The following is a 56,600-nucleotide window of genomic DNA, read 5'->3' on the forward strand; positions in this document are numbered from 1 at the left end:
GGTGGGTGGAAGGAGGATCATCCACTTGGTTGCGGGGGGGGGGGGGGGGGGGGGGGGGGGGGGGGGGTTTTTGGGGGGAAAACCCAAAACCCCCCCCCACGACCCCCTCGACCCACGACCAGGCCGAAGGCGCCCGTTCGTCCCTTCAGACGCAGCGAAGGGAGCCTTCGCCCACCTGTCAACCTCACCCAAGATCAACCTAAGCCACGTGACATTGGGTTCTAACGACCCGAAACACTCACGACCCACCCGACCCCGCACCGTGCCGCCTCGCTCCCGGCTGCCCGCCCGCGGGAGGCGCCAGGGCGACAAGCGGCGGTCTGCCGTGCCGCAAGAAATCCACTTCCGGATAACTCGCCCGCATTCCTTTCGTTCGCTATAAAGTTAAAGAACGCTTCGCTCGCGAAGGTGCTTCGCTTGCGAAGTGGCCCTTCGCAGAAATGCGCGAGCGCAAGTTATCAGCAGTTGAGGTGAATCACCGCGTGGCTATCACCGCGCGGCCGGAGTTCGGCCCTATTTTGGCCCGCATGGTTGAGAAGGATTCGACGGCGCGGACCCGGGAACTGGGCCACCGCATGAAGGCGTTCCGGCAGCGCAGGCACTTCAGCGGAGCCGACGTCAGCCGCCGTAACGGCTGGTTGCAGAGCAAGGTCACGAGGTGGGAACAAGGGCTGCGTGAGCTGTCCATCGTGGACGCGGCGCTGTATCTCGCGACCTGCGGCGAGGCGGAGCCCGAACGTGACCTGCTGCTGGAACTGACCCAGCCCGGCGGTGACCTCTACTGGGTTCGGCCGTATTTCGACGAACTCGTCGATCCGATGAAATCCCTTGCTATCCAAGAGAATCTCGCGCACAGCCTGGTGCGCTACGAGTCGTTGACCCTCCCCGGGCTGCTCCAGACCGAACCGTACGCCCGCACCGCCTTCGAGCTGATCGGCAACCGCGACCAGGCTCAGCTGGACCAGGTCGTGAACGCCAGGATGGAGCGGCAGCGGCTGCTGCGGCGCGATCGTCCGCCGAGGTGCCGGTTCTACGTCCACGAGCGCGCGCTGCGTTCGGTCGTCGGCTGCCCCCGGATCATGCACGAGCAACTGCTCCACCTCGTCCTGTCGGCGAACCTGCCGTATTGCTCCATTCGTATCGTCCCGGAAAGCGACGGAGTGGGCATGGTGCTCGAGAATTCGTTCACCATCATGGAATTCACGGAACATCCGGCGGTGGTGTACACGGATTCCTATGCGGCCGGGGTGTTCATCGACGATCGGGTGGCGGTCGAGGCCTATTATTCCCTTGTCGCGAGGCTCGAAAGCGATACCCTGACCGAGGAGAGATCACGCCAGATGCTCGCCGAATGGGCGGACCGGTACGACCGGATGGACGAGTGAGCCGTCCGGGGTTTCCCGCGGTCACCTACTGGGGTAATCCTTCCTGGTAGCCGAGGAGAAGGAGTTCGTGGTGACGAAGACGCAGGGTGGTGCCCCGGTCGCCGAGACGGAGATCGAGCGGAAGTACGACCTGGCGGCCGACAGGCCCATCCCGCCGCTGGTCCCGGTCGGTCCCGTGGCAAACCAGGCCGAGCCGAGGGTCGACGTCCTCGACGCCACGTACTTCGACACCTCCGACTTCCGGCTCGCGCAGGCAGGTATCACGCTGCGGCGGAGGCTGGGCGGAAGTGACGAGGGCTGGCACCTCAAACTCCCGGTCGGCGAAGACCGGCGAGAGGAGCTCCGCCTCCCGCTGGCGGGCAAGCCGGACAAGGTGCCGGGCGCGCTGGCGAAGCTCGTCAGGGCGCACACCCTCGGCGCGAAGCTCGTCCAGGCCGCGCATCTTCGCACCGAGCGCACCTCGTACGCCTTGCTCGACGCCGAAGGCCGCGAGCTCGCGACGCTGACCGACGACGTCGTCACCGGCGAAGCTGGCGGGGAGAAGGCGCACCTGGACCGCTGGCGGGAGATCGAGATCGAGCTCTCGCCCGGTGCCGATCCCGAAGTGCTCGACAGCCTGGACCAGGCTGTCCTGGAAGCGGGCGCGGAGCGGTCGAGGTGGCCGTCGAAGCTCCGCCGCTTGACCGACGACCTCGTGCCCTCGGCCGGGGGAGCGTCGGGTTCGGTGCTGGCGGACTATCTCGCCGCGGAGCTGGACGCGTTGCGACGCAACGACATCGGCGTCCGCCGGGACGCCGAGGACGCGGTGCATCAGATGCGGGTCGCGAGCAGGCGGTTGCGCAGCGCGCTGCGGACCTTCCGGCGCTCCCTCGATCCGGACGTCGCGGACGGGCTCGCCGCCGAGCTTCGCTGGCTCGGAGGCGAACTCGGCCCGGCGAGAGACACGGAGGTGATGTCCGCGCGCCTGCACGACGAGGTCAGGGCGTTGCCGGTCGAGCTGGTGCTGGGCAATGTCGAGCAGCTGATGACGCGGCACTTCGCGCGCGAAGCGGAAGAGGCCAAGGCGCGGGCGATCCGGGCGCTCGACAGCAAGCGGTACACGGATCTGATGCGGGCATTGGAAAAGCTCGTCCGCAAACCGCGGAAGATCAAGGACGATAAGAAGGAACTACGCAAGGCGGTTGCTCGTTCGAGCCGGAAGCTGGGCAAGGCCGTCGCCGCGGCGAGCGAACTGGAGCTCGGTGCGGAACAGGACGCCGCACTGCACGAGGTGCGCAAGAAGGCCAAGCGAGCCCGGTACGCGGCGGACACGGTCAGGCCGGTGACCGGCAAGAAGCTTCGAAAATGGCGAAAGAACGTCAAGGCGGTGCAGTCCACGCTCGGCACGCATCACGACATCGTGGTCACCAGGGAGGTCTTGCGGCTCCTGGGCCTGCGCGCGTACGCCGAGAACGAAAACGCTTTCACCTATGGGGTCCTGCACGGACGTTCCATCGCCGCCGCCGAGTCCGCGCACCGGCGCTTCGCCGGGCAATGGCAAGACATGGGTAAAGGTTCTCGCCCGAAATGGCTCAAATGAGGTAGCCCGGGTTGACCTCTCGCCCTCGCCGAGTACCGTCGAGGGGACTTGGTGGTCTGGAGAGAGGCGCTCCCAATGTTGCCTGGCCAGCGCATACCCGGCGAAGCCCCGCCCCTGGCCGTGACCACCAGCCGCCGCAAGGACGGCGTCCTCGTCCTTACCGCGGTGGGCGAGATCGACGCGGCCACGGTCGGACGGTTCCGCACTGAGCTCACCGGTGCGTGTGTCACGGGTAAGCAGGTGATCCTGGACCTCTCCAGGGTCGGTTTCCTCAGTTGCGCGGGTTTGCACGTGCTCGAGGAGGCCAACGCCGTGGCGCCCCGGTTCTCGGTGATCGTGAAGACCCCGTTGGTGTCACGGATCCTGGACGTCAGCGGAGTCGGAGCCGACCTCGACGTTCGACGTGATGTGGAGGATTTGCGGCTCTAGGCCGTGTCCTGGGCGTTAGACCCCGTCGAGCTCGACCTCGTCGGCGGTGACGTCCGGCAGCAGACCGCGCCAGCGTGGGTTGCGCAGGCAGCCCGCGTCGGTCCAGCCGCCGAAGACGACCTCGCCGACGATGGTCGGCCGTGACCAGCGCGCGTCCCGCGCCTGCTTGTCCGGGACGGAGTGGAACGGGGATGTCTTGCACTCCAAGCGGAACAACCGCCGGGAGAGCTCCGCCAGTTCGTCGCCCGCGAAGCCGACGCCGACGTTACCGATGTACCGCAGGCCATCCCCGTGCGGGACGCCGAGCAGCAGCGAGCTGAACGTGTCCGCCCGGCTGCCGCCGCCCGGCCGCCAGCCGCCCAGAACCACTTGCTGCACCAGGGTTCCGGTGATGGAAAGCCATTCTCCGGTGCGCCGTCCCGGGTGGTACGCGGAGCCGGCCCGTTTGGCGACGACGCCGGCGAGCCCGTGTTCGCGGGCCGCCCGCGTGACCGCGCCGCCATCCCCGAGGTAGTACCGCGGGACCTGCCAATGCGGTCCGCCGAGCCCGAGTTCGTCGAGGAGTTCTCGTCGTTCCACATAGGACGAGCCGAGACACGAGCGGCCGTCGAGATGCAGGAGGTCGTTCACCAGGTAGAACGCCGGATACCGGGAGGTGAGCCGTTTCGCGGAATTCTTCGTCGCCCGCGCGCGATGCCCCAGCCCGTCCGGACTCGGCTTTCCGCCGTCGAAGACCACGATCTCCCCGTCCAGAAAGGCTTCCGTGGCGCCGAGTTGCTCCCCGAGGCCGCGGAATTCGGGATACAGCCCGGTGACGTCGTCCCCCGAATCGTCGTAGGCGGTGATCCGTCCCCCGGACACCCGGATCAGGGCGCGGCGCCCGGACCAGTCGAATTCGTAGGCCCAGTCCGCGTCTTCGCTCGTCGAAGGAAGCCGCCCCGGTTTGGCCAGCATCGGGGCGAGGAACGAGGGGAGTCCCGCGCGGCCGGGATCGGCCGGATCGAGCCTCTTGAGCAGCCAGCCGTTGTCCCTGCCGTCCTTCTTCACGTTGAGGAACAGGTATTTCCCGCGTGCTCGCTCGCCGTGGAAGACGACTTCGACCTTGTGGTCGTTGAAGTGCAGCGTTTCGTACCGGCCGGTGTCCCAGATCGTCATGGTGCCGCCGCCGTATTCGCCCGCGGGTATCTCGCCTTCGAAGGTGAGGTATTCCATCGGGTGGTCTTCGGTGTGCACGGCGAGCCGTTCGAGATCCGGCGACATCGGCAGGCCCTTCGGCACCGCCCAGGAGACGAGTACTCCGTCCCGTTCGAGGCGGATGTCCCAGTGCAGGCTGCTCGCGTGGTGCTCCTGGATGACGAACAGATCGTCGGAACCGGTCTTCCCGTCGCGATCCGGAAGGGGCTCGGGAGTCCGCCCTGGTCTGCGCTTACGGCGGTATTCGCCGAGTTTCTCCGCCATGGTCGGCCAGCGCACCCCTCTCCGGATCCAGTCACGCAAAGCCTAGCGCCGTTCACGCCCCTTCCGTACGTCGAAGGCCCCTTTTCCCACGGTAACAGCAGGAAAAGAGGCCTTCGCGCGATGCGGTTCAGTCGGTTTCGGCCAGCGCCTCCGCGAACTGGGCGGCATAGAGCCGGGAGTACGCACCACCGGTGAGCAGCAGTGTTTCGTGGTCGCCCTGTTCGACGATCGATCCGTTCTCCATCACCAGGATGACGTCCGCGTCGCGGATGGTGGAGAGCCGGTGCGCGATGACGAAACTGGTCCGTCCTTCGCGCAGCGAATTCATCGCCCGCTGGATCAGCACCTCGGTCCGCGTGTCGACGGAGCTGGTGGCCTCGTCGAGGATGAGTATCGCGGGCTTCGCCAGGAACGCCCGCGCGACGGTGATCAGCTGTTTCTCGCCGGTGCTGACCGTGCCGCCCTCGTCGTCGATCACCGTGTCGTACCCGTCGGGGAGGGTGCGGACGAACCGGTCGACGTGGGTCGCCTTGGCGGCCGCGACGATCTCGTCGTGCGTGGCGCCCGCCGAACCGTAGGCGATGTTCTCCGCGATCGTGCCGCCGAACAGCCACGCGTCCTGCAGCACCATGCCGGTCTTGGCCCGCAGGTCCTCGCGGTCCATCCTGGCGATGTCGACGCCGTCGAGGGTGATCCTGCCGCCGTCGAGTTCGTAGAACCGCATGAGCAGGTTGACCAGCGTGGTCTTCCCGGCGCCGGTCGGGCCGACGATGGCGACGGTGTGCCCCGGTTCGACGGTGAGCGACAGGTCCTCGATGAGCGGCGTGTCCTCGGTGTACCGGAACGACACATGCTCGAACTCGACCTGGCCCCGCACGTTCTCCACGCGCGCGGGTTCGGTGGGCTCGGGTTCCTGCTCGTCCGCGTCGAGCAGTGCGAAGACCCGCTCCGCGGACGCGATCCCGGACTGCAGCAGGTTCGCCATGCTGGCGATCTGCGTGACCGGCTGGCTGAACTGCCGCGAGTACTGGATGAACGCCTGGACGTCGCCGAGCGACAGCGTCCCGGACGCCACCCGCAGCGCGCCGATCACGGCGACCAGCACGTAGCTCAGGTTCCCGATGAACATCATCGCGGGCTGGATGGTGCCCGAGATGAACTGCGCCTTGAAGCTCGCTCCGTAGAGCGTGTCGTTGTGCTCACGGAAGACCTCTTCGGCCTCCTCGCGGCGGCCGAACACCTTGACCAGCGAGTGCCCGGTGTACATCTCCTCGATATGCGCGTTGAGCCGTCCGGTGGTGGACCACTGCTTGATGAACTGCGGCTGCGCCTTCTTGCCGATCTTGGCCGCGACGAGCACCGACGCCGGAACCGAAAGCAGCGCGACGAGCGCCAGCAGGGGCGAGATGACGAACATCATCACGAGCACGCCGACGACCATCAGGAGCGACGACACGATCTGCGCGAGGGTCTGCTGCAGGGACAGCGCGAGATTGTCGATGTCGTTGGTCGCCCGGCTCAGCACCTCGCCGCGCGGCTGGCGGTCGAAGTAGCTCAACGGGAGCTTGGCGAACTTCTCCTCGATCCGCTCACGCAGGTCGAACACCGCCCGCTGGACCAGGTTCGTGGTCAGCCTTGCCTGCAGCAGCGAGAAGAACGACGCCACGATGTAGAGCAGCAGGACCCACAGCAGGACCTGGCCGACGGCGTCGAGGTCGATGCGCCGGCCGGGGACGAAATCGATCCCCGAGTACAGGTCGGCGACGGTGTTGTCGCCCGCGGCCCGCAGCCCGGCGATGACCTCTTCCTTGCTCACGCCCGCGGGCATGTCCTTCGCGACGACGCCCGCGAAGATGAGGTCCGTGGCCATCCCGAGGATCTTCGGGCCGATGACGCTCAGCGTGACACTGGCGATGCCGAAGAGCAGGATGCCGTACAGCACGGCGCGCTGCGGCTGCAGCAGCCGCAGCAGCCGTTTCAGGGATCCCTTGAAGTCCAGGGCTTTTTCGGCGGACTGCCCGCCCATGAAGCCGGCGGGGCCGCGCCCGAAACCGCCTCCTCCGGGGCCGGGTCCCCGTGCCGCGCTCGCGCGCTCGCCCACCGGCTCGGCCGGGGTGTTCTTGGTGTCCGAAGTGGACTCGGGCGCGCTCATCAGGCGGCCTCCCGCTCGGTCAGCTGGGACAGCACGATCTCCCGATAGGTCTCGTTCGTGTCCATGAGTTCGGTATGGGTTCCGCTGCCGACGACGCGGCCTTCGTCGAGCACGACGATGCGGTCGGCGTTGCGGATCGTGCTGACCCGCTGCGCGACGATGACCACGGTCGCCTCGGCGGTCTCCGCCGCGAGCGCCCGCCGCAGCGCGGCGTCGGTCGCGTAGTCGAGCGCGGAGAAGGAGTCGTCGAAGAGGTAGATCTCGGGACGCCGCACCAGCATCCGCGCGATCGCGAGCCGCTGGCGTTGCCCGCCCGAGACGTTGGTCCCACCCTGGGCGATGGGGGAGTTCAGCCCCTCCGGCATCCGCTCGACGAAGTCCTTGCCCTGAGCCACTTCCAGCGCGTGCCAGAGCTCTTCGTCGGTGGCGTCGGCCTTGCCGTAGCGAAGATTGCTCGCGACCGTCCCGGCGAACAGGTACGGCTTCTGCGGCACCAGCCCGACGGCGTCGGACAGCACGGTCTGATCCAGTTCGCGGACGTCGACGCCGTCGACCCGCACCGAGCCCTCGGTGGCGTCCATCAGCCGGGGGATCAGGTTGAGCAGCGTGGTCTTGCCGCTGCCCGTGCTGCCGATGATCGCGGTGGTCTCGCCGGGCAGGGCCAGCAGCGAGATCTCCTGCAGCACCGGCTTCTCCGCGCCGGGGTAACGGAATTCCACATCGGACAGTTCGAGCCGTCCGTGTACCTCGCCGGGGCTGACCGGGTTCGCGGGGAGGACGACGCTGGTGTGCGTGTCGAGCACCTCGGTGATGCGCTCGGCGCTGACCTCGGCGCGGGGCACCATCATGAACATGAAGGTGGCCATCATGACCGCCATCAGGATCTGCATCAGGTAGGACAGGAACGCGGTGAGCGCGCCGATCTGCATGCTGCCGTCGTCGATGCGCAGCCCGCCGAACCACAGCACGGCGACGCTGGAGGCGTTCATCACGAGCATGACGATGGGGAACATCAGGGCCATCAGCCTGCCGACGACGAGCGAGACGTCCAGCAGTTCGGTGTCGGCCCTGGTGAACCGCCGCCGTTCGTGCGTGTCCTTGACGAACGCCCGAATCACGCGGATCCCCATGATCTGCTCGCGCAGGATCTGGTTGATCTTGTCGATGCGCTCCTGCATCAGCCGGAACGCCGGACGCATCTTCGCGATGATGACCCCGACCGAGATACCCAGGATCGGCACCGCGAGCACGAGCAGCCACGAGAGGGTGACGTCCTGGTTCAGCGCCATGATGATGCCGCCGAAGCACATGATCGGCGCGGAGACCATCAGGGTGAAGGCCATCAACGTCAGCATCTGCACCTGCTGGACGTCGTTGGTGGTGCGGGTGATCAGCGACGGCGTCCCGAATTGGCCGACTTCGCGGGCGGAGAAGTCCTGGACCCGGTGGAAGATCGCGCCGCGGACGTCCCGGCCGACCGCCATCGCGGTCCGGGCGCCGTAGTAGACGGCGCCGATCGAGCAGGCGATCTGCACCAGCGACACCAGCAGCATGACGCCGCCGACACCGAGGATGTAGTCGATGTCGCCCTTGACCACGCCGCCGTCGATGATGTCGGCGTTCAGCGTGGGGAGGTAGAGCCCGGCGAGGGTCTGGACGAACTGCAGCAGCACGATCAGCCACAGGTCTCGCCGGTACGGGCGCAGGTGAATGCGCAACAACTTCGTCAGCACAACGGTTTCTCCCCCAGTGGTGGGTAGGGTGTCACTGCTTCTTCGGGTTCGCGCCGGTGAGCGAGGGGATGCCCGCCGCGGCCTCGTACAGGAGGACGTCGAGCGTCTCCAGGAACGGCCTGGAGCCCTCGTCGATCAGCCAGCTGAAGAACGCGGTCTTCACCGCGGACTCCACGATCGCCGCCATGAGCCGCGCGTTCAACGCGTTTTCCGCGCCCGCGCCCGCACGCTCCAGGATGGCGTCCGCCAGTACCTGTTCGACCTTGGCGTGCGCCTTGAGGAACTCGCCCTGCACGGACGGGTGCAAGAGCAGTGACCGCGCCAGCTCGACCGAGCCGCGATTCGGTTCTCCCAGGCTGCCGTAGGCTTCCAGCGTCGCGGTTCCGACAGCCTCCCACAGCGCCTCTCCCGAAGGCCGCTCGCGCAGCGCCTCCCGCAGGAGTTCCTGTCGTTCGACGATGAACGAGCAGATCGCCTCTTCCTTGCTGGAGAAGTAGTTGTTGAACGTGCGTGGCGAGACCCCGACAGCGGTGGCGATGTCCTCTACGCGGACCTGTTCGACGCCTTTCTCCATGGCGAGCTTGAGCGCAGCCTCGCTCATCGCGCGACGGGCCGCTCGCTTCTTGCGTTCGCGCAGCCCCAAGGGCGCGGCCGGGTCCGGGGTCATGCCGTCAGCCTAGAGAAAAGTTGCGTGGCACGCAAATTTATGCGCACTACGCACTTTTCGGACATCCCCCGTGGCGCAGGACACCCAAGATGAGCCGAATGGCCTAGTGTGCACCGCTCACCAGCCGTAATGCGTTCGTGACCCCGTCACTGCCAGCGGTTAGACGGAAACCGACTGTGGACACGGATAGTGACTTCTGCTTGCATGGCCGTCGTTGTGCTGGGGAGTGCGACACGGGTCCGGGTATGCGAAGAGAAAGAAGTGGAAGCACATGGTGACGCGGGCTCGAGGCTTGCTTGACCGCTCACGGGTTCTTCTGGACCGTTCCAGGGTCGCCGCGGCGCAGTTCCTCGCCGCACCGCCCCGGCACGCTCCATCGGTTCCGCCGGTCGAACAACCGGTGGAACAGCGCCCGGCGGTGGAGGCGCCGGACGCCGGCGCGCTCGCCGGGGTCTGCTCCAATGTCGCGCTGCGCGACCTCAACCTGCTCGATCAGTTGCTCGCGCAGCTGGAGACGATGGAGGCGGGGGAGGAGAACTCCGACCGCCTCGCCGAGCTCTACCGCCTCGACCACCTGGCGACCCGGTTGCGGCGCAACGCCGAGAACCTGCGTGTCCTCGCCGGCCGTGACGCCGACGACACGACCACAGGGATCTCGTCCGTGCTCGACGTGATGCGGGCCGCGATGTCGTCGATCGACCACTACTCGCGGATCACGATCGGCCGCGTCGTTTCGCTCGGTGTCGTCGGTTTCGCCGCCGAAGACGTCAGCCGGATCCTCGCGGAGCTGTTCGACAACGCGGCGAACCAGTCTTCGCCGAGTTCGCCGGTCAGCGTCAGCGCGCATCTGACCGAACAGGGAAGCGTGCTGATCCGCATCGAGGATGAGGGCATCGGCATGCCGCCCGAACGCCTCGCCACGTTGAACGAGCGGCTGGCGGCGGGTCCGGTGCTCGACGACGATTCCGTGCGGCATATGGGTCTCGCGGTCGTCGGCAGGCTCGCCGACCGGCACGAGATCACCGTGAAGCTCGACCGCCGCACCCCGCACGGCACGGTCGCCACCGTGCTGCTGCCGGTCCCAGTGGTCTCGGAACTGGTCGAAAAGCAGTGGTCCGGCTCGCAGACGGTCGTGCTGCCGCAGGCCAGGATCACCAACGGCGCGCCCGTGGGGAACCCGGTCGCGACACCGTCCGGGCTGCCGCGGCGCCGCCCGGCCCCTTCGGCGGCACCGGAACCCGAACGGAAGCCCAGCCCGCGTCCGCGCACGGCCTTCGAACCACCCGCCGACGGCGGCACCACGGCCAGCGGTCTGCCGCGCCGGGTTTCCCGCAGTATCAGGACTTTGCCCGACGAACCGGCCCCGCCGACCACCCCGTCCGCCGACGCGGCGGACGGGCACGAGGCGCTGCTGGCCGACCTCGATGCCTTCACCGACGGCGAGCGTGCCGCCCTCGACGACCGGCACGAGCGTGAGACCGGAGGAAACACCCAGTGACCGCCCAGGACGCGACCACGGATTTCACGTGGTTGCTCGACGACTTCGTGCGCAAGGTGCACGGTGCCAGCCACGCGCTGATCATGTCCGTCGACGGCTTCCCTTTGACCGCGTCGGAATCGGTGTCCAGCGACGACGCCGAGCAGCTCGCGGCCATCGCGAGCGGTCTGCTCAGCCTCGCGGGCAACAGTGCCGCGCTGTTCGGCAAGGGCAACTGCGAGCAGATCATCATCCGGCTCACCCGCGGATACTTCCTGTTCATGGGGATCGGTGCCGAGGCGGGTCTCGCGGTGCTCACCGAACCGGACTGCGACATGAAGGTCGTCGCCTACGAGATGACCCAGTTCATCACCAACGCCGGTCACGCGCTCACCCCCGAGGTGCGAGCGGGACTCCGGCAGGTCCTGACCGCCCGACGGCCGCAGGCCTGACAATCCGGAGAAGGAAAGGATGACCGTGTCCAGCGACCAATCTCCGGACCGGCCCGTCAAGATGCGCAGCCGCAGAATCCGGCCGTACGCGCTGACCGGCGGCCGGACGAAGAGCAGCCAGCTGCTGCTGGTGGAGACCTTGATCTCGGTCCCGCGTTACGACCCGTCACTGGCCGAAGCGCTGATGCCCGAATCGCGCTCGCTGTACGAGCGCGCCCGGGATCGTTCGTCGATCGCCGAACTTTCGGTGGGACTGGATCTGCCACTGGGCGTGGTCCGGGTGCTCATCGGCGACCTCGCCACCCAGGGCGCCGTTTTCGTGCACCCGACGGCCCACGCCTACAACCACGATACGAACGTGCTCGAGAGGATCCTCGATGGACTCAAGCGCCTCCCGGTCTGACCCCAGTCTGCTGGCGATTTCCGCCAAGATCGTGGTCGCCGGTGGATTCGGCGTGGGCAAGACGACCTTCGTCGGCTCCGTCTCCGAGGTCCCGCCACTGAGCAACGAGGCCTGGATGACCGAGGCGGGGGCCGGCGTCGACGAGCTGGTGCCGCCCGGAACCAAATCCACCACCACGGTCGCGATGGACTTCGGCCGGATCACCCTGCGTGAGGACCTGCTCCTGTACCTGTTCGGCACCCCCGGACAGGCCCGGTTCTGGTTCCTCTGGGACGACCTCTCGCGCGGCGCGCTCGGCGCCGTCGTGCTGGTCGACACCAGCCGGATCGACCAGTCGTTCGCCGCGATCAACTACTTCGAGAACGACTCCGAGCTGCCGTTCATCGTCGCGGTCAACCAGTTCGAGGGAATGCCGGTGCACGACCTCGAAGAGGTGCGCGACGCGCTGGCGCTGTCCCCGGACATCCCGCTGGTCACCTGCGACGCCCGCGACCCGAAGTCGGCGGTCGCGACGCTGCAGGAACTGGTGTCGCACACGCTGTCCCTCGCGGTGGTCTCCGGGCCTGGTCGCGAGTTCGCCGCACTCAGCTGAACGGTTCTGGGAGGAACGTCGAGGATGCGCAAGGTTCTGATCGTCGGTGCCGGACAGTCGGGGTTGCAGCTGGCCTTGAGCTTGCTCGCGCACGACTACGACGTCACGGTGATGTCGGCGCGGACGCCGGACGAGATCCGGTCCGGGAAGGTGATGTCGACCCAGTGCATGTTCCACTCCGCTCTGCAGCACGAGCGGGACCACAAGCTGAACCTGTGGGAGGAAGAGACCGTCAAGGTCGAAGGGCTCGGCGTTTCCATCGCGGGACCGGACTCCAGCCGGGTGCTGGACTGGTTCGGGCCGCTGGAGCACTACGCGCAGTCGGTGGACCAGCGGGTGAAGATGGCCGCCTGGCTCGAACTGGTGGAGGACCGGGGCGGCAAGGTCGTCATCCACGGCGTCACCACGTCGGATCTCGCTCCGCTGGCGAAGCTGTACGACCTGGTCGTCATCGCGGCGGGCAAGGGTGAGCTGGTCCAGTTGTTCGATCGGATGCCGGAGCGTTCGCCCTACACCGAACCCCAGCGCGCGCTTTCGCTGGCTTACGTGCACGGACTGGAGCGCAGGCCCGAGCACCCGGACAAGGCGGCGGTGCGGTTCAACATCATCCCCGGTGCGGGTGAGCTGTTCATGATCCCCGCGTACACGCTGAGCGGGAACTGCGACATCCTGTTCTTCGAGGGTGTCCCCGGCGGCCCGCTCGACTGCTGGGACGACCGGCCGTCGCCGCAGCAGCATCTCGACCGGATCCTGTCGCTGATGAAGCAGTTCCTGCCGTGGGAGTACGAGCGGTCCCGGAACGCCGTGCTGACCGACGACAAGGCGACGCTGGCGGGCGGATACACGCCCGTCGTGCGGAACGCGGTCGGCAAGCTCGACTCGGGGACCGCCGTGCTCGGCATGGCCGACGTCGTGGTGGCCAACGACCCGATCACCGGCCAGGGTTCCAACAACGCGAGCCACTGCGCGGCGTCCTATCTGGACTCTATCCTCGAACGCGGCGACAAGCCGTTCGACGAGGAGTGGATGTCCGCGTCGTTCGAGAAGTACTGGGAGTACGCCCAGCACGTGACGACCTGGACCAACGCGATGCTGCAGCCGCCGCCCCCGCACGTGCTCCAGATCATCGGCGCGGCGGGGGAGAAGCCCGCCGTGGCGAAGCGGTTCGCGAACGGGTTCTCCGATCCGACCGACTTCCAGCACTGGTTCCTGGACCCCGCGAAAGCGGAGAAATACCTGGCCGAGGTCTGATTCCAGGGCCGCGGCGGTCCCGCGATCGGGTTCGCGGGGCTGTCGCGGTGCGCCGTTTCGGGCTACCGTGGTCACCGTCTGTGAGTACGGTCGGTGACGGCAGCGGAGGTGCGGCTCGATGCGTTCGATGTGGAAGGGCTCGGTGTCCTTCGGGCTGGTGAGCATCCCGATCCAGCTGTACGCGGCCACCGAGAACAAGAACGTCTCGCTGCGCCAGGTGCACGAGGCCGACGGCGGCCGGATCCAGTACAAGCGGTTCTGCACGATCGACGGTGAGGAAGTGCCCTACGCCGAGATCGCCAAGGGCTACGAACTGCCCGACGGCGAGATGGTCGTGCTCACCGACGAGGACATGTCCGAGCTGCCGCTGGCGTCGTCGCGGGCGATCGACGTGCTCGAGTTCGTGCCGCTGGAGTCCATCGACCCGATCCAGTTCGACAAGACCTACTACCTCGAACCGCAGAAGAACGCCGTCAAACCGTACGTGGTCCTGCGTGACGCGCTGCAGAAGGCGAGCCACGTGGCGGTCGCGAAGGTCGCCATCCGGCAGCGGGAGACGCTCGCGATCCTGCGGGTCCACAGCGATGTCCTGACGATGACGACGATGTTGTGGCCCGACGAGGTCCGCGTCCCGGACTTCGGGTTCCTGCACGACGATCCGCCGCAGGTGCGGCCGCAGGAGCTGACGATGGCGGGTTCGCTGATCGACTCGCTCTCGGAGCCGGTGTTCGAGCAGGACAAGTACACCGATTCCTACCGTGAGGCCCTGGAAGCCATGATCGAGGCCAAGGCCGCGGGCAACCAGACGACGAAGCCGAAGGTCGTCGGCGCGAAGGCCGACGTCGTCGACCTCATGGAGGCCTTGCAGGCCAGTGTGAGCGAGGCGAAGAAGAGCCGGAAGCCCGCAGCCGCCAAGAAGGCCACGGCGGCCAAGAAACCCGCGTCGGGCAAGCGAACTCCGAAGAGCGCCTGACCCTCCTTTGTGAACTGTCGTGCCCGGTGGCACCCGCCGGGTATCACGACACGCCGCGCGTATGCCAGGATTTGTCGTCCCTCGGTGGTAATAAGGCAATCGAGGAGAACTTTTCCGAAGCGATCTTCGATCCTGATCGCGGGAGGCGGCATGACCATGGAGTGCGCGTTCTGCGCCGATGGGCTCGATCACTGCCACGGGACCCTGGTGGTCCACGTCGACGGTGGTTTCACCGAATGCAGCGAAGACGGCTGCGTCGACCTCGACTTCTCCCGGCACACGCTGACGATCGACTGTTTCGACGTCGACGGAGGCTGCTCGTGCGCGGAGATGGCGGCACGGCTGCTGCTGCGGGCTTCTTGACCGGCGGCCAATACACCAGTCTGGCCCGATTCGGGCGATCGCGCCCGATTGCCACTCGAAGGTGTATGCGTTCGTGTACATCGTGGCCGGGAATGTGTTAACTATGACGGGGTCCTCCGGCTCTCCCTCCCCCTCGGAGCCGGGGGACCCCTTCATGTCACGGCGCTTCCTTCGCGGTGTCGTGGATCGGCGCCCCGTTGTAGGAGCGGATGGCCTCCCAAACACCGTCCCCGTCCGCGTAGTCACGGGCGGGCAGCGTGCCCAAGGGGCCAAGGACGTCGTCGCCCGCTCCGGCCGCCGCGGCGGCCCGCAGGAGTTCGTCGCGTCCACACGGGTACTTCGCTTCCGTCAAGTACGGGCGAGGGTCCGTCCCTGCCATCGGCTTTCCCTCCTTCTCGTCGTCCGATGCGGATACCCGGCGAGCGGAGAACGAAAACGGCCCGGGCACCCGGCGTGAGGGGACGCCGGGTGCCCGGGCCGTTCAGGCGCCGGTACCTGGGGGCTCGGCACCGGTTCGGTCCGGTGCTCAGTACCAGTGGGCGCGACCGCCGATGGCCTTCCCGGTGTTCCCGAGAACGGCCAGGATGATGCCGATGACCGCCAGCGCGATCCCGATCGAGTACAGGACGGGGATGCTGGCGATGACACCGACGACAATCAGGATGACGCCGAGAATGATCACGGGAACACCTTCTCCTTCGTAGTCGCCCGGCCCGCGTGCTGCCGGGGTGTGGCTACCAAGGGAATTCCCGCCCTGATCGGCGAGAAACAGGTCCATCCGGCCGAAGTTTTCACGCATTCGGCCTAGTCGCTGCCCGGCCTCGTGAGTGGTAAGGACGGTTAGAACCGTCCTTACCACTCACGAGACTGTCGAACTCAGTACCGGTAGTGGTCCAGCTTGTACGGACCCTCGACGTCCACGCCGATGTACTCGGCCTGGCGCTTGGTCAGCTTGGTCAGCCGGACGCCCAGCGCGTCGAGGTGCAGGCGGGCCACCTTCTCGTCGAGGTGCTTCGGCAGCACGTGGACGTCGGTGGTGTACTCGCCCTGCTTCGTGAACAGCTCGATCTGCGCGATCGTCTGGTTGGTGAAGGAGTTCGACATCACGAAGCTCGGGTGGCCGGTCGCGTTCCCGAGGTTCATCAGCCTGCCCTCGGACAGCACGATGATCGAGTGCGCCTCGCGGTCCGCCGTGGCGGGGAAGACCCACTCGTGCACCTGCGGCTTGATCTCGATCTTCTGGATGCCCGGGATCTTCGCCAGGCCGGCCATGTCGATCTCGTTGTCGAAGTGCCCGACGTTCGCGACGATCGCGTTGTGCTTCATCTTGGCCATCTGGTCGGCCATGATGATGTCGAAGTTGCCGGTGGTGGTGATGAAGATGTCGCCGCGCCCGACGACGTCGTCGAGCTCCACGACGTCGAGGCCCTCCATCGCCGCCTGCAGCGCGCAGATCGGGTCGATCTCGGTGACGACCACGCGGGCGCCCTGGCCGCGCAGCGATTCCACGGCGCCCTTGCCGACGTCGCCGTAGCCGCAGACGACCGCGACCTTGCCCGCGATCATCACGTCGGTGCCGCGGTTGAGACCGTCGATGAGCGAGTGGCGGATGCCGTACTTGTTGTCGAACTTCGACTTCGTCACCGAGTCGTTCACGTTCATCGCCGGGAAGAGCAGTTCGCCTTCCTTGGCGAGCTTGTAGAGCCGCTTGACGCCGTTGGTGGTCTCCTCGGTGACCCCGCGGACCTCCTTGGCGATGCGGGTGAACCGGCTGGTGTCGCGGCCGAGGCTCTCGCGCAGGGTCTCCAGGACGAGGTGGTACTCCTCGGGGTCCTCCTCGGTCGCCTGCGGAACGGCGCCGGCTGCCTCGAACTCGACGCCCTTGTGGATCAACAGCGTCGCGTCACCACCGTCGTCCAGGATCATGTTCGGGAGGCGGCCGTCGCCGAAGTCGAAGAGCTGGTCGGTGCACCACCAGTACTCGGCGAGCGTCTCGCCCTTCCACGCGAACACCGGCGAACCCGACGGCTTCTCGACGGTGCCCTCCGGGCCGACGACGACGGCCGCGGCCGCCTCGTCCTGCGTGGAAAAGATGTTGCAGGACACCCAGCGCACCTCGGCGCCCAGCGCGACGAGCGTCTCGATCAGCACGGCGGTCTGCACGGTCATGTGCAGTGAACCCGCGACCCGCGCGCCCTTCAGCGGCTGGGAGCCGGCGTATTCGCGGCGCAGCGCCATCAAGCCGGGCATCTCGACCTCGGCGAGGCGCAACTGCTTGCGGCCGGCCTCGGCGAGGGAAAGGTCGGCGACGGCGAATTCGATCCCGTTGACCTTGGACAGGGTCGGGCTCATGGGTTCTCCAATCATCAAGGAAGGCAGGGCGGAGCTGTCCTTTACGCCCGTGGCGGAAAGGACAGTGTCACTGCGGGGTTCAGCGCACGGCCTCGACGACGAGGGCCGGAAAAGGGTTCAGACGCAACAAAGGCACCTCCACAGTGGGAGGCGCCCTTACGTCTGTCGCAGCGGGCCGAGCGTGGCGGAAGAATTCCGTCGCAGCGCCTCTCGACCCGGAACCAGAATGGCAAAACGCCGCGAGCGCTGTCAAGGCGACACGGATCGCTCTGCAGGCGAGAGGAATTCGGCGCGGACGCCCAGCAGGCGGACCGGTCTGCCGAGGTCGAACATGCCGAGCACGGCCAGCGCCGCCTTCTCGATTTCGGCGGGATCCGAGGTTCGCGCGCGCAGGGTCACGCTGTGCGTATGGGTCTGGAACGGGGCGAACCGGACCTTGACCGCGACTCGCGCGGCGGGCCTGCCTTCCTCGGCGACGTCCTGCGAGACGCGTTTCGCCAGTGCGACGACCTCCGCGGCCATGGCCTCCGGATCGATGAGGTTCTGTTGAAAAGTCGTCTCACGGCTACGGGATCGCGCGACGTACGGCGTCGCGATGACCTCGGCGTCGCCGATTCCGCCGGCCAGGATCCGATACCACGGGCCGAGCTTCGGACCGAACCGGGCCGCGAGGTCCGCCACATCGGCGCCGGCCAGTTCCAGCACGGTGTGATAGCCGGCCTCGGCGAGCTTCTTCGTGGTCTTGGTGCCGATGCCCCAAAGGGCGTCCGTCGGCCGCTCGGCCATGACGTCCCACCAGTTGTCCTGGACGAGCCGGAAGACCCCCGCCGGTTTGGCGAATCCGGTGGCGAGTTTGGCACGCAGCTTGTTGTCCCCGATGCCGACGGAGCAGGAAAGCCCGGTCTCTTCGGCCACTTCCCGCCGGATGTCGGCGGCGAGTGCTTCGGGATCGTCAGAGGTGACGCCGAGGAACGCTTCGTCCCAGCCGAGCACTTCGACGACCACGGGGAATTCCCGCAGTGTCGCCATCACCCGATCGGAGACCTCTTGGTACGCGGGCGCGTCCGTGGCGAGGAAGATCGCCTCGGGGCAGCGTTTCGCGGCGGTTCGCAGGGGCATCCCGGACCGGATGCCGAACTCCCGAGCTTCGTACGACGCCGTCGCCACCACGGCCCGTTCCGCCGGATCGCCCGTGCCGCCGACGATGACGGGCTTACCGCGCAGCTCAGGCCGCCGGGCGACCTCGACCGCCGCGATGAACTGGTCGAGGTCGACGTGGAGTACCCAGGGCACCCGCTCCCGGACGGCCATGAAGCAGACCTTAAGCCCGTTCGGCGAGCTCGTCGCGCATCCGCTGCTCGTTCTCCTGCAGCTCGGTGGTGAAGTTCTCGCCGAAGTCCTCGGCTTCGAGGATCTTGCGGACCTCGAGTACGGTGTCGCCGGTCGGGGGAGTGGGGCAGCGCTTCGCCCACTCGATCGCTTCGGCGCGCGAAGGGACATCAACGATCCAGAAGCCGCCGACGAGTTCCTTGGCTTCGGTGAACGGGCCGTCGGTGACGGTGGCCCCTGCCGCGTTCAGCGTGACCCGTGCGCCCTTGGAGCTTTCCTGCAGGCCTTCGCCACCGACCAGCACTCCGGCGTCGAGCATCTCCTGGTTGAACTTCGCCATGGCGGTCAAAGCCTCCATCGGCGGCATCTTCCCGGCTTCGGAATCCTCGTCCGCCTTGATGATGATCATGAACCGCATGCGTCTTCCTCCCAGTGAACCGGACGTATCGCCCGGACTCTACCGGTGGGCGGGAAGACGATCAGGGACGCCCGAACCGGGACAGGTGCACGATCACCGCCGCGGTCACGGTGATCATCCCGGTCAACAGCAGGGTCGGACTGTCCACGATGATGCCCAGCAGCATCAACAGCCCCGCGGTGATGTCGAGGCTGAGAAGGAGAGCCAGCCGGAGCAGAGGGGGCCGGGCGGGCCTGCCGGACTGGAGCCGGGCGGCCAAAGCCGGCTCGGTGAGCTCGAACCAGCGCTCGATCTTCTCCAGCTCTTGCCGATCGTGATGGCTCAGCATCGGTTTCTCCTTCGGCGCGCCCCGGCCGTCGACATCCACGGAATACCCAGGAACAGGGCCGGATAAGCATCGAATTTCGCCGAGTTTTGTATAACGGTCTATACGGCTGCGGAACGAAGATCTTTCGAGGAGCTAACCATTGCGCCATTAGGGGTTTCGGCACGCTGAAAGATCGTCAAGGAAGGGAGGGCTCGGTAGTTTCCACGCTTGTGGCCAGGGCGGCCGCGGGCTGCGCCATCTGGGAGGACGCGAGCGATGACCATACCCACCGAACCGATCGGCAGTATTCCCCGTCCCGGCTATCTCATCGAAGCGCTCGGTGAGCACGCGGCCGGACGGCTCGACGCCGACGGACTCGGCGAGTCGCGGGAACGAGCTCTCGTGGAGACGATCAAACGGCTGGAAGAGACCGGCTCGCCGGTTATCACCGACGGCGAGCAGGGCAAGCCGAGTTTCGCCACGTATCCCTTGGCGGGCCTCACTTCGCTGGCGCCCGACGGCGTCGTCATCCCGTTCGCCGACGGGCACACCCGGCAGCTTCCCAGGCTGACCGCCGGACCGTTCCGCTATCAGACCTACGCCGACGCCTATCTGCGCGAAGCCAAGAAGTACGCGACTCGACCGGTGAAGCAGGCGGTGATCGCGGCTTCGGCGATCAGTCTCGTCCATCCCGGTGAAGAATTGGCCGGATATGGCAAAGAACAGTTCCTCGCCGACCTGGTGAACGAGGCGGAGGCCGACATCCGCCGCAGTCTCGACGCGGGTGCGGACAGCGTCCAGATCGACTTCACCGAAGCCCGGTTGTCGCTGAAGCTCGATCCGTCCGGCGGACTGCTGAAGTCCTTTGTGGACTTGAATAACACCGTACTGGACCGGTTCTCCGAGGAGGAGCGGAGGAGGATCGGCGTGCACACCTGTCCCGGCGGGGACCAGGACTCCGTGCACAGCCTGGACGTCGACTACGCCGGGCTGCTGCCGACGTTGTTCCGGTTGAACGTGGGCAACGTCTACGTCCAGCTGGCCAGCGAGGCGGATCCCGAGCGGGCACTGCGGGTCATAGCCGAGCACTCTCGCCCGGAGCAGCGGGTCTTCGTCGGCGTGACCGACCCGATCGACCCGCGCGTCGAAACCGCCGAAGAGGTCCGGGACAGGGTTCTGCAGGCCGCGCGGTACATCCCGCCGGACCGGCTGGGCACCTGTGACGACTGCGGTTTCTCACCGTTCGCCGACGACACTTCGACGTCGCGGGACACGGCGTTCGCCAAGATCACCGCCCGCGTCGAAGGTACGCGTCTCGCCGCCGAGTCCCTCTGACGTCGTGTGATGGGCGCCTTCGGTCAGTTCTGCACCGCGACCCGGATGCCGAGTCCGACCAGGAAGGTGCCCATCACCGCGTCCATCGTGCGGCGCACCCTGCCGGAGCTGAAGAACCTCCGCAGCGAACCGACCAGCGTCGCCAGGACGAAGGTCCAGACGACGGCCACCGTGGTGGCCAGCACGGCCAGCTGCAGGGTTTGCGCTGTCGAGGCCGAATGCGGGAGGAACTGGGGGATCAGCGCGAGAAAGAACATCGCGACCTTCGGGTTGAGCAGGTTGGTGAGCAGTCCCTGCCGGAACGCCTCCTTGGGCGCGACGACGGGCGCCACCCTGTCCTTGAGTTCGCTGTAGTCGCCACGGCGCACGGCCAGCCACGCCTTGACGCCGAGGAAGATCAGGTACCCGGCACCGATCAGCTTCACCACGGTGAAGGCGATCGCCGACGCGGTGAGGATCGCCGCGACCCCGAGCGCGATCGCGACCACCCAGACGAAGACGCCGAGCGCGATGCCGAGTCCGGCGGCGATCCCGGCCTTGCTCCCGCCGAGGATCGCGCTGCGGGTCACGACGAGGAAATCCGGGCCTGGTGCCATGGCGCCGAGCAGGCAGATCAACACGAACGACAGTGCGGTGGTCCCGGAGATCATTTTTCGATGCTATCCGGTTCGTCGATGTCCCTGGCCATGACAGCGCCCGGTACGTCGACGCCGTCGGGCGTCGTGACGGTGACCCGTTCGACTTCGGTGAAGCCGAACGACCGGTAGAGCGGGACACCGGGCAGGGTCGCGGTCAGTGTCAGCGACGTGAAGCCCTCGGCCTTCGCGGCGAGACGACAGGACTCGAGGATCGCGCGCCCGAGCCCGCGGCGTGTCCAGTCGCCGCGGACGAACATGGCGCGCACGCGCGCGGGTTCGGTGGCCGGATCGAGCGGACGGTCGTCGTCCGACGCGTCGCCGGCGCCCGCGTGGGTTTTGTTGCGCCTGCTCCAGCCTCCGCAGGCGACGATCTCGCCGTCCGCCTCGTGTACGAAGTAGGTGCCGTCTTCGATCAACCGCAGGTCGAGGCGCGCGATGTGGTCCGCCGCGCTCGCGGTCTGCCGTTCGTCGTAGAACCGGGGGAACAACTCCAGCACCGAGGCCCGCATCAGCGCCGCGATGGCGGGCGCGTCGGCGAGGGTGGCCGTCCGCTGCGGCGGCGTGTACATCGTCATGTCGCGGAAGATAGCCAACGACCTCGGCCCGGACTATCGGATAATCACGTGGTGATCACCGACGATGGCTGCGAGCTGTGGACCTCGGCGACCGGCGGGGGCGAGCCGATCCTGTGCTGCCACGGCGGTCCCGGTCTGTGGGACATGTTCGGCACTCTCGATCTCGGTCCGCGGTTCCGGTTGATCCGGTGGGATCAGCGCGGTGCCGGGCGTTCGGAAGCGCGCGGTCCGTACACACTCGAACGGATGGTCGCCGACGTCGACGCCGTCCGCGAGTGGCACGGCCTCGACCGTGTCCCGGTTCTCGGGCATTCGTGGGGTGCGCATCTCGGCCTCCTCTACGCGCAGGCGCGACCGGAACGAGTGAGCGCGCTCGTGTACGTGTCGGGTGTCGGCCTCGGTCACGATTGGCGCGCGGAGTTCGAGCGGAACTTCGAGCGAGTGGTGGGGGAGAAGCCTCGCGGCGAGGGTCGCGAACGCGCGATATGGCAGTGGACGGCCGATTTCGTGGCCGACGGCGCGCGCCACGCCGAAGCGATGGCGACACCCTGGTTCCCGGTCAACTACGAGGCGAACACGGCGCTCAGTGAGGAGATGCGGGCCGTGCCGGAGTCGGAGCTCGTCTCGGCCTGCGAGTCGCTGCGGGTGCCGACACTGATCGTGGACGGCATGGCCGACAACCGGCCACGGTGGGCCGTCGACTCATTGGAGCAGGCCCTGCCGTTGGTGAGGCGGGTGCGGATCGAGGACGTCGGGCACGTGCCGTGGCTGGAGGCGCCGGACGAGTTCCGTTCCGCTGTGATCGGCTTCCTGGGCAACCGCGGTGGGGTCGTGAGTGGCGATTCGGGCTAGAGCCAACGGTGTCTTGCGTACCTACCGGAGGTGACTACCGGTCGATCGCGGGTCCGTGAAGGCCTCCTTCCCTACACTCAAGGTAGGGAAGGAGGCCTTCACGGACACCAGAACGCCGGCAACGGCACGTTCAGGCTGGTCCAGGTCCCCTCGTGAGTGTTTTGGGTCGTTAGAACCCGAATCGCCACTCACGACCCACGTGAGCGTCAGGCCTTGGTGATCGGCTGCTGTAGCTCGGTGACCCACTTGTCCCCGTCCTCCGGGCACTCGAGGTAGAACTCCCACGGGTACCGCTCGCGCGGTACCCGTGGGCGTCGACCCACTTCGCCAGTGCCTGGTAGCTGGAGAGCACGGTCGCCATCGAACCTCGGTGCAGGATCGTCGCAGCGGTCGCGACTTCGGCGAGGCGGACCGTCGAGAATCCTTCGGTGCCGTCGGTTTCGACCGAGATCGGGGCCGCGGCGTGGACCAGGACTCGTTCGCCGTCGGCGTCGTCTTCGTAGTAGGCGACGAGCGGTCCGGACGGCGTGATCGGGCCGAGCGCTCCGAACAGTTCCTTGTACAACCGCTGTACGACCGGCCCGATCTCGTCGTTCACGTAACCGCTCGCCGTCCCGGTCAGCTCGGCGACACGCACCGCGGGCAGGCTTTTGACGACGACGTCTTCGGAAGGCATGGTTCCCTCGCTCTCGATCGACCGGAGTCTCGCTTCGACGGCCTTGAGCCGGGCCTCGTCGGCCTCGATGGCCGCTTCGAGTTCGGCACGCCGCAGTCTCAGCATGCCGCGCAGTTCGTCCGCGCCGATCTCCGCGTCGAGGATCTCCTGCACCTGGGTGAGGGTGAAGCCGAGGTCCTTGAGCGCGATCACCCGGTTGAGCCGGGCCAGCTGCTCGCCGGCGTAGGACCGGTAGCCGCTGAACGGGTCGACGTGGGCGGGACGCAGTAGCCCGATGGCGTCGTAGTGACGCAGCATCCGGACCGACACCCGGCCGTGCTTCGCGAAATCTCCGATACTGAACATGACGCCTCCCAGCGCACAGCCTGACACGGTGTCACGGTCAAGCGGTCATCGCACGAGCCGGAAGAACGACCGCACCTCCTCGGTGAACACGCCGGGCTGCTCGAAGGCCGCGAAGTGACCGCCCCGGTCTAGCTCGTTCCAGTACCGGATGTCGGTGAAGCGGCGCTCCGCCCAGCGGCGGGACGGGCGCGGGATCTCGCGCGGGAAGACGGAACAGCCGGTCGGCACGGTGATCGTGTCCACAGTGGACTCGGCGAACCAGCTCGACACCTCGGCGAAACTCTCCCAGTACAGCCGGGCGGACGAGGCGCCGGTGCCCGTCAGCCAGTAGAGCGTGATGTCGTCGAGCATCGCGTCGCGGCTCAGCGCGTTCTCCGGATGACCGCCGCAATCGGTCCACGCCTGGAACTTCTCGACGATCCACGCGCACAGCGCGACCGGCGAGTCGGCCAGCGCGTAGCCGATCGTCTGCGGTCTCGTCGCCTGCTGGATCGCGTAACCCGAACCGTCTGCCTTGGCCCTTTCGAGGTCGGCGAGCGACTTCCGTTCGGATTCGGTCAGGTCGTCGAAGGTCGCCGGGTCCGGCGCCGCCAGTGGTGGGTTGAGGTGGATCCCGGCCAGCCGGTCGGGTGCTGTCCGGCCCATGAGCGTGGTGATGCTGGTGCCCCAATCGCCGCCCTGGGCGCCGTAGCGCTCGTATCCCAGGCCCTCCATGAGGCGGATCCATGCGTCGGCTATGCGCTGGATCGACCAGCCCGCCCGCGCGGGTTTGTCACTGAAGCCGTACCCGGGCAAGGAAGGGACGACGACGTGGAAGGCGTCCGCCGCGTCACCGCCGTGGGCGACCGGATCGGTGAGGGGGCCGAGTACGTCGAGGAACTCGAAGACCGAACCGGGCCACCCATGGGTGAGGATCAGCGGCAGCGCGCCGGGATGCGGGGATCGGACGTGCAGATAGTGGATGCCGAGTCCGTCGATCTCGGTCCTGAACTGGGGGATCGCGTTGAGCCGGGATTCCGCGGCCCGCCAGTCGTAGTGCTCGGCCCAGTACGAGCACAGTTCGCGCAGGTAGGCGGCGGGCACACCTTGTGACCAGTCATCGACTGTCTCGTCTTCGGGCCAGCGGGCACGGCTGAGCCGATCACGGAGGTCTTCGAGATCGGCTTCCGGGATGCGGGCTTGGAACGGCGTGCTGTCCATGCCGGCTGACGCTAACGAGGGGGTCCGACAATTCGTGGACCTCCGGCGGTCCGAGCGACCGTTCTCGACGACGGGAGCCTACGGAGGCTGTCCGCGTCCGTCGTGCGGGCACTGCGCTGACGGAGGCGCAGCGTGGACACCGTTTGCTGTCCACCCGGGCTCGCAGGGAGGGCGGGGATGCCCGACCGGGTACTGAGCCGGGTCGGAGGGGTGTCTCCGGGGCCGCGACGAGTTGTTGCGCACTGGGGTGCGTCCCGGTCGCCGCCGGCTGGACGGGCAGGGGTGCCGGTCATCGTCCGGGCGGACGGATCACCATCGCCACGGGCGAACGCATGGAATCGTCTCCAACGCGGCCGACGCTCGCTCAGTGGGTCAGTACGACCTGGCCCGATCTGGTCGGTAAGTGGTCAGGCAGCGTTGAGTCGCGTTTGAGCGAGATCGTTCGCTGCCTGGTTCGTCGTGACCCTGTCGCTTTTCGCGCGCGCGAGCAGCTCCGAGATCGTCTTGCCGACTCCCTGAACCTGGTTGCGTGCCGTTTCCTCACTGTGGCCTCGGAGCTGGGACTGAAGGAAGATCACGCCGCCTGAGTTCACACAGAAATCCGGTGCGTAGATGATGTGCCGGTTCCGCAGTTCGTCCGCGAGTTCCGGGGTGGCCAGGACGTTGTTGGCGCCACCGGCGATGATCTTGCAACGAAGCGCGGGCACCACGTCAGGTGTGATCACTCCGCCCAGCGCGCAAGGCGCGAAGACATCCAGTTCGCTCGTGGGCAAGGTGTCGGGGTCGACCACCGTCGCACCGGTCTCGGTGGCGAGCGAGACGGCGCGTTCCTCGTCCACGTCGCTCACCGTGACCTCCGCGCCTTCCCGGATGAGCAGTCGTACCAGCGTGCTGCCCACATGCCCGGCACCCTGCACGCCGATTCGTGCCCCCTTCAGGCTGGTATGGCCGGAAAACTCGGCGCAGGCCCGGATTCCGGCGGCGACACCCAGCGCGGTCCAGGGCGACGGGTCGTCCTGCGCGCATACCGGCGAAGTCACCTCGCCGATCTTGCGCAGGTCGGCTTGATCGGTGCCCACGTCGTTCACGGGGATGAACCGGCTCTCGAACGTGGCGATCGCCCGTCCGTGCGCCAGCAGCCTTTCCGGGGTCTTGTCGGAAGTGTCCCCGAGGATGATGCTCCAGCCACCACCCAGGTCCAGTCCGGCCGCGGCAGCCTTCAACGTCATTGCACGGGCCAGTGCGAGACATTCCGAGAGGCCATCGTCCTCGTTCGGGTACGGGCGCATCCGTACGCCGCCGAGGGCAGGGCCAAGGCGGGTGTCGTGCACCGCGACGATCGAGCGCGCTTCGCCGGCCGCGTCCCGGTCGATGACGACCCGCTCGAAGCCTTCGACAGGAACCTCTTCCACAGTCACGTTTCCTTCACCTTTTCTCGGGATCTGCGTCGGGACACGGCCACGCCGATCAGGCACAGCGCGCCACCGGCGAACGACAGCGCCGCAGGGACCTCGTCGAGCACGACCCAGCTCACGAGGACCACCAGTACCGGGACCAGGTAGGTGGTAGCGCCCAGTTTCCCGGCCGTTGTCCGGGAGAGCGCGTAGGCCCAGGTGGAGAAGGCCACAGCGGTCGGGAACACACCCAGGTACACGATCTCCAGCAAGGCGCTCGAGGGAGCCGCCGCCACTTCCCGGACCAGCGATCCGGCGAAGGGCAGGCATACCAGCGCCCCGATCGCGTTGCCGAAGGCCGTCACCTGCAAGGCCGTCGCGTGCCGCAGCGCCGGCTTCTGGGCGATCACGCCGATGGCGCTCCCCGCCGCGGCGACGGCGCACAGAAACACGCCGATCAGGCTGGCGCTTCCCCCATCGGAGGAGGCGAAGCCGACCAGGGCCGCGCCGGCGAAACCCAAGGTCAGGCCGACCATCAACTGCGGTGGGAAACCCTCTTTGAGCAGCCAGCCTCCCAGCGCCGCCATCAGGATCGGACCCAGGTTGATCACGAGTGAGGCGGTACCCGCGTCGATGCGTTGTTCACCGGCGTTGAGCGCGACCATGTACACGCCGAACCACGCCACACCCGAGACCAGAATTCCCGGCCATGCCGCTTTGGGAGGAATGCCTTGCTTGCGTATCACCAGGAACGCGCCCAGCATCAGCGCCCCGGTCGCGAGCCTGCCCAACGCGAGCGCTCCCGCGGAGATGTGTTCGCCGGCGTCCCGGATCACCACGAACGCCGATGCCCACAGAACGATCGTGACGCCTGCTGCGGCGAGCGCTCGATAGTCGGTTTCCTGGCGTGTGATGGCCACGTCCGGCTTCGGTCCCCTCGTGCCCTTCCGGGGCCGTCGTTTCTCGTCGCGCTCCGGCGCCTCGGCTCCGGCCGCGCTCGTGGCCCGGTTCTCGATCATAACGGCGAGACGGGGAGTCGGCAGCCCAGCGCGGCCAGCCGCGAGGCGGCCTCGTCCCGCCGATCCGGGAGCAGGCCGAGGGTGCAGGCCAGTTCGAAACGGGCACCGATCGCTCGCCAGCCGATGACGGCATCCTCCAGCGCCGCGCGGTCGTCGTGCATTCTGCCGCGAGCGCGGGCGAGACACGCCGCCGCCCAGAGGTTCTCCGCCGCGGCGGGTTCCGCGGCTGCCAGCAGCTCCTCAGCCCGGGGATCGCCCGCGACGACCGCGGTCTCCGCGGCCACGGCCCAGGCATAGGCGTCGTAGAACTGGTGGGTGCTGTCGTACCAGCCGCTCTTCGGTATCAGCGACATGGACATCGCGATTTCGACATCGCCCTGGTGCAAAGCGACCCGGGGGAGGACGAAGGCCTCGAAACTTTCCCTGAGTCCGCTGTGCACGCCGGGTTCCGACAAGCTCAGCGCCCGCGCGGCCCAAGCGTCGTACTCGGGGACGTTTCCGCGGAGGGCGTGCGCCATACCCGCCGCGAGGGCGGCGGGGGCCATCCAGCGCGCCGGTGGGTTGCCGAGGCGCTGCCAGGCGTCCCAGGAGATCTCCGCGTATTCCAGAGCTTTGTCGAGGTGGCCGCTGAGGAGCAGCGGGACGACGAACTTGGCTGCCCGCATGTAGAGACCTCGAAAGGGGTCCTTCCAGGACGCCTCGGCCGCGATCACCGCCTCCGGAAGTCTCCCGGCCGCGAGCGCGACCAGCGGCACCACGTGCAGCGTGTCGACGATCTCGACGCCGATGTTCGGCTCGTGTCTGGGAAGCTTTTCCAGAAGTGACAGCCGTTCCCCGCACGAACGGTGCGCGCGGGCGAAGCGGCCGGCGGCTCCGTCCGCACTGGCCACCGCGTCCAGCGCGGCCGAGATCAGCACCGGCTGATCGGTGACGCGCGCGGCGTCCAAGGCGATCGAGGTCAGGTCCAGGTCGGGTGTGGTCTTTTCGCCGGTGGCGTTCCAGGCCCGCGCGGCCGCGAGATAGGCCTCGGCGACCGGATCATGCTCCGGAGCGACTCGTTCGGCCTCGATCATCAGCTCGACCAGTCGTTCATGCGGGACCAGTTCGGTGAACGTGGCGGGAAACCGGTTCCCGACGCAGACCGCGTACGCGAGTGCGATCGCCGCCCCCGCCTGGTCGCCGCCCCGTTCCGCGCGTTCCGCTGCCTGCTGGAGCAGCGCGAACGCCGGCTCGCCCCGGTGCTCGGCCATGGCGACGTCGGCGGCCGAGCGCAGGTCACGGGCCGCGGTGCGGTCGTCGGGGGCCAGCGTCGCCGCGAGTTCGAAGGTGGTGCGCGCTTCGGCGAGCAGTTGCCGTGCGTAGAGAAGTCCGGCCAGTGTGCGGGCGATGTCGTGCTGACGGACGTCCGGGTCCGCGCCGGTCCGGTCGCGCACCGTGGCCCGGAGGTCGTCGGCGACGAAGTCGAAGCGATCACGCCAGGCGCCGCCGGTTTCGACGAGGGTGCGGAGCTCGGCGGCTTCCCTGGAAGCCCAGCGGACGCGCCGTTCTATGGCGTCGCTTTCCGGCAGAGGGACGAGTTCGACGACGTCCGGTGGGAGACGCCAGCCGTCCTCATCCCGCTGGACCAGGCCTTCCGCCGTGAGCCGGGTCAGAATGGTCTCGGCGTCTTCGGGGGTGATGCCGGCGAGCGCAGCGGCCATCCGGGTGTCGAAAGTACGGCTGTGGAGGGAGAACCTCGCCGCATCCGCGACCTTCTCCGCGTCGAAAGGAGCGTGCGCCGCGGGCAGGGCCATGACTCGCTCTCCGGGCACGCCGAGCGGGGCCGGGGCCTCGGCGAGCACGGTCAAGCCCGGGCAATGACGGAGAAGGTCGGCGATCGCTCCGGCGATGTCCGTGTTCCGGTGCCGGCCACCTCGGACGACGAGCAAGGGGCTGCCCTGCCGCAGCCGCGCGCGCAGCGCGTCGGACAGGGGATCGGCGGGTCGTTCCACGACGTTCAGCGCCGCGGCGGCGGCCTGCGGAAACGTGTCCGGGAGATGACCGGCCGTGATCACCGTGATGTCGGAGGTGTTGTCTTCCGCGGCTCGGATCGCCTGGCGGAGCGCGTCCGCCCGGTCGGACGGTGATAGTCCCGTGATTGTCGTCATCCGGTTGTCTGTCAGGCTATCGATGAACTCCTCCGGTTTCCTCACCGGTCCAGCTTGTCAGGTCGTGAGGAACTGACAACCCGGGAAAGTATATTCACACGTTCGGCGCAAGACGAATGCCGGGTGAGGCGTTTCGGCCTTTGTCCAAAAAGGACGGACAGTGGTCGGAATGGGCGCGGTGATCGTCGGCCATGTGGCGGCGTGGAAGAGGGCGGACGGTGCAGTTGGGGAGCGTTTCCGCGGGTTTTCGTTGCGAGATAAAGGAAAATCACGGTTTGACGTGCGGTGTCGGTGAATCGCGTGCTAGCGTCGATGGGGGCACCGGAGAAGGCGTCGAATGGATGTGCGCGCCCGGTCCTGCTGGTGTTCGGTCCTGATTCTCGATGGATTAATCGTGACGGTGGGACCTGGGGTGTGCCGATCGAGTGAGCGTATTCAGCTGGATTTCATGCAAAGGGCGAATTCGTCGTGTCCTCGAGTTGAAGTCCTGATTAATCGCACTGGCGGGCATCGATCGTCCGTCGGGTGATTCGCCCTGGGGTGATCATGGCCGTGACAGGTGGCGGAGGTACGGGAAGGGATCCTGATGTGCGAGAAGAACGAGCCGACCGCAAGGCGGCGGCCGGCTACCGGCTACGAGGGGAGAGGCGAGTGGTGAACGCTCCGTTGCCGCGACAGCGACGACATGACATCGCCCACTACAAGTGCCTCGGAGTCGGCGTGGGGCCCGCCAATCTCAGCCTGGCATCCCTGCTGCACGACAGGAACGAGGTCGCCAACCTCTTCCTGGACAGGGAAGAACGGTTCGGCTGGCACGACGGACAGCAGATACCGGGGGCGACGCTGCAGGTGTCGTTGTTGAAGGACCTGGTCACGCTGTCCGAACCGACCAACCGGTTCTCCTTCCTGTCCTATCTGCATGATCAGGGCAGGATCTACCACTTCATCAACGCCCAGTTCGACGCTGTGCCACGACAGGAGTTCCGCAACTACCTCGAATGGGCGAGTCAGACCAACACGAATGTCCGCTTCGGTGAAGAAGTCCGTGAAGTCGATTTCGACGGGACGTCCTTCGTCGTGCGCACCAGTAAACGGACGGCCACGGCGGACAATGTCGTGGTGGGGATCGGCACCCGGCCGTGGGTGCCCGAACCGGTTCGCGGAAAACTGGGCGGATCGCAGTTCCACGTGAGCGATTTCGTCTCGCACGATCGGGACTTCGCGGGCAAACGGGTCGCGGTGGTCGGAGGCGGGCAGTCCGGCGCCGAAGTCTTCCTCGACCTGATTTCCCGCCCGAACGAACGACTTCCCCGCCGCGTCATCTGGATTTCGCGGCGGCACAACTACTTCCCGATCGACGACACGCCGTTCACGAACGAGTATTTCGTCCCCAGCTATTCCGACTACTTCTTCGACCTCGACCGGTCCGCCCGGGTGGCGCTCAACGCGCAGAACGTGCTGACCAGCGACGGGATTTCCGAATCCACCCTGCGGGAGATCTACCAGCGTTGCTACGCGCGCCGCTTCGTCGACGGTGCCGACGACCTCTTCGCTCTCTTGCCCAACCGGACCGTCACCGGTGTGACGGCCGAGCACGACGCGTGGGATCTGACCGTCGAGGGAAACGACGACCCCGGCCTGATCGAGCACGTGGAGTCCGACTTCGTCGTCTGGGCCACCGGCTACCGCCCGGCGACGGCGGACTTCCTGTCGCCGTTGGAGGACAAGCTCGCCCGCGAAGGCGAGGAGTACGACGTGGACAAGGACTTCGCGATCCGCTGGGACGGCCCCCGCGACCGTTCCGTGTTCCTGCAGAACGGGGTCCGCGACCAACGCGGGCTGGCCGACCCGAACCTGAGCCTGGTCGCCTGGCGCAGTCAGCGGATCAGGGACCGGCTGCTCGGGGTGCACTCCAACGAACAGCTGGAACCGTTCATCGACTGGGCGGGCAAACACACCACCGACCTGCTGGACCAGGCGTGAGGGCGGCGACGACACCCGGGATCTCCGGCGTCCCGCCGCGGAGTGCCCCGGCCCGGGCGGACATCGCCGTGCTCGGCGGGGGCATCATCGGCTGCCTCACCGCCCGCGAGGTGGCCCGCCGGGCACCGGAGGCGTCGGTACTGCTGATCGACCGGGATCTGGTCGGCGGCGGCGCCTCGCTGCGGTCGGCGGGGTTGCACACCCCGCGTGGCGCTACCCCGGCGGTGCGCGAGATGGCTCGCTTCAGCCAGCGGTACTACACCGAGTTGCTCCGGAGCCACCCCGGACTGCCCATCCATCCCGTGGCCATGCGCGTGGTGGGCACCGTCGCCGACGAGCCGCGTCTGCGCTCGGACTACCTGCCCGAAGCCGGCCTCACCGCCGCCGAGGACCTGCCGGACGGGGTGCGCCCGCCGGCGGGGTCGGTCGCCTGGTCCGTCCAGGGCGCCCAGTACGCCGACGTGGCCGCCGTGACCCGTGCCGTCACCGCCGGCCTGCGTACCGAGGTCGAAGTCCGCGAGGCCGTCCGGGTCGAGGCGGTGTCCGAGGACGTGGACGGGGTTGGGCTGCGGCTGGGCACCGGTGAGGAACTGACCGTGGGCCGGGTAGTGCTCGCGCCCGGCCCGTGGCTGGGGGCTCCCGCGTGGCGATCCCTGGTCGCTCCCTTGGCGGCCAGGGTGAAGAAGATCGTCGCACTGCACGTCGGAGGGCGGCCGGGTCCGGCCGACGCGGCGGTGATCTTCGAACGAGAGGACGCCTTCCTGCTGCCGTTGCCCGGCCGCGGGCACTGGCTCTTCAGCTACACCTGTCCGGAATGGGACGTCGATCCGGATGCGCCTTCGGCCGGGCTGACCGGGCGGCACCTGGACGACGCGCGGGAGATCCTGCGGCGTCACGCCCCGGGGATGGCGGTGGACCACCTCTCCGGCCGGGTCTTCTGCGACGCCTACAGCGGCACCGGCGAACCCTTGGTACGTGCACTCGGCAACGGGCGGATCGTGTTCGCCGGCGCGGCGAACGGCTCCGGCTACCGGCTCGCGCCCGCCATCGCCGCACATGCCGCCGACCTGCTCGAATCGGGAGGAAGTTGATCGTGGACATCAGTACGTTCACCGGCGAAGGACTGAGCCGCGCGTTCGGCATCGACGTCGCCGCACTGGATCCGGGCGCCGCCGGTGACCTGGGCGTGGGCGCGTCCTGGGGCAGGGTGGCCCCCGGCGTGCGGTCGCTGACCCATCAACACGACGAGACCGAGGTATGGGTACTGGTCGCCGGCGGAGGCGACCTCGTCGTCGACGGTGCCGAACACCGGATCGAGGCCGGAGCCGTCGTGCGCTTCGACCCGTTCGAAACCCACTACGTCACCAACACCGGCGAAGCCGATCTCGTGCTGGCCTCGTTCTTCTGGCGTGACACCGCCCGTGCGACCGCCGCCGCCGGGCGTTCGGTGCGCCGCCGCTTCGGGGAGCGCCCGGTCTTCGTGTTCTCGTCCGCGCCCACCCCCAACGGCGACCTGCATCTGGGACATCTGGCCGGGCCGTTCTTCGCCGCGGACGCCTACACCCGGTTCCAGCGGATGAACGGCGTGCTGGCCTGGCACCTCTGCGGCAGCGACGACTACCAGAACTACGTCGAGACGGCCGGTGCCAAGGAAGGCCGCTCTCCTCTGGACACCGCGGCGCACTACAGCGGGCGGATCCGCGAGACCCTCGCGGCCATGGACATCGAGGTCCACCAGTTCACCGCGACCAGTGCCGACGACACCTATCCGGACGGCTTGCGTGGCTTCTTCGGCAAGCTGGTCGCGTCCGATCCCGTCCGGCTGGCCGAGGCCGACGCGTTGTTCGACCCGGAATCGGGCAGGTACCTCTTCGAATCCGGGGTCAGCGGCAGGTGCCCGTCGTGCGGGGAGACCACCGGCGGCAACATCTGCGAGAGCTGTAAGGAGCCCAACTCGGTAGCCGACTTGGGAGACCCGGTCTCGGCCGAGTCCGGTGCCGCACCCCGGCGCGGCACCGTGCGCCGTTACCAGCTGGCCCTGCACGAACTCGCAGACCACGTCCGTGACCACCACCGCAAGGGCAGGGTGCCGTCCTCGGTGAAGGAACTGGCCGCACGGGTCCTGTCGCGCGGCTTGGTCGAAGTCCCTCTGACCCATCCCGCCGACTGGGGCCTGACCCCCGCCGAGTCCGCGGTGGACGGACAGGTGATCTGGTCGTGGATCGACTACGCCTACAGCATCCTGCACGGTGTCGGCGCGCTCGGGACGCGTATCGGCGAGGAATGGCGGGCAGGCGAGCCGGACGCAGACTGGAAGATCGTGCACTTCCTCGGCGCCGACGGGAGTTTCTTCCACCCGATCGTCGTGCCCGCGCTCTACCGGGCGGCGCATCCGGACTGGGCGCCCGACATCGACTACCACATCAACGAGTTCTACCTGCTTCAGGAAAGCAAGTTCTCCACCAGCCGCCGTCACGCGGTCTGGGGGCGTGACGTGCTCGGCCCGGAGACCGCGGACGCGTACCGGCTCTACCTGGCGCTGACCCGCCCGGAGGGCAGGCGCACCAACTTCGACCCCGACGAGTTCGACGCGTTCACCCGGGACACGCTCGAAGCCCAATGGCAGGGCTGGCTCTCGGACCTGGGAGAGCGACTCGCCCGCGGTCACGGCGGCGAGGTTCCCGACGCCGGTGTCTGGACCCCGGAGCACACCGCGTTCCTGGCCCGGCTCACCGAGCGGCTCGCCGCGCTGACCCGGTCACTGGGCGCCGACGGGTTCTCCCTGAACTCCGCCGCCGCCGAACTGCTGGGCCTGGTCGAGGACACCCGCGCGTTCGCGGCCACGGAGTCGGCCGCCGCGCACGTCGGGGACTGGGCCGACGAGGCACGCACCGCCCTCGCGCTGGAACTGGCCGCCGCCCGGTTGCTGGCCACCTGCGGCACGCCGGTCATGCCGCGGTTCGCGAGTCTCCTGGCGGACGCGTTGGGGCTGCCCGCGGACCGCACCTGGCCGCACACCGTGGAACTGGTGCCCGCGGGAACCGCCGTCACCCTCGCCGGGCGTGTCTTCTTCGGCGCGAAACGGGAGAGCGCCGACGAATCACCGCTGCTGCCCTGGCTGTCCGGCGTGGTCCGCGAGGTGCTCCGGCTGCCCGCCGACGAACCGGTGGCCCATCTTTCCCTGACCGAGCTGGGCATGCAGTCCATGCAGGCCGTCGCGCTGCAGTACCAGTTGACCGACCGGCTGGACGCCGACGTCCCCCTGGAGACGCTGCTCAACGGCGGCGACGTCGCCGGGCTCGCCGACACACTGGTGAAGGATCTGCCCGAAGACGTGGTGCGCAAGCACGCGGAGGTGGGCCGATGACGACGACCGAACGGGAGACCCCCGCCCAGGTGGTGCGGGAACTGCACTCGCGGGGGCTCAGCGTGAGCCTCTCGGGGACCGACCTGAAACTGCAGGGCCCGCGTGAGCGGATGGACGCCGATCTGGTCGCGAAGGTCAAGGCGCACAAGGCCGAACTCGTCGGGTACCTGGACACCCCGCCCGGCGCGCCCCTGACGGAGTTGCAACGCGGCTACCTGATCGGCCGCGACCGGCAGGTGGAAATCGGCTCCGCCAGTCACGTCTACCACGAGATCTCCGGCTGCTGGGACATCGACGGGCTGGAACGCGCGCTGAACACGGTGGTGGCGCGACACGGCATCCTGCGCACTCGGTTCACCGAGGACGGGACCCAGATCGAGCAGCGTTCAGCGCCCGTCCGGATCTCCCGGTACGACCTGCGCGGTAAACCCGCCCAAGAGCAGGACGAGCACCGGGAATCACTGCGTGCCGAGCGAGCCCACCGCAGCCTGCCCGCCGACGAAGCGCCGTTGCTGGCCGTCGCGGTCACCCGGCTCTCCGATGAAGAGATGCTGCTGCACGTCGACCACGACGGCCTGATCCTCGACGCGATCAGCATCTTCCTGTTCTTCCAGCAGTGGCACGCCGAGTACCTGGGCGAGCCGGCGGAGGCGGGGGAGGAAGCGGCGTTCGCCGACTTCGTCGCCGCCCAGGAACGAGCCCGCGGCCGCGCGCCGGCGAAGCGGTCCCGTGAGTACTGGCTGGCGCGCCTGGACGACCTCGCACCGCATCCGGATCTGCCCCTGCGCACCAGTCCGTCATCGATCACCGAAGCCCGGTTCGCCACGCGGTTCGCCCGCCTTGATCGTCCACAATGGACTTCGCTGAAGAAACTGGCCGCCGGATACGGTCTGACACCGTCCGGATTGCTGCTGGCCGTCTACAGCGAAGTGCTGGCCTGCTGGGGCGCGGGGGACCGGTTCACGCTGAACACCACCGTGGCCAACCGGCCGCCGATCCACCCGCGGATCCACACCGCGCTGGGGAACTTCGGCGAGACCATGCTGGTGCGGGTGGAACCGGACGCCGGCGCGGGGTTCGCCGACCAGGCCTGCGCGATCCAGGCGTCGCTGCGCGAATCGCTGGACAACCGGCACTTCTCCGGCATCGAAGTTCTGCGCGAACTTGCCAGGAGGGGCGGCACGGACGCCCGGATGCCCTACACCTTCAACAGCGCCATCGGCTACGAAGGCGCCGACGGTTCGGCGATGGAGTTGTTCGGCCCGGAGGTGTACACCGAAAGTCAGACCCCGCAGGTGTGGCTGGACGTGTCACCCTACGAGCAGCACGGCGGGCTCGTGGTGCAGTTCGACAGTGTCGACGAACTGTTCCCCGAAGGACTGGTCGACGCCGTCGTCGACGGGTGCCGTCGGCTGCTCGGTGAACTGCTCGATCCCGGTGCCTGGTCACGGCGGATTTTCGACCTGCGCCCGGACGACCAGCGCGCCCGCCGCGCGGAAGTCAACGAAACCGCGACCGAGATCCCCGACCCTGTTCTACCGCAACGCTTTCTGGCGCAGGCCGAGTCCGCTCCGGACGCCCCCGCGGTGATCACCGGAACGGCCGAGATCAGCTATCGCGAGCTGCTCGCCCATGTCCAGAGGGCGGCTCGCTGGCTGCGGGACCGGGGAGTACGTCGTGACGAGCCGGTCGGGCTGGTGATGACCCGCGGGCCCGAGCATGTCGCCGGTATCCTCGCCGTCGTGCTCGCCGGCGGGGCCTACCTGCCGGTCGACGCCGGGCTGCCCCGGGAACGACGTGCGCTCATGCTCGCCGACGGTGGTACCAGGTTCGTCCTCACCAACGCCGGCCACACCGATGACGAGCGCGCCGTGCTGGACCTGGACCTCACCCGTCCCGCGGAGTCGGTGCGGCCCGTGGAGCCCCTGCCCGACGCCCATCCGGACGACCTGGCCTACGTGCTCTACACCTCCGGCACCACCGGCAGGCCCAAGGGCGTCATGGTCACCCACGGCGCGGTCGCCAACGTCGTCGCCGACTGCAACAGCCGGTTCGGCGTCGGACCCGGTGACCGGTTCTTCGGTATCAGCATGTTCTCGTTCGACTTGTCGGTCTACGACGTGTTCGGCGCGCTGTCGGCGGGGGCGGCCGTCGTGCTGCCGGACGCCGATCAGGCGGCCGATCCGGGGTACTGGCTGCGGTTGTGCGGCCGGACGGGCGTGACCGTGTGGAATTCCGTCCCCGCCATCGCCGGGCTGCTGCTCGAACAGGCCGAGGCCGGCGGCGCCGAGGCACTGAAGACGCTGCGGCTGGTCATGATGAGCGGCGACCGGCTGCCCCCCGCGCTCCCGGCCGCGCTGCGGGCGGTGTGCCCCGGTGTGGATGTGATCTCGCTCGGCGGGCCGACCGAGACGACCATCTGGAACATCTCGCATCCGGTCGGCATTCACGAGGACGGCTCGGAGTCGATCCCCTACGGCAGGCCCAACGCCAACAACCGGGCCTACGTGCTCGACGCGGCGGGCCGTGACCTGCCGGACTGGGTCACCGGCGAGATCTGCGCGGCGGGCACCGGCCTGGCGCGCGGCTACTGGAACGACGAGGAGCGGACCGCCGAGCGGTTCGCCGACGACCCCGTCCGCGGCGAACGGATCTACCGCACCGGTGACCTGGGGCGCTGGCTGCCCACCGGCGAGATCGAGATCCTCGGCCGCACGGACTTCCAGATCAAGGTCAACGGCTACCGCATCGAAGCGGGCGAGGTCGAGACCCGGCTGGTCGCACTGGAGGAGGTCCGCCGCGCCGTGGTGGCCCGCGAGTCCGCCGGGCGGGGAGACCGCCTTGTCGCGCATCTCGTGCCCGCCGGGGACGAGCGGCCTACCGCCCGCGACCTCGGTGCGCGGCTGCGCGAGGTGCTGCCGCAGTACATGGTTCCCTCCGGAGTCTATTGGCATGACACGTTTCCCTTGACGCGCAACGGAAAGGTCGACCGCGCGAAGCTGCAGGAACACCAGCCCGGCCAGGCGGCCGCCGCCGAGGCGCCACCGGACACCGAACTGGAGCACGAGGTCGCGCTCTTGTGGGCGAAGGTGCTCAAAGCAGACGTGCCGGCCGCCACCACGACCCTGTTCGACCTCGGCGGCGACTCGCTGGTCGCGGCCCGGATCCTCGCCGGTGTCCGGAAACGGTTCGGTGTCGGCTTCACCTTGGACCGGTTGCCCGAACTGGACACCGTGCGCCGCATGGCCGCGATGATCGCCGCCGCTCCGAGGAAGAAGGGGGACCGCTGATGACCACCCCCGGAACGAGGATCCCGGACGGGCTGCTGAACGCCATCATCGCGGCCCCGCCCGAACCCGGTCACCGATTGCGGGTCGCGCGGCTCGACAGGACCGAGGAGTTCGAGCTGCGGGAGGTGTACGAGATGGCGGGCAGGGTCGCCCGCGCCCTCGCCGACCTCGGTGTCCGGCGCGGCGACCGTGTCGGCGTGCTCGCGCCCAACTGCCTGGAGTGGGTACTGCTGGACCTCGCGGCCCTGCGCGTCGGCGCGGTGACCGTGGGGTTCGACCCGGCGAAGTTCGACGCCGATCCCGCGCTGGCCGTCCGGTACGGCCTGACGGTGCTCTTCGCCGACGGGGACGGCGACCGGGTCCATCCGCTGACGGACGTCCGGGCCCTGGCCACGGACCAGGGCGCCGTCGCGCCCGAACCGGTGCGCTACGTGCCGGAGGACGTCACGACCCTGAAGCTCACGTCGGGCAGCACCGGCGAGCCCAAGGGCATGACCGCGTCGGTCGGCAGCATCGACGCCGGTATCGCCGCCGTGCAGGAGATCTTCCGGCATGGCGCGGACGACGATCTGTTCGTCTTCCTTCCGTTGGCGGTCCTGCAACAGCGGTACTGGGTCTACTCGGCGTTCCGTTACGGACACGACGTCACTCTGAGCACCTACGAGGCCGCTTTCCCCACGCTGCGCAGGGTCGCGCCCACTGTGGTGATGGGTGTGCCGGGGTTCTTCGCCACCGCCAAGGCCTTCATCGAGCGGCAGGTCGCCAGGTCGGGCCCGGAGACCCCGTCGTCGGAGGCGCTGGCCCACGGTGCCCGCCGAGTGTTCGGTGACCGCGTCCGCTACCTGTGGACCGGTTCCGCGCCGGCGGCCGAAGACGTCCTGCGGTTCTTCACCGACGCGGGACTGCCCATCTACGAAGGTTACGGCCTCAACGAGACCTGCGTCGTGACCAAGAACCATCCCGGCGCGCATCGCCAGGGGAGCGTCGGAAAGGTGCTCCCGCACAAAGAAGTCCTGATCGGCGACGACGGCGTGGTGAGCGTCCGCAGCCGGTTCCCGGTGTGCGACCGGTACGAGTTCGCGCCGCCCGGCGCGTCCGAACGGGTGTTTCCCGAGCCCGACCTGGTTCGCACTGGCGATCTGGGGGAAGTGGACGACGACGGCTTCCTCTACATCAAGGGGCGGGCCGACGACGTGATCGTGCTCGAGAACGGCCGGAAGGTGGTGGTGCGCCCGGTCGAAGACCATATGCGCACCAGTCCCGCCATCGCCGAATGCGTGCTGTTCTGCCCTGCCCAGAGCTATCTGGTGGCCGTGGTGTCCCCGGCTTCGCTTCCGGCCGACGAAGCGGCCATCACCGAACAGCTCACCCGCACCAACGCGGCGTTCGGTGCCGACGAGCAGATCCGCAAGGTGGTCGTCGCCGCCGAACCGTTCAGCTCCGCCAACGGACTGCTCACCTCGCAGTTCAAGCCACTGCGGTCGCGTATCGCCGACCGCTATCACGACGAGATCCACGACGACCAAGGGAGCGTGCATGTCTGCTGACCTGTCCACCATCGACGACGCGGTGCGGGACAACCTGTCCCGCGTGCTGAGCAAGCCGGTCGAACCCGCCGACTTCGACCCGGACCGTGATCTCGCCGACGGCTACGGGCTGACCTCGATGCAGAAGGTGATGTTCCTGATGTCCGCCTGCGACGACACCGGGGTCGCGCTGGAGACGTTCACCGAGCCGGACGTGGCCGCCATGAAGACGCTCCGCGACGTCACCGACGCGCTCGCCGGGGCGGTGGCCGAATGACCGGGCCGCGCTGGGCGGACGCCGCCCGCACCGAACTGTCCGACGAGCACGTGCTGCTGCGGCCGATCGCCGAGACCGATCGCGAACCACTGCGCACACAGGCACTGGACCCGGCGATTTGGCGCTACTTCGTCCAGCTCATCGAGACCGACGAACACTTCGACGCCTTCTTCGACGCCGCGGTCGCCGACCAGGCCAACGGCGACCGGGTCGTGTACGTGATCACCGACCGGACGTCCGGGCTGATCGCGGGCAGCATGAGCTTCTGCAGCATCAACCAGGACGCGGGGCGGCTCGAGATCGGCTGGTCCTGGCTGGGGACGAAGTTCCACGGCAAGGGTGTCAACCACTGGGCCAAGTACCTCATGATGCGCGAAGCCTTCGAACGGCTGGGCGCCGAACGGGTCGAGTTCAAGACCGACGCGCTGAACAAACAGGCCCGCCAGGGGCTGCGCAACATCGGCGCGGTCGAGGAAGGCATCCTGCGCAGCTTCAACCCCATGCCGGGCAATCGGCGCCGCGACGCCGTCTACTACAGCGTCCTGCGCGCCGAATGGCCCGAGGTGGCGGCCACCCTGCTGGCGGGGAAGAAGGGCAAGGAGCGTGGCTCGTGACCGTCCCTTTGGTCCGTGCCCACGGTGACCCCCGCACCCGCGGCCGCGCCCACGGCGAGGCACTGAGGAGGGAACTGCGGGCGTTCCTCGGCGACCGGTTCGCCCGGCTCAACGCGCTTTCACCCGATCCATTGGACCTCGACGCGTTACGTCCCGACCTCACCGAGTACGCCCGCGCGATCGACGCTCAGCTCCCGGACCTGGGAGAGGAGATCCGCGGCCTGGCCGACGGCGCCGGCATCTCCCACGACGAAGCGGTGCTGCTGCAGATGCGCCGTGAGGTGCTCGGCTACCGGAAACTGCCGACGATGGGCGACTGCACGACGTACGCCCGGACAGGATCCGAACCGGTGCTCGCGCAGACGGTCGACCTCAACGGCGATCTCGACGACCACATCGCGGTACTCGACGTCCGGGCGGGACCGCGGCGGTCGCTGGTGCTCAGTTTCGGCGGCCTGCTCGGCTATCTCGGGGTCAACAGCGCCGGGCTCGCAGTCGGGCTGAACCTGGTGCTGGCGGGGAAATGGCGGCACGGGCCGTCGCCCTACCTCGCGATCCGGCATCTGCTCGACACCTGCGACAGTGTCACCGAAGCCGTTGACGCGGTGCGTGATCTGCGGCTCGCCAGCTCACGGTCGCTGACCCTGTGCGACAGGGAAACGACCGCGTGGGTGGAGATCGCCGACGACGACGTTCGGGTGAGCGAAGGAACGGAAGTGGCGCACACCAACCATTTCCTGCATCCGGACCTCGTCCCGCGGGACGAGCTGACCGTCTTCGCGCGCAACTTCTCCGTCCGACGGCTCGAAACCTGCGTCGATCGGCTCGCCGGACTGCCGGCGCGAGCGTCCACAGAGGACCATTTCGCGTTGCTGGCCCGCGAACCGTTGCGCGTCGCGGGTGACGGTGACATCCGCCGCGACCGGACCGTCGCCGCGGTGGTGCTCCGCCCGGATCGCGGGGAACTGCACGTGCGCCCCGGCGACCCGGCCGCCTCGTCCACCGAATCCTTCGCGCTGTGACCCGAGAGGAGACACCCGGTGCCCGACTGGTTCCTCACCCGCGGCGGTGATCGCCCCGCCAGGGTCTTCTGTTTCCCCTACGCCGGCGGAGACCCGCGTACCTACCTCGACTGGCAGCCGCTGCTCGACGGCCACGCCGACGTCGTCGCGGTCTGCCCCCCGGGCAAGGCGCACCGCGCGCACGAACCGCTCCCCGTGTTCGACGAACTCGCCGACCGGATCGCCGAGGCGATCGCCCATGAGGTCGACCGCGATCCGCGCCCTGCGCAGCTGTTCGGCCACAGTTTCGGCGGGTTGCTGGCCTTCGAGGTCGCCCGCAGGCTACGGGATGTTCCCGCCGTCGGTCATCTGACCGCGTCCGGCATCTCCGCCCCCTCGTTGCTGCCTTCGGAGCGGGTGCGCGGCATCGCCGGGCTGGACGGCGCCGAATTCGCCGAGGCGCTGGTGTTCTTCGGCCAGTTCCCACCCGACGTCGTCGCGGACGAGGACGTCCTGGCCCTGCTGCTTCCCGGCCTCAAAGCCGATTTCGACCTGGCCGTGGGCTATCGCTACCGGACGGCACCACCGTTGGAGATCGGTGTCTCGATCATCGTCGGCACCGAGGATCCGCATGTCGGCTCCGCGCAGATCGCCCCGTGGGACATCGAATGCGCCGAGCCGCCGGAGCACGTCCGCGTCCCCGGTGGTCACTTCTACTTCGATCCCGACCCGGGCCCGGTCGTGTCGGTGCTGAACGCGCACGCCGAATCCGTGACACACGTGGAGGTGATCTGATGCCGGTCTACCTCGGCGAACCTCGCTACGTCCTCGGAGAGCAGGAGATCGACCACGCGGACCTGCCCGGCCTGGAGACCAAGGCCGAGCAGTACGGGCTCGCCCTCGAACCCGCCTTGTGGGGCTGGGGAAGCGTGTTCCGCACCGAACGCGGACTCGACGACCTCGCCGTGGACGCGGCCACGGAAACACTGCGCGCCGGCGGGACCGACCCGGGAACGGTCGAGGCCCTGGTGCTCTGCTCGACCTACCTGCCGGGACCGCCGGAAGGACACGGCACCTTCATCCGGGGGGTGCTGACCCGGCTCGGTCTCGGTGACATCCCCGTCTACGGCACGAGCATGGGCCGGTGTGTCAACCTGCTGTCCGGTCTGGACGTCGCGACCGCACTGGTCGCCGCCGGGCGGTTCCGGCGCGTCCTCGTCGTCACGGCGGACCGGGTGTTCGACGAAGACACGAGGATCACCGGTTACGCGCTGTTCAGCGACGGTGGCGCCGCCTGCCTCGTCGACGCCGACGGCGGCGCCTACGAAGTCCTCGGCTGCTCGTCCGCCCAGGAGACGGCGTCGCTGGACTGGTCGTCCGAGATCAGCTCCGACCTCGCCAAACAGGTCAACGAGCAACTCCTCGGTACCCGGGGAATCGACGTCGGTGAGCTGGATGCCTTGCTGCACAGCAACATCTACCTTCCGCTGCTGGTGATGAAGGAACGGCAGGCCGGTTTCGGCCCCGGCCAGCTCGACACGACGAACATCAGCCGCGTCGGGCACTGCTTCGCCGCCGACCCGCTGATCAATCTCGCCGACCGCGAAACGGCGGGCCGCGTCCGCCCCGGCGGGCACTACCTGCTGGCCTCCAGCGTGCCCGGCTCCCGGATCGGGATCCTGGTCCGCACACCGGAAGGAGCGATCGATGGCCGTTGAGCCGACTCTCGTCCCCGACGACACCACGACTTCCCTGCCCTGCCGGCCGTTCCACTTCACGCCCGGCACCGACGGCGCCGTCGACGCGATCATCGCCGCCGGCCCGCGCGAGATGTTCCGCACGCTTCTCCAGCAACGCGAATCCGAAGCTACTCTGCTCCTCGCCCGCCGTCTCCTGCACGCCTTCCTCGGCCACTCGCGCGAACCGGTCGACGATCTGCCCGGCGCCGCCGGTGAGCTGATCGTGCAGGCTCGAGCCGATCTGGGGCCCGCGCTGGAATCCCTCTCCACGACCGAGCCGGGGATCCGTGCCGAGCTGCTCCGACAGCGCGGGGTGATCGCCCTGCTCGACGGCTGCTGGCTCGACGCGGTCTCCCAGCCCGCCACCCAGCCCGCCGTCGTGGTGAACCGCTTGTTCGCCCATCACTTCGACCTGGCGGGAGGCGGCGAGCCGCTCGCATCCGCGCAGCACCGCCGGGCGCGGGCGCTGGAAGACGAGGGGGCGGCGCTGCCGGACGTCGCCGCCGCCGATTTCCTCGACCGTGCTGGTGCCCGCCCCGCGACGATCCTGCTCGCCTGCCTCCCGCTGTCGCTCGCGGTGCTGCCGGGCAATTTCCTGCCCGAGGTCGTCGGCCTGCACCACGCCTTCCACCGGCTGGGTGTCGACGATCTGCTGCTGGGCACCCCGCCACCGATCCCGGCGGACGATCTCGACGACCTGCTCGGCGAATACGCCGCCCAAGCGAGCCCGGAAGACCGCGAGCGGGTGCTGGCCGCCGTCGCGCTGACACTGTCGTGCGAACGCGAGCACGTGCGGTTGCTCACCGAACTCGCCGAGTTCCGCCGTACCCAGACGCTGGAGTCGCGGGTCGCCGAGGTGATCTCCCGGCACGCGCCGCTGGCCGGCCGCCAGCACGGCCGGGTCTCGCTGGGCGACCGGCACCTGGTGGACGTGTTCGCCGGATTCGGCCGCGCCGCCGGCGACACGGACCCCGGCTTACTCGCCGCGTTCCTCACCGAATTCCGGGACTCGCCGTATCTGGTGGAGCGCGACGACGGCGACTGCTGGTTCCTCGCCGCGACCCGGTTCGGCGGGCCGATGTTCGGCATCTTCGACGAGGCCGAAGCCGCGGTGCTCGCCGAATGGGCCGCCACCGTGCACAAAGGTGACCGGCCGCCGATCACCGTGCGCCTCAACACGGTCGGCGACGAACTCGCCGCCCGCTGGTCGGCCGCGTTCGCCGAAGCCGCACCCGGCGACGTGGTGTTCGACGACTCGCCGCCCGCCGACGACCGCGACCTTTTCCATCGGCTGGTCAACATCGAGAACCACGCCAGCACGATGCCGGTGGCCATCGAGCGCGCGGAGCGCTGTTTCGCCGACGCGCAGGTGCTGTTCGAACACGGCGCGGGCGGCCGCTACACCGACGCGAGTTTCTTCGAGTACGACGCCGACGCGCTCTACGCGCGCGCGGAGAAGATCTACTGGGAGAAGCTGGTGGACCCGTACGAGCCACTGCGCGAGGTCCCGGACGTGGACGAAGTCCTGTTCCGGCAGAGCACCTACCAGCTGACCTACCTGATCGACGGCGCCTGGCTGCACCGCGTCGGCAGGCTGGGCCGCCGGGAACGCGAAAGCGACGGCATGCTGTTCCGCATCCACGCCGACGAGATGGGCAACGGGGACCTGCGCAAGAACCACCTCACCCTGACCCGCCGCGCGATGGTCAGCCAGGGCCGGGACCTGCCGCACATCCGCACCGAGGAGTTCGCCGACCAGGACGAACTGCCCGACGACATGTACGGCTTCGCGTTGCAGCAGCTGTCGATGTGCCTGTTCCCCGACCGGTTCTACAACGAGATCCTCGGCTACAACCTGGCGATCGAGATGTTCGGCTCCGGCGAGATGCGGCTGCACGAGATCCAGAAGCTGCGTCACCACGGTTTCGACGACTGCTACGAGCAGGCGCACCTGACCATCGACAACTTCTCCGCCGGGCATGCCAAACAGGCCGCCGACATCATCGTCGCTTACCTGGACCGGGTGCGGCGCACCAGCGGCGAAGCAGCTGTGGCGGGGGAGTGGCGCCGGATCTGGCGTGGATACGCCTCCTTCGCCTACTTCCTCGAACAGCCGTTGCTTCGTGACGTCGCGGTGGCCGCATCCACCGAAGACGACAGTGCGGAGCTGGTGTTGTGACCGAGTTGACGTTGCTGATGCGCGAAGAGTCCCGGCCGACCGAGCGGCGCGCGCCGCTGTCTCCGCAAACAGCCGGGAAGCTGCTCCGCGAGGGCGTCGCCGTCAGCGTGGAGCGCTCATCGCGGCGCGTGTTCGGCGACGAGGAGTACGCGGCGGTGGGCTGCGCGCTGGTCCCGCCGGGGAGCTGGCCGGACGCCCCGGAAGACGTGCACGTGGTGGGCCTGAAGGAACTGCCCGACCGGCCAGACCTCTTGCGGCACCGGCACGTCTTCTTCGGGCACGCCTACAAGAACCAGCCGGGAGCCGCGAACCTGCTGCGCAGATTCGCCGAGGGCGGCGGAACGCTGCTGGATCTGGAAAGCCTCGTCGACGAGCGAGGTCGCCGGGTCGCCGCTTTCGGGTACTGGGCAGGCTACGTCGGCGCCGCGCTCGCCGTCCTGCGTCACCGCGGTGACCTGGTCGAACCCTTGACGCCGACCACCCGCGGAAACCTCGACAAGGCTCTGGCCGCGGATGAGGAACCCTTGCGGGCCTTGGTCATCGGCGCCCTCGGCCGATGCGGGAGCGGGGCCGGGGACGCGCTCGTCGCGGCGGGCGCGGAAGTGACTCGGTGGGATCTCGCGGAGACCGAAAACCTCGACGTCGCAGCCTTGCTCGACCACGACGTCCTCGTCAACGCGGTCCTCGCCACAGGGCCGATCTCCCCGTTCCTGACCGCCGAGACGCTCCGGCGCCCCCGGCGGCTGTCCGTGGTCGCCGACGTCACCTGCGATGTCGGATCGCCATGCCACGCCCTGCCGATCTACGACCGGACCACAACCTGGCAGGACCCGGCGCTCCCGCTGGACGGACTCGACGTGATCGCGATCGACAACCTGCCGTCACTGCTTCCCCGTGAAGCGACCGTGGACTTCGCCGCGGACCTGGCGCCGCATCTGGCCGTCCTCGGCGATTCCGGCGTCTGGCGCCGCGCCGAAGCCGCGTTCACCGCCGCCTGCGCCTCCCACGCCCTCCATCGGAAGGAAGACCATGCCTGACACCCCGACCGTGCACTGGATCGGCACCGGCCTGTCCACCGGGCCCGGTCTCACCGCCCTCGCCGAGCGAGCACGCGTATTGCTCTGGGGCCGCACCGAAGCCAAAGCGGCCGCCTGCCTCGCTCGTCTCGGAGCGCAAGGCGAACCTCGGCGCTTCACCCCGGAAGCACTGGCCGCGGAGGTCACCGAAGGAGACGTCGTCGTCTCGATGCTGCCGGGCACCGAACATCCGCGGCTGCTGCGTCTCTGCCTGGACAACGGCGCGCACTTCGCCTGCAGCAGCTACGCCTCGGACGAGATCCGCAACGGTGCCGGGAAGGCGGCCGCGGCCGGGCTCACGGTGCTCACCGAAATCGGGCTGGATCCCGGAATCGACCACCTCTTCGCCGACGTCCTGGTCGAGCGGGCGGCGCGGGCGCTGGGGCCGGACACGACGGCCACCGCCGCGTTCACCTCCTACTGCGGCGGAGTGCCCGCCGAGCCCAACGAGTTCCGGTACCGGTTCAGCTGGGCACCCCGCGGTGTGCTGACCGCCCTGCTCACCCCGGCGCACTACGTCGAGGCGGGCGACAAGCACATCGCGAACCAGCCGTGGGAGGTAGCGCGGCCGCTCGATCTCGACGGGGAAAGATTCGAGGTGTACCCGAATCGGGACAGCCTGCCTTACATCCGCCAGTACGGGATACCGGAGAGCTGGCGGCTGGACACCTTCGTACGCGGAACCCTCCGCCTGAACGGCTGGCTCGACGCCTGGGAGAAGGTGTTCGCCGAGCTGCGCGAGGGCGACGCCGACCGGATCACCGAACTCGCGGAGGAACTTGCCACCCGCTACCCGACACGCGCGGAAGACAGGGACCGGGTGGTGCTCGCGGTCGAACTGTCCGTCCGCGGCGAGGACGGACGCACCTGGGCCGGCCGGTATTCGCTGGACCTCATCGGTGAGCCCGGCGCCAGCGCCATGGCCCGGTGCGTATCCGTGCCGCTCGCCCTCGGCATCGGAGAACTGCTCGACGGAGCTCTGCCGGCAGGGCTCGTCCAGGGCGCCCCCGACCCGGCCACCGCCGGGCAGTGGATCGAGAAACTCGCCTCCTGGGGCCTTCCGATCCGCATCGCCGGCACCGACAGCTGAGACCGACCAGAGGAGGCAGCATGACCCAGCGGACCGGTAAGCCCGGCGCCGTCATCCTCACCGGCTCGTTCCCGGTGATCCGGCGCAACCCGCTGTATCTCGACGAGGTGACCCGACGCGACCTGCGGGTCCTGGTGATCACCGCCGAGTCCTACCGCGAGCAGGCGGCCGCCGCGATCGGCGACCCGGACAACCCTGCTTCGCAGATCACCGAAATCGGCTACGTTTCGGGCGATTTCACCGTGCAGGGCGCCTTTCTCGCGGGGGCGATCGCACAGGCCACCGTGTGGCGGACCACGTACGACATCGTGGGCGCCTACGCCGTCGGGGACTATCTGGCCGAGCCGACCGGCCTGCTCTGTGACGCGCTGGGCGTCCCGTCACCCGGCCTGCGCGCCAGCCGCGCCTGCCGCAGCAAGTTCCTGCAACGCTGGTATGCCCCGGAGCTCGGCCCGGCGTCACTGACCATCCCCGCGGGAGACCGGGAAACCGCGGATCTGTCTGGCGTCACCTACCCGGCGGTGGTCAAACCAGCGGGTCGCGCGTCCAGCTCCGGGGTCGAGACCGTGCACGGTGAAGAGGAGCTGCGCCGCCGCCTCAGTGGCTATCCCGGCCATGAGGTCGTCCTGGTCGAAGAAAAGGTCGACGGCCCGGAGTACTCGGTGGAAAGCCTCGTGCAGCGAGGAGAAACAATCTTCGCCTCGGTCACCGGCAAGGAAACCACCGACTCGCACGCCCGGACATTCGTCGAACTCGCGCACAGCGTTCCCACCGCCGACGACAGCGTCCGCGATACCGTCCTCGACGCGAACCGCGCGCTGCTCGGCGCCCTGGCATTTGCCGACGGCATCGCGCACTCCGAATGGCGCGTCGGGGAGGACGGGGTGCCCCGGTTGATGGAGATCGCCGGCCGGACTCCCGGTGACGGTCTTCTGGTGCTCTATCACCTGGCCACCGGCGCCCCGCTGGAACCGGAGATCATTCGCATCGCTCTCGGCGAGCGTGCCTCGTATCCGCGGCCGACCCGCTACGCCCGGCAGGTCTACCTCGAGCATGTGCCGGGGAAACTGGCCGACGTCACCGTCGAATGGCCGGATGTCGAACCCGTGTGGATCGGCGCCAGCGGCGTGTGGCCGGACATCCTGCCCGGTACCCCGGACGACGGCCCGACCCTGCGTGCGGTCCTGGTACACCAGCCACGGGGAGCGAAACTGGTGCCACTGGCCAGTTCCGACGATCGGTCCGTCAGCTTCTTCATCGACGCGGCCACGCCCGACGATCTGGATGAACTGGAGAAGCGAGTGCGCGCCGCGATCTCGATCGAAGTCATGCCCGGCTGACGGCCCCGCCACCGACCTCCGACGCGTCCTCGAAGTTTCGAGTAGGGCCTGTCACTGACGCCTCGCCTGTGTTCGTGCTGGCCGGCTTGGCGCGTTCTGGCTATTCGAGGGTCATGTCGCGGTCGAGCGAGACTTCCGGCGTGCATGATCAGCGGTCTGCCCTCGATCGATGTGCATCTCGAAAGTGTCCCCTGGTTTCGATGGTCAGAGTGGCTCCTGCCGTGCATGCCGCAGGAGCCTGTCCGGGCGCTCGCGCAGGTTGCCATTCATTCCCGCCTGCGCAGCTTTGCTGCGAGGCGGTATCGTGAGCTGTTCAACACCACCTACCGTGAGAACGAGAGCGCCATCCGTCGATGGCTGCCGTTCCTGCCGAAGGAACGCCCGGCGCGCGCAACCTCGTGGCCGGTCGTGGTCGCCTTCGCGGGAGTCGCAGCGCTCCTGATGACCACGGTCCAGGTGAACGTCACGTCGCCGCGGCAGTTCGCCCCCGTCGCGTTCGGCTATTTCATCGCGATTCCGTTCGTGGTGCTGGCCTACGAGTATGCGATCGAGCAGCGGCTGCGGAGCGCCTTCGGCGGCGACGCGGCCCGGCTGCGGGTCATCGGTATGGCTCTCGTGATCGCCATTGTCTGCGCGGCGGTGTCGCGATTCTTTTCATTTCAACCGGGTTACGTGTATGGACTGCTTCTGGGATACACCATCGTGCGCGCCCGAGGTACCCGGCACGTCCGGGTGAAGGCGGAGGCAGTGCTGCGTGGTGTGGTCGTGCTGGTGGCACTTGCCGCGTGCGCGTGGCTGTTCTGGCAGTTCGGCGTCAGGGCCGCCGCCGAGAAGCCGGGTGCACCCGCGGCGCTGGTCGCGCTCGAACCCTGCTGTCGCAGATCGTTGTGCTGAGCCTGGAAACGTTGGTCATCGGCCTGGTGCCGGTGCGGTTCCTACACGGCGCGATCCTGCGCCAGTGGAACCGCCGCATCTGGCTGGCCGTGTATGCGACGGTCTTAATCCTGTTCACCGTGGTGCTCATCCACTGGCGGAGCGGGACGACGTGGGGGGATGTCCTACGGTCGTTCTGGCTGTTCGCCGCCTTCTGTGTGGGATCACTCCTGTTCTGGGCTTTCTTCGCGGTACGGGAGGCGCACAAGTCGCGCAGACTGCCCTGGCACCGACTCCCTCTCCAGCAACGATGAGCTCTCCGGCGGCTCTGCTGGTGGTGCAGAAACCCGCCGGGGCTGGGGATGTTTGTGGAATCGTGAAGATCGCGATGTTCTCTGATGGTCGATGGCGCGATGCGGCCATGCTTCAAGGTCTGAAACTTGACCTTGAAAGCCTTGCGCCGTGCTCTCCGAGACAAGGCGCGCGCCGTGTAGCGGCGAACAAACCGGGCGGAGGGTAGTGCCGGCGATGCTGATCTACGCCGGGCCGAACGACGATTGCGACTCGGCCGTCGGAAGTGTCGGCCTGGTGGGGCTCAAGGGGAGTTGTCCCTTGAGCATGCGGCCGCCGTCCGCGGTGAGCCGCAGGTAGTAGTCGGCGGAGCAGCGAGTCCCGTCTTCGTCGAGAGCGAGATAACCCGAACCCGCGGGAACGTCAGCCGAAGTCTCCGCGGTCTTGGCGATTTGGTTGCCCTCGTTGTACTCGTCGAACATCGAGATGTAGATGCCTTGCGCTCCGAGCCGGACCATGTTGTAGAACTGGCGCCACATGAAGTCACCGTGTACGCGCTGGCGCTGATTGAGATCGCCGGGCAGCACACACGGCTGGTAGTCGATGCCGTGGGCATCGCATTCGGCCTTGTCAGGCACGTTCACGGCGGTGTGGAAACGGTCCGAATCGGCGACTGTGGCGATCCGGCCGACCATCCACGGCGACAGCATGTCGAACGACCGGTAGACACCGCCGAAACCGGGCCGGGAATCCTCGATCTCGGTGCGCCAGTGTGTCGGTACACCGCCCATCACGTAGCAGCCTCGCGCCTTGAACCAGTTCACGACGTCCTGGCAGGGTTCAGGTCCCCACGGGCGGGCGGGATCGTTGAACCCGAATCCCCAGATGCCGACGACCGGCTTGTCGTTCTGATGCGCGTAAGCTGAGGACGAGGTGTAGGCCGACATCTTCGTCAGCCAGTCGGTCTTGATCTCCGACTGCATGTTCGTCCAGTTGGTCACGTCATACATGATGTAGAACATTCGACCGGTGGTCTCGGCGGCCGCCCGTACGTGCGCGGTGACGGCATCCCGGATGGGGCCTTCACCCCCGGTCGGGTTGAAGCGTTGGAGAGCCGCCGTGTCGCAGCCGTTTTCACGCATCCATTGGAAGTGGATATCCACGGTTTGGCTGTCATAGTTGGAGAACAGCGTGGCGGGCCGGCCATCGCCCAGGTTCGGGAACGCGGTCTGATAGGTGTTGATGTAGTTGCGCACGTCGGGCCACGACTTGACCGAACTGAGGGATGGAGATGGCGGTCGACTCCAGTCGTCGCTCCAATGCCACCAGCCATTGATGGGAGAGTGATCACCCCGGCAGGCGAACCAACCCTGATAGCCGACAGTAACCTTGCCGACGACGTCACCGAGGGGATAGGCGGTCTGGGCTGTGTCGGGCAGCAAGCCGAAAGCGGGTGCGGCGAGGGCTGAGCCGAGCAGTGTTCGACGCGACAGAGACATTGCGAACTCCTTCGTCGGCAACCTGACATCAGAATGCAAGAATGTTCTGTGCGCGGTCATGGGGGCGGTCTCGGCGGCCTCAGGGTGTTCGGCCGGTTCGCAAGGGCCCGCGCCGGTGCCGCGCGGACGGGTGAAGTCCTTGCCGTCCCCATCGAATACGGCGGGCGCACTCTGCTCGACGGCCCTGGGAAGGTGGAATTCCGGGGCGTGAGTGCGTTCGCCGGGGATAGGACGCTGTTGGCGGGCATCGATCTGGTCGTTCCCGGAGGCAGGTCGGTCCGGCGCGGGTAAATCCGTGCTGGCCGCGCTGGCGGCGAGATTGCGCGACCCGGAGCGAGGACAGGTACTGCTCGACGGCGTACCCCTGCCCGAACTCAGTCATGAGGCGCTGCGAAAGGCAGTCGGCTGTGCCTTCGAAGTGTGCCCGGTGGGGCGCCCGACACCAGCAAAAAGCCGCTGCCCAGCAGCGTGCCGGTGAACACGGCCAGATCTATGGGGTTGCTCTTCAACGAACCGGCACCTCCAGCGTCCTCAGCCTGAAATTCGTTGGCTGACCGGGCGAACGTGTCGTGGGCTCGAGCATATGGTCGTGCTTGTGCTGCTGCGTGCGACATGTATTTTTCGCAGATCAAGATGACCGTGGAGATGTACGGAAATCGGCCAGTCGATTTCCGGGCAGGGAACGTCGAGCGGCTTGACCGCTTCAGGTTCAGTGCTGGTTCAGCAGATCTGAAATGATCGCTCGGGTCGGTGCCGTCGCCGGATCGTCAGGACGAGCAGGACGCAGAGCAGCAGGATCGTTCCGCCCGCCACGACCGGCCCGGTCGGGGACCTGCCTGAAGCGCCCGTGCCGCTGGAGTCTTCCGCCAGTGGGCTCAGGCGTGGCGCGGGTGTGCCTGTGATGTCTCGCAGTACGGTCAGGTAGCGGTCGCCATCCCGGACGCTGGGCTCGACGTGGGAGTTCTCGCTGAACTCGTTCCAGCTGATCAGACCGAAAGCGTCCGGAGACGAGGTGATCGCGGCCGTGTGCTGGCGCCGCAGCGTTTCACCGCTCTCCGGTCGACCACTCGCCTGCCACCGATCTTCCGTGCGTTGAAGCCCGGTGCGAACGGCACGATCCATAGCCCCTTGTGCCGATGCACCGCAGTGCCCATGGCCGCCAGTTTGGCCGCCGTACCTTGTCACGGTGGGAGCGACGGAGGACCAGCGATCGCCGCGTTCGCCATCGGGGCGCGGAAGGGATACGTCTACCCGCGCGGTGAGTATCCACGCGCGCTGAAGGTGCCGCGCAACGCCATCGACATCGCCCGCGAACGCGGATTCCAGGGCGAGGAAACGGCGATCTTCAACTCGATCGAAGGCTTCCGCGGCGAGCCGAGGACCAAACCGCCGTTCCCGGTGGAGACGGGGTTGTTCGGCAAGCCGACGGTGGTGAACAACGTCGAGACCCTGGTCAACGTCCCGCTGATCCTCACCGAGGGTTTCGACGCCTACCGCCGTATCGGGACGGAGCGTTCGTCCGGGCCGAAACTGTTCTGCCTGTCCGGCGTCCTGGCGTGTACGAGGTGCCGTCGGGACGGCGCTCGGTGAACTGCTCGACCTGGCCCGAGGGGCGGGAGCTCCGGGCGATCCTGCTCGGCGGCGCGGTGGGTGGTTTCGTGCGCCCGGACGAGACCGCCCTGCCGTTGACCATGGAGGACGCCCGCGCGGCGGGCAGTGCGTGCCGCGCCGGATCGTGACCGTGCGGCAGGAGGAGGCGTTGCACCGGATCGTCGGCGGCCGCGGGCTCGGCACCGGCGGGGACGATCTCGCGCTGCTGCGCGAAGTCGGCCAGGTGATGCGTGATTCGTCCATCTGCGGGCCGGCCCAGACCGCCTGGAACGCCATCGAGTCGGCGATCGACCGGCTGGGCGCGCCGGAGGGGCAGTCATGACCATCGTCGAAATAGGACTCCCGCGACGGCTCGTCGAGTTCACTGTGGACGGCGAGATCGTCCGCGTTCCCGAAGGATCGACGATTCTCGACGCCTGCGCGGCGGCGGGCAAGAACATCCCGACGTTCTGTTACGGCGACACCCTCGAACCGGCGAACGCTTGCCGGTGATGGTCGAGTGGGTCGTGAGTGGCGATTCGGGTTAGAACCCGAATCGCCACTCACGACCACCTGTACCGAACGGCCACCCGCGCTCGACGTCCCTCTGCCGGTATACCGCCCGTTGACCGAGGGCAGGCCAGCAAGCTATTCTCGATATACGAAAGAAAGTTTCCGCAGAGCGAAATTGCAGAGGTTTCGATGGCTGATCTTGCCGGTTCGCGTCATGCGCTGCCGTACGTGCTGAACCTGTCGCTGGTCTTCACCGAGCTGCCGCTGCTCGACCGTGCGGAGGCGGCGCGCGCGGCGGGTTTCACCGCGGTCGAGTACTGGTGGCCGTTCGAGACGCCGGTGCCGGACGCCGCCGAGGTCGACGCCTTCGTGGCGTCGGTCGAGCGGGCGGGCGTCGCGGTGACCGGGCTGAACTTCTTCCCCGGTGACATGGCGGGCGGCGATCGCGGCCTGGTCACCTGGCCCGGCCGCGAGGACGAGTTCGCCCGCGGTATCGCTTCGGCGATCGACCTGGGCGAGCGGCTCGGCTGCCGGCGGTTCAACGCGCTCTACGGCAACCGGATCGACGGCGCGGATCCGGCCGGGCAGGACAAGCTCGGCCTGTCGAATCTGGCGCTCGCGTCGGACGCGGCCGCGCGCATCGGCGCGGAGATCGTCCTGGAGCCGTTGTCTGGGGCGGAGAAGTACCTGCTCAAAACCGCGGACGACGTACTGAAGGTGCTCGACGAACTCGGGCGGGACAACGTGAAGCTGCTGGCCGACCTGTACCACCTGGCGGTCAACGGTGACGACCTCGACACGGTCACGACCGTCCACACCGGACGGATCGGCCATGTGCAGATCGCCGATTCCCCAGGGCGTCACCAGCCGGGTACCGGAACGCTGGACATCGAGGGATACCTGGAAAAGCTGCAGACGGCGGGATACCGCGGGCAGGTCGGCGTGGAGTACAAGCCCGACGGGCCGAGCGCGGATTCGCTGTCGTGGCTGCCTTTCGAACGAAGGGGACTGGCATGACCAAGCTGGGATTCATCGGCCTGGGCATCATGGGCGGGCCGATGGCGGGACATCTTGTCGCCGCCGGCCACGAGGTGAGCGGGTTCGACACGAACGCCGACGCGCTCGCGAGGCTGGAAGCCGCGGGCGGCCGGGCCGCGAACGGGGTGACGGACGCGGTGGCGGGCGCGGAGGTCGTCATCACCATGCTGCCGAACCATCCTCAGGTCGAGACCGTCGTGCTCGCGGCGGGCGGGGTGCTGGAGTCGGCGAAACCGGGCACCCTGCTGATCGACATGAGCACCATCCGGCCGGAGACCTCCGTCGAGGTGGCCGAGCGGGCGGCGGAACGGGAGATCCGGGTGCTGGACGCGCCCGTTTCCGGTGGCCAGGCCGGAGCCGAGCAGGCATCACTGTCCATTATGGTCGGTGGCGATGGCGAGGACTTCACCGCGGCGCTCCCGATCCTGGAGTCGGTCGGCAAGACGATCGTCCACGTCGGGCCGCACGGCGCCGGCCAGGTCGTCAAGGCCGCGAACCAGCTGGTGGTCGGCGGCACCTACGGGCTGATCGCCGAGGCCATCGTGCTGCTCGAAGCCTCCGGCGTGGACGCCGGTGTCGGGCTGGACGTCCTCGCGGGCGGCCTCGCGGGCAGCCGGATTCTCGAACTCAAGCGGAAGTCCATGGTGGCGCGGGAATTCGCGCCGGGCTTCCGGATCGACCTGCACCACAAGGACATGGGCATCGCGCTCGCCGCCGCCAGGCAGTCCGAGGTCGCGCTGCCGCTCACCGGGCTGGTCGCCCAGCTCGTCGCCGCCGGACGGGCGATGGGCCACGGCTCGCTCGATCACTCCGCGCTGCTGAAGGTCGTCGAAACGCTGTCCGGCGCGGAAAACAAGGAGTGACGCATGCCCAGAATCCCCGCCATGCAGGCCGTCGTCGACGTTCTGGTCAGTGAGGGCGTCGACACCGCGTTCGGCTGCCCCGGCGCCGCGATCCTCCCGCTGTACCACGCGATGCAGGACAGCGGTATCGAGCACCTGATCGTGCGCCACGAAGAGGGCGCGACCCATATGGCCGACGGCTGGGCGAGGACCACCGGCAACGTCGGCGTCGCGATCGGCACCTCCGGGCCCGCCGGGACGAACATGATCACCGGCCTCTACACCGCGCAGGCCGACTCGATCCCGATCCTGTGCATCACCGGGCAGGCCGACTCGCGGAAGCTGCACACCGAGGCGTTCCAGGCCGTCGACATCGTCGAGATCGCCAAACCGGTGACGAAATGGGCCGTGCAGGTCAAGGAGGCGGCCCAGCTGCCGTGGGTGTTCCGGGAGGCGTTCCGGATCGCGCGGTCCGGCCGTCCGGGGCCGGTGCTGATCGATCTGCCGATCGACGTCCAGCGGCAGGAGATCGAGTGGGACTCCAGTATCGACTCGCCGCTGCCGGTCACCAGGGCGACGCCGTCACCGGCCAGGGTCCAGCGCGCGCTGGATCTGCTGCTGGCCGCCGAACGGCCACTGATCCTCGCCGGTGGCGGCGTGGTGCTCGGCGACGCGAGCGACCGGCTGCGGACCGCGGCCGAGCTGCTCGGCGTCCCGGTCGGCGTGACGTTGATGGGCAAGGGGACCTTTCCCGAGGACCACGAACTGTTCGCCGGCATGGCGGGTATCCAGACCTCGCAACGCTGGGCGAACGCGGCCTTCCTCGAAGCGGATCTGGTGCTGGCGCTGGGCGCGCGGTTCGGCGATCGGCACACCGGTGACCTCGACGTCTACCGCGGGAACCGGAAGTTCATCCACGTCGACATCGAGCCGACGCAACTGGGCAAGGTGTTCGGACCGGATCTCGGCAT

The 56,600-nt window shown here is 68.1% G+C and carries 54 protein-coding genes and 1 pseudogene (1 of these 55 only partly in view); 36 read left to right on the forward strand and 19 right to left on the reverse strand.

Annotation, left to right across the window (positions count from 1 at the left end):
• The first annotated feature begins 527 nt into the window (after nucleotides 1–527).
• The 3 genes from AC0685_RS14600 (at nucleotide 528) to AC0685_RS14610 (ending at nucleotide 3,393) form a co-directional block, all read left to right on the forward strand.
• Nucleotides 528–1,385: a helix-turn-helix domain-containing protein gene (locus AC0685_RS14600; RefSeq protein ID WP_478225959.1), complete on the forward strand. Its 858-nt coding sequence runs from the start codon at nucleotides 528–530 to the stop codon at nucleotides 1,383–1,385.
• Between the two features lie 70 nt (nucleotides 1,386–1,455).
• Nucleotides 1,456–2,964 (forward strand): CYTH and CHAD domain-containing protein, encoded by a 1,509-nt coding sequence (locus AC0685_RS14605; RefSeq protein ID WP_478225960.1) that lies wholly within the window; start codon nucleotides 1,456–1,458, stop codon nucleotides 2,962–2,964.
• Nucleotides 2,965–3,039: 75 nt separating this feature from the next.
• Complete coding sequence (locus tag AC0685_RS14610; protein ID WP_478225961.1) at nucleotides 3,040–3,393, forward strand: STAS domain-containing protein; 354 nt, start codon at nucleotides 3,040–3,042, stop codon at nucleotides 3,391–3,393.
• 15 nt (nucleotides 3,394–3,408) lie between these two features.
• On the opposite strand, the gene AC0685_RS14615 is transcribed toward AC0685_RS14610, so the two are convergent.
• The 4 genes from AC0685_RS14615 to AC0685_RS14630 form a co-directional block, all read right to left on the reverse strand.
• Nucleotides 3,409–4,851, reverse strand: coding sequence for a DNA polymerase ligase N-terminal domain-containing protein (locus tag AC0685_RS14615; protein ID WP_478225962.1), 1,443 nt, complete (start codon nucleotides 4,849–4,851; stop codon nucleotides 3,409–3,411).
• Between the two features lie 127 nt (nucleotides 4,852–4,978).
• The gene (locus AC0685_RS14620) at nucleotides 4,979–7,003 is read right to left on the reverse strand and encodes an ABC transporter ATP-binding protein (protein ID WP_478225963.1); all 2,025 of its coding nucleotides are present in this window, start codon (nucleotides 7,001–7,003) and stop codon (nucleotides 4,979–4,981) included.
• Complete coding sequence (locus AC0685_RS14625) at nucleotides 7,003–8,736, reverse strand: ABC transporter ATP-binding protein (protein WP_478225964.1); 1,734 nt, start codon at nucleotides 8,734–8,736, stop codon at nucleotides 7,003–7,005. Before AC0685_RS14625 ends, AC0685_RS14620 begins: the two co-directional genes overlap by 1 nt.
• Before the next feature lie 31 nt (nucleotides 8,737–8,767).
• Entirely contained in the window at nucleotides 8,768–9,403 is a 636-nt protein-coding gene (locus AC0685_RS14630; protein ID WP_478225965.1) for a TetR/AcrR family transcriptional regulator, read from the reverse strand.
• A gap of 271 nt (nucleotides 9,404–9,674) precedes the next feature.
• On the opposite strand from AC0685_RS14630, the gene AC0685_RS14635 reads away from it, so the two are divergent.
• The 7 genes from AC0685_RS14635 to AC0685_RS14665 all read left to right on the forward strand — a co-directional run bounded on the left by AC0685_RS14635 (nucleotide 9,675) and on the right by AC0685_RS14665 (nucleotide 14,914).
• Entirely contained in the window at nucleotides 9,675–10,901 is a 1,227-nt protein-coding gene (locus tag AC0685_RS14635) for a sensor histidine kinase (RefSeq protein WP_478225966.1), read from the forward strand.
• A complete protein-coding gene (locus AC0685_RS14640) occupies nucleotides 10,898–11,332 on the forward strand; it encodes a roadblock/LC7 domain-containing protein (protein ID WP_005159022.1) in 435 nt (144 codons plus the stop codon). Before AC0685_RS14635 ends, AC0685_RS14640 begins: the two co-directional genes overlap by 4 nt.
• 19 nt (nucleotides 11,333–11,351) lie before the next feature.
• Nucleotides 11,352–11,735, forward strand: coding sequence for a DUF742 domain-containing protein (locus tag AC0685_RS14645; RefSeq protein ID WP_034307728.1), 384 nt, complete (start codon nucleotides 11,352–11,354; stop codon nucleotides 11,733–11,735).
• Nucleotides 11,710–12,327, forward strand: coding sequence for a GTP-binding protein (locus tag AC0685_RS14650; RefSeq protein WP_478225967.1), 618 nt, complete (start codon nucleotides 11,710–11,712; stop codon nucleotides 12,325–12,327). Before AC0685_RS14645 ends, AC0685_RS14650 begins: the two co-directional genes overlap by 26 nt.
• 24 nt (nucleotides 12,328–12,351) lie before the next feature.
• The gene (locus AC0685_RS14655; RefSeq protein WP_478225968.1) at nucleotides 12,352–13,578 is read left to right on the forward strand and encodes a styrene monooxygenase/indole monooxygenase family protein; all 1,227 of its coding nucleotides are present in this window, start codon (nucleotides 12,352–12,354) and stop codon (nucleotides 13,576–13,578) included.
• Nucleotides 13,579–13,696: 118 nt separating this feature from the next.
• The gene (ku, locus tag AC0685_RS14660) at nucleotides 13,697–14,551 is read left to right on the forward strand and encodes a non-homologous end joining protein Ku (protein ID WP_478225969.1); all 855 of its coding nucleotides are present in this window, start codon (nucleotides 13,697–13,699) and stop codon (nucleotides 14,549–14,551) included.
• A gap of 150 nt (nucleotides 14,552–14,701) precedes the next feature.
• The gene (locus AC0685_RS14665; protein ID WP_478225970.1) at nucleotides 14,702–14,914 is read left to right on the forward strand and encodes a hypothetical protein; all 213 of its coding nucleotides are present in this window, start codon (nucleotides 14,702–14,704) and stop codon (nucleotides 14,912–14,914) included.
• A gap of 157 nt (nucleotides 14,915–15,071) precedes the next feature.
• Here the strand turns inward: AC0685_RS14665 and AC0685_RS14670 are convergent, their stop codons facing one another.
• The 6 genes from AC0685_RS14670 to AC0685_RS14695 all read right to left on the reverse strand — a co-directional run bounded on the left by AC0685_RS14670 (nucleotide 15,072) and on the right by AC0685_RS14695 (nucleotide 19,341).
• Complete coding sequence (locus AC0685_RS14670; RefSeq protein ID WP_125683198.1) at nucleotides 15,072–15,293, reverse strand: DUF2795 domain-containing protein; 222 nt, start codon at nucleotides 15,291–15,293, stop codon at nucleotides 15,072–15,074.
• A gap of 147 nt (nucleotides 15,294–15,440) precedes the next feature.
• Complete coding sequence (locus AC0685_RS14675; RefSeq protein WP_478225971.1) at nucleotides 15,441–15,713, reverse strand: hypothetical protein; 273 nt, start codon at nucleotides 15,711–15,713, stop codon at nucleotides 15,441–15,443.
• Nucleotides 15,714–15,790: 77 nt separating this feature from the next.
• Nucleotides 15,791–17,266, reverse strand: a complete 1,476-nt coding sequence (ahcY, locus tag AC0685_RS14680) for an adenosylhomocysteinase (RefSeq protein WP_478225972.1) — start codon at nucleotides 17,264–17,266, stop codon at nucleotides 15,791–15,793.
• Between the two features lie 249 nt (nucleotides 17,267–17,515).
• On the reverse strand, nucleotides 17,516–18,577 hold the full coding sequence (locus AC0685_RS14685; protein WP_478225973.1) for a DNA polymerase IV: 1,062 nt from the start codon (nucleotides 18,575–18,577) through the stop codon (nucleotides 17,516–17,518).
• A gap of 10 nt (nucleotides 18,578–18,587) precedes the next feature.
• A complete protein-coding gene (locus AC0685_RS14690) occupies nucleotides 18,588–19,013 on the reverse strand; it encodes a YciI family protein (protein ID WP_340681493.1) in 426 nt (141 codons plus the stop codon).
• A 61-nt stretch (nucleotides 19,014–19,074) separates the two neighbouring features.
• Nucleotides 19,075–19,341: a DUF3040 domain-containing protein gene (locus AC0685_RS14695; protein WP_478225974.1), complete on the reverse strand. Its 267-nt coding sequence runs from the start codon at nucleotides 19,339–19,341 to the stop codon at nucleotides 19,075–19,077.
• A 255-nt stretch (nucleotides 19,342–19,596) separates the two neighbouring features.
• On the opposite strand from AC0685_RS14695, the gene AC0685_RS14700 reads away from it, so the two are divergent.
• Nucleotides 19,597–20,655 carry a cobalamin-independent methionine synthase II family protein gene (locus tag AC0685_RS14700; protein ID WP_478225975.1) on the forward strand — a complete coding sequence of 353 codons (1,059 nt, stop codon included), beginning with the start codon at nucleotides 19,597–19,599 and terminating at the stop codon, nucleotides 20,653–20,655.
• Nucleotides 20,656–20,678: 23 nt separating this feature from the next.
• Here AC0685_RS14700 and AC0685_RS14705 read toward each other — a convergent pair whose 3' ends face one another.
• Nucleotides 20,679–21,305 carry a LysE family translocator gene (locus tag AC0685_RS14705; protein WP_478225976.1) on the reverse strand — a complete coding sequence of 209 codons (627 nt, stop codon included), beginning with the start codon at nucleotides 21,303–21,305 and terminating at the stop codon, nucleotides 20,679–20,681.
• Complete coding sequence (locus AC0685_RS14710; protein WP_478225977.1) at nucleotides 21,302–21,868, reverse strand: GNAT family N-acetyltransferase; 567 nt, start codon at nucleotides 21,866–21,868, stop codon at nucleotides 21,302–21,304. The genes AC0685_RS14705 and AC0685_RS14710 overlap by 4 nt, the downstream gene beginning before the upstream one ends.
• A 51-nt stretch (nucleotides 21,869–21,919) precedes the next feature.
• Between AC0685_RS14710 and AC0685_RS14715 the strand changes: the two genes are divergently transcribed.
• The gene (locus AC0685_RS14715) at nucleotides 21,920–22,720 is read left to right on the forward strand and encodes an alpha/beta fold hydrolase (RefSeq protein ID WP_478225978.1); all 801 of its coding nucleotides are present in this window, start codon (nucleotides 21,920–21,922) and stop codon (nucleotides 22,718–22,720) included.
• A gap of 206 nt (nucleotides 22,721–22,926) precedes the next feature.
• Here the strand turns inward: AC0685_RS14715 and AC0685_RS14720 are convergent.
• From AC0685_RS14720 to AC0685_RS14740, 5 genes and pseudogenes are all read right to left on the reverse strand, one after another.
• Nucleotides 22,927–23,741, reverse strand: a pseudogene (locus AC0685_RS14720) (MerR family transcriptional regulator).
• A gap of 45 nt (nucleotides 23,742–23,786) precedes the next feature.
• Complete coding sequence (locus AC0685_RS14725; RefSeq protein WP_478225979.1) at nucleotides 23,787–24,941, reverse strand: epoxide hydrolase family protein; 1,155 nt, start codon at nucleotides 24,939–24,941, stop codon at nucleotides 23,787–23,789.
• 407 nt (nucleotides 24,942–25,348) lie between these two features.
• Nucleotides 25,349–26,359 carry a Glu/Leu/Phe/Val dehydrogenase family protein gene (locus AC0685_RS14730; RefSeq protein ID WP_478225980.1) on the reverse strand — a complete coding sequence of 337 codons (1,011 nt, stop codon included), beginning with the start codon at nucleotides 26,357–26,359 and terminating at the stop codon, nucleotides 25,349–25,351.
• Complete coding sequence (locus tag AC0685_RS14735) at nucleotides 26,356–27,354, reverse strand: DMT family transporter (protein WP_478225981.1); 999 nt, start codon at nucleotides 27,352–27,354, stop codon at nucleotides 26,356–26,358. The genes AC0685_RS14730 and AC0685_RS14735 overlap by 4 nt, the downstream gene beginning before the upstream one ends.
• A complete protein-coding gene (locus AC0685_RS14740) occupies nucleotides 27,351–29,501 on the reverse strand; it encodes a hypothetical protein (protein WP_478225982.1) in 2,151 nt (716 codons plus the stop codon). Before AC0685_RS14740 ends, AC0685_RS14735 begins: the two co-directional genes overlap by 4 nt.
• A gap of 588 nt (nucleotides 29,502–30,089) precedes the next feature.
• Here AC0685_RS14740 and AC0685_RS14745 point away from each other — a divergent pair.
• From AC0685_RS14745 to AC0685_RS14820, 16 genes are all read left to right on the forward strand, one after another.
• On the forward strand, nucleotides 30,090–31,484 hold the full coding sequence (locus AC0685_RS14745) for a lysine N(6)-hydroxylase/L-ornithine N(5)-oxygenase family protein (protein WP_478225983.1): 1,395 nt from the start codon (nucleotides 30,090–30,092) through the stop codon (nucleotides 31,482–31,484).
• Nucleotides 31,481–32,575 carry an NAD(P)/FAD-dependent oxidoreductase gene (locus AC0685_RS14750; protein ID WP_478225984.1) on the forward strand — a complete coding sequence of 365 codons (1,095 nt, stop codon included), beginning with the start codon at nucleotides 31,481–31,483 and terminating at the stop codon, nucleotides 32,573–32,575. The genes AC0685_RS14745 and AC0685_RS14750 overlap by 4 nt, the downstream gene beginning before the upstream one ends.
• 2 nt (nucleotides 32,576–32,577) lie before the next feature.
• Nucleotides 32,578–34,851: a class I tRNA ligase family protein gene (locus AC0685_RS14755; RefSeq protein ID WP_478225985.1), complete on the forward strand. Its 2,274-nt coding sequence runs from the start codon at nucleotides 32,578–32,580 to the stop codon at nucleotides 34,849–34,851.
• On the forward strand, nucleotides 34,848–38,141 hold the full coding sequence (locus tag AC0685_RS14760) for a non-ribosomal peptide synthetase (protein WP_478225986.1): 3,294 nt from the start codon (nucleotides 34,848–34,850) through the stop codon (nucleotides 38,139–38,141). Before AC0685_RS14755 ends, AC0685_RS14760 begins: the two co-directional genes overlap by 4 nt.
• Nucleotides 38,141–39,688, forward strand: coding sequence for an AMP-binding protein (locus AC0685_RS14765; protein WP_478225987.1), 1,548 nt, complete (start codon nucleotides 38,141–38,143; stop codon nucleotides 39,686–39,688). Before AC0685_RS14760 ends, AC0685_RS14765 begins: the two co-directional genes overlap by 1 nt.
• On the forward strand, nucleotides 39,678–39,944 hold the full coding sequence (locus AC0685_RS14770; RefSeq protein WP_478225988.1) for a phosphopantetheine-binding protein: 267 nt from the start codon (nucleotides 39,678–39,680) through the stop codon (nucleotides 39,942–39,944). The genes AC0685_RS14765 and AC0685_RS14770 overlap by 11 nt, the downstream gene beginning before the upstream one ends.
• A complete protein-coding gene (locus AC0685_RS14775) occupies nucleotides 39,941–40,558 on the forward strand; it encodes a GNAT family N-acetyltransferase (protein WP_478225989.1) in 618 nt (205 codons plus the stop codon). The genes AC0685_RS14770 and AC0685_RS14775 overlap by 4 nt, the downstream gene beginning before the upstream one ends.
• Nucleotides 40,555–41,580 carry a C45 family autoproteolytic acyltransferase/hydolase gene (locus AC0685_RS14780; protein ID WP_478225990.1) on the forward strand — a complete coding sequence of 342 codons (1,026 nt, stop codon included), beginning with the start codon at nucleotides 40,555–40,557 and terminating at the stop codon, nucleotides 41,578–41,580. The genes AC0685_RS14775 and AC0685_RS14780 overlap by 4 nt, the downstream gene beginning before the upstream one ends.
• 18 nt (nucleotides 41,581–41,598) lie before the next feature.
• Nucleotides 41,599–42,354, forward strand: coding sequence for a thioesterase II family protein (locus AC0685_RS14785; RefSeq protein WP_478225991.1), 756 nt, complete (start codon nucleotides 41,599–41,601; stop codon nucleotides 42,352–42,354).
• Entirely contained in the window at nucleotides 42,354–43,277 is a 924-nt protein-coding gene (locus AC0685_RS14790) for a beta-ketoacyl-[acyl-carrier-protein] synthase family protein (protein ID WP_478225992.1), read from the forward strand. Before AC0685_RS14785 ends, AC0685_RS14790 begins: the two co-directional genes overlap by 1 nt.
• Entirely contained in the window at nucleotides 43,267–45,477 is a 2,211-nt protein-coding gene (locus tag AC0685_RS14795) for an iron-containing redox enzyme family protein (RefSeq protein ID WP_478225993.1), read from the forward strand. Before AC0685_RS14790 ends, AC0685_RS14795 begins: the two co-directional genes overlap by 11 nt.
• Nucleotides 45,474–46,514, forward strand: coding sequence for a saccharopine dehydrogenase (locus tag AC0685_RS14800; RefSeq protein WP_478225994.1), 1,041 nt, complete (start codon nucleotides 45,474–45,476; stop codon nucleotides 46,512–46,514). The genes AC0685_RS14795 and AC0685_RS14800 overlap by 4 nt, the downstream gene beginning before the upstream one ends.
• Entirely contained in the window at nucleotides 46,507–47,643 is a 1,137-nt protein-coding gene (locus AC0685_RS14805) for a saccharopine dehydrogenase family protein (protein ID WP_478225995.1), read from the forward strand. Before AC0685_RS14800 ends, AC0685_RS14805 begins: the two co-directional genes overlap by 8 nt.
• A gap of 20 nt (nucleotides 47,644–47,663) precedes the next feature.
• A complete protein-coding gene (locus tag AC0685_RS14810; protein ID WP_478225996.1) occupies nucleotides 47,664–48,983 on the forward strand; it encodes an ATP-grasp domain-containing protein in 1,320 nt (439 codons plus the stop codon).
• A 144-nt stretch (nucleotides 48,984–49,127) separates the two neighbouring features.
• Nucleotides 49,128–49,877, forward strand: coding sequence for a hypothetical protein (locus AC0685_RS14815; protein ID WP_478225997.1), 750 nt, complete (start codon nucleotides 49,128–49,130; stop codon nucleotides 49,875–49,877).
• Nucleotides 49,871–50,170 carry a hypothetical protein gene (locus tag AC0685_RS14820; RefSeq protein WP_478225998.1) on the forward strand — a complete coding sequence of 100 codons (300 nt, stop codon included), beginning with the start codon at nucleotides 49,871–49,873 and terminating at the stop codon, nucleotides 50,168–50,170. Before AC0685_RS14815 ends, AC0685_RS14820 begins: the two co-directional genes overlap by 7 nt.
• 222 nt (nucleotides 50,171–50,392) lie before the next feature.
• Here the strand turns inward: AC0685_RS14820 and AC0685_RS14825 are convergent, their stop codons facing one another.
• The gene (locus AC0685_RS14825; RefSeq protein ID WP_478225999.1) at nucleotides 50,393–51,646 is read right to left on the reverse strand and encodes a glycoside hydrolase family 99 protein; all 1,254 of its coding nucleotides are present in this window, start codon (nucleotides 51,644–51,646) and stop codon (nucleotides 50,393–50,395) included.
• Between the two features lie 211 nt (nucleotides 51,647–51,857).
• On the opposite strand from AC0685_RS14825, the gene AC0685_RS14830 reads away from it, so the two are divergent.
• The gene (locus tag AC0685_RS14830) at nucleotides 51,858–52,124 is read left to right on the forward strand and encodes an ATP-binding cassette domain-containing protein (RefSeq protein ID WP_478226000.1); all 267 of its coding nucleotides are present in this window, start codon (nucleotides 51,858–51,860) and stop codon (nucleotides 52,122–52,124) included.
• 242 nt (nucleotides 52,125–52,366) lie between these two features.
• Here AC0685_RS14830 and AC0685_RS14835 read toward each other — a convergent pair whose 3' ends face one another.
• On the reverse strand, nucleotides 52,367–52,768 hold the full coding sequence (locus AC0685_RS14835; protein WP_478226001.1) for a hypothetical protein: 402 nt from the start codon (nucleotides 52,766–52,768) through the stop codon (nucleotides 52,367–52,369).
• A gap of 30 nt (nucleotides 52,769–52,798) precedes the next feature.
• Between AC0685_RS14835 and AC0685_RS14840 the strand changes: the two genes are divergently transcribed.
• From AC0685_RS14840 to gcl, 7 genes are all read left to right on the forward strand, one after another.
• Entirely contained in the window at nucleotides 52,799–53,236 is a 438-nt protein-coding gene (locus AC0685_RS14840) for a hypothetical protein (RefSeq protein WP_478226002.1), read from the forward strand.
• Nucleotides 53,233–53,385, forward strand: coding sequence for a hypothetical protein (locus AC0685_RS14845; protein ID WP_478226003.1), 153 nt, complete (start codon nucleotides 53,233–53,235; stop codon nucleotides 53,383–53,385). The genes AC0685_RS14840 and AC0685_RS14845 overlap by 4 nt, the downstream gene beginning before the upstream one ends.
• Nucleotides 53,367–53,579 carry an NADH-ubiquinone oxidoreductase-F iron-sulfur binding region domain-containing protein gene (locus tag AC0685_RS14850; RefSeq protein WP_478226004.1) on the forward strand — a complete coding sequence of 71 codons (213 nt, stop codon included), beginning with the start codon at nucleotides 53,367–53,369 and terminating at the stop codon, nucleotides 53,577–53,579. Before AC0685_RS14845 ends, AC0685_RS14850 begins: the two co-directional genes overlap by 19 nt.
• Nucleotides 53,576–53,749, forward strand: a complete 174-nt coding sequence (locus AC0685_RS14855) for a 2Fe-2S iron-sulfur cluster-binding protein (RefSeq protein WP_478226005.1) — start codon at nucleotides 53,576–53,578, stop codon at nucleotides 53,747–53,749. The genes AC0685_RS14850 and AC0685_RS14855 overlap by 4 nt, the downstream gene beginning before the upstream one ends.
• Nucleotides 53,750–53,938: 189 nt before the next feature.
• A complete protein-coding gene (locus AC0685_RS14860) occupies nucleotides 53,939–54,766 on the forward strand; it encodes a hydroxypyruvate isomerase family protein (RefSeq protein ID WP_478226006.1) in 828 nt (275 codons plus the stop codon).
• Nucleotides 54,763–55,650, forward strand: a complete 888-nt coding sequence (locus AC0685_RS14865; protein WP_478226007.1) for a 2-hydroxy-3-oxopropionate reductase — start codon at nucleotides 54,763–54,765, stop codon at nucleotides 55,648–55,650. Before AC0685_RS14860 ends, AC0685_RS14865 begins: the two co-directional genes overlap by 4 nt.
• Before the next feature lie 3 nt (nucleotides 55,651–55,653).
• Nucleotides 55,654–56,600, forward strand: partial view of a glyoxylate carboligase gene (gcl, locus tag AC0685_RS14870; protein ID WP_478226008.1) — the 5' portion only. 748 nt of this gene lie beyond the right edge of the window; only the first 947 of its 1,695 coding nucleotides appear in the window; it begins with the start codon at nucleotides 55,654–55,656; the stop codon falls past the right edge of the window.

The organism is Amycolatopsis sp. NPDC043889 (genome assembly GCF_056435645.1).

Bases quoted from the DNA above. Each gene is read 5' to 3' on its own strand.
- ku (WP_478225969.1), top strand. From the start codon at position 13,697: ATGCGTTCGATGTGGAAGGGCTCGGTGTCCTTCGGGCTGGTGAGCATC.
- AC0685_RS14725 (WP_478225979.1), bottom strand. From the start codon at position 24,941: ATGGACAGCACGCCGTTCCAAGCCCGCATCCCGGAAGCCGATCTCGAA.
- AC0685_RS14610 (WP_478225961.1), top strand. From the start codon at position 3,040: ATGTTGCCTGGCCAGCGCATACCCGGCGAAGCCCCGCCCCTGGCCGTG.
- AC0685_RS14835 (WP_478226001.1), bottom strand. From the start codon at position 52,768: ATGGATCGTGCCGTTCGCACCGGGCTTCAACGCACGGAAGATCGGTGG.
- AC0685_RS14645 (WP_034307728.1), top strand. From the start codon at position 11,352: ATGACCGTGTCCAGCGACCAATCTCCGGACCGGCCCGTCAAGATGCGC.
- AC0685_RS14795 (WP_478225993.1), top strand. From the start codon at position 43,267: ATGGCCGTTGAGCCGACTCTCGTCCCCGACGACACCACGACTTCCCTG.
- AC0685_RS14765 (WP_478225987.1), top strand. From the start codon at position 38,141: ATGACCACCCCCGGAACGAGGATCCCGGACGGGCTGCTGAACGCCATC.
- AC0685_RS14665 (WP_478225970.1), top strand. From the start codon at position 14,702: ATGACCATGGAGTGCGCGTTCTGCGCCGATGGGCTCGATCACTGCCAC.
- AC0685_RS14655 (WP_478225968.1), top strand. From the start codon at position 12,352: ATGCGCAAGGTTCTGATCGTCGGTGCCGGACAGTCGGGGTTGCAGCTG.
- ahcY (WP_478225972.1), bottom strand. From the start codon at position 17,266: ATGAGCCCGACCCTGTCCAAGGTCAACGGGATCGAATTCGCCGTCGCC.
- AC0685_RS14630 (WP_478225965.1), bottom strand. From the start codon at position 9,403: ATGACCCCGGACCCGGCCGCGCCCTTGGGGCTGCGCGAACGCAAGAAG.
- AC0685_RS14690 (WP_340681493.1), bottom strand. From the start codon at position 19,013: ATGCGGTTCATGATCATCATCAAGGCGGACGAGGATTCCGAAGCCGGG.
- AC0685_RS14860 (WP_478226006.1), top strand. From the start codon at position 53,939: ATGGCTGATCTTGCCGGTTCGCGTCATGCGCTGCCGTACGTGCTGAAC.
- AC0685_RS14705 (WP_478225976.1), bottom strand. From the start codon at position 21,305: ATGATCTCCGGGACCACCGCACTGTCGTTCGTGTTGATCTGCCTGCTC.
- AC0685_RS14700 (WP_478225975.1), top strand. From the start codon at position 19,597: ATGACCATACCCACCGAACCGATCGGCAGTATTCCCCGTCCCGGCTAT.
- AC0685_RS14840 (WP_478226002.1), top strand. From the start codon at position 52,799: ATGGCCGCCAGTTTGGCCGCCGTACCTTGTCACGGTGGGAGCGACGGA.
- AC0685_RS14685 (WP_478225973.1), bottom strand. From the start codon at position 18,577: ATGGCCGTCCGGGAGCGGGTGCCCTGGGTACTCCACGTCGACCTCGAC.
- AC0685_RS14815 (WP_478225997.1), top strand. From the start codon at position 49,128: ATGATCAGCGGTCTGCCCTCGATCGATGTGCATCTCGAAAGTGTCCCC.
- AC0685_RS14805 (WP_478225995.1), top strand. From the start codon at position 46,507: ATGCCTGACACCCCGACCGTGCACTGGATCGGCACCGGCCTGTCCACC.
- AC0685_RS14825 (WP_478225999.1), bottom strand. From the start codon at position 51,646: ATGTCTCTGTCGCGTCGAACACTGCTCGGCTCAGCCCTCGCCGCACCC.
- AC0685_RS14670 (WP_125683198.1), bottom strand. From the start codon at position 15,293: ATGGCAGGGACGGACCCTCGCCCGTACTTGACGGAAGCGAAGTACCCG.
- AC0685_RS14695 (WP_478225974.1), bottom strand. From the start codon at position 19,341: ATGCTGAGCCATCACGATCGGCAAGAGCTGGAGAAGATCGAGCGCTGG.
- AC0685_RS14650 (WP_478225967.1), top strand. From the start codon at position 11,710: ATGGACTCAAGCGCCTCCCGGTCTGACCCCAGTCTGCTGGCGATTTCC.
- AC0685_RS14740 (WP_478225982.1), bottom strand. From the start codon at position 29,501: ATGACGACAATCACGGGACTATCACCGTCCGACCGGGCGGACGCGCTC.
- AC0685_RS14855 (WP_478226005.1), top strand. From the start codon at position 53,576: ATGACCATCGTCGAAATAGGACTCCCGCGACGGCTCGTCGAGTTCACT.
- AC0685_RS14775 (WP_478225989.1), top strand. From the start codon at position 39,941: ATGACCGGGCCGCGCTGGGCGGACGCCGCCCGCACCGAACTGTCCGAC.
- AC0685_RS14790 (WP_478225992.1), top strand. From the start codon at position 42,354: ATGCCGGTCTACCTCGGCGAACCTCGCTACGTCCTCGGAGAGCAGGAG.
- AC0685_RS14675 (WP_478225971.1), bottom strand. From the start codon at position 15,713: ATGCGTGAAAACTTCGGCCGGATGGACCTGTTTCTCGCCGATCAGGGC.
- AC0685_RS14770 (WP_478225988.1), top strand. From the start codon at position 39,678: ATGTCTGCTGACCTGTCCACCATCGACGACGCGGTGCGGGACAACCTG.
- AC0685_RS14710 (WP_478225977.1), bottom strand. From the start codon at position 21,868: ATGACGATGTACACGCCGCCGCAGCGGACGGCCACCCTCGCCGACGCG.
- AC0685_RS14635 (WP_478225966.1), top strand. From the start codon at position 9,675: ATGGTGACGCGGGCTCGAGGCTTGCTTGACCGCTCACGGGTTCTTCTG.
- AC0685_RS14600 (WP_478225959.1), top strand. From the start codon at position 528: ATGGTTGAGAAGGATTCGACGGCGCGGACCCGGGAACTGGGCCACCGC.
- AC0685_RS14735 (WP_478225981.1), bottom strand. From the start codon at position 27,354: ATGATCGAGAACCGGGCCACGAGCGCGGCCGGAGCCGAGGCGCCGGAG.
- AC0685_RS14810 (WP_478225996.1), top strand. From the start codon at position 47,664: ATGACCCAGCGGACCGGTAAGCCCGGCGCCGTCATCCTCACCGGCTCG.
- AC0685_RS14620 (WP_478225963.1), bottom strand. From the start codon at position 7,003: ATGAGCGCGCCCGAGTCCACTTCGGACACCAAGAACACCCCGGCCGAG.
- AC0685_RS14615 (WP_478225962.1), bottom strand. From the start codon at position 4,851: ATGGCGGAGAAACTCGGCGAATACCGCCGTAAGCGCAGACCAGGGCGG.
- AC0685_RS14865 (WP_478226007.1), top strand. From the start codon at position 54,763: ATGACCAAGCTGGGATTCATCGGCCTGGGCATCATGGGCGGGCCGATG.
- AC0685_RS14760 (WP_478225986.1), top strand. From the start codon at position 34,848: ATGACGACGACCGAACGGGAGACCCCCGCCCAGGTGGTGCGGGAACTG.